This window comes from Cysteiniphilum sp. JM-1, from assembly GCF_008711525.1.
In the GTDB taxonomy this organism is placed as follows: Bacteria; Pseudomonadota; Gammaproteobacteria; order Francisellales; family Francisellaceae; genus Caedibacter.
In genome coordinates this window covers 1-57671 of record NZ_VXKS01000015.1, presented here as the reverse complement: position 1 = coordinate 57671, position 57671 = coordinate 1, and the positions used below count along the sequence as shown (strand labels likewise).

General features: G+C 36.6%; 48 protein-coding genes (1 of these 48 running past the window's edge). 14 read left to right on the top strand and 34 right to left on the bottom strand.

All coding sequences use genetic code 11. The features are described from left to right. From F3D68_RS07835 to F3D68_RS07735, 21 genes are all read right to left on the bottom strand, one after another. Positions 1-146 carry the 5' end (the start) of a DotI/IcmL/TraM family protein gene (locus F3D68_RS07835; RefSeq protein WP_151193890.1) on the bottom strand. Its footprint begins 529 nt before the window's first position, so the window shows 146 of its 675 coding nt (coding positions 1-146); the start codon lies at positions 144-146; its stop codon lies beyond the left edge, outside the window. A gap of 12 nt (positions 147-158) precedes the next feature. Beyond that, a complete protein-coding gene (locus F3D68_RS07830) occupies positions 159-908 on the bottom strand; it encodes a hypothetical protein (protein WP_151193889.1) in 750 nt (249 codons plus the stop codon). Further along, on the bottom strand, positions 905-1423 hold the full coding sequence (locus F3D68_RS07825; RefSeq protein ID WP_151193888.1) for a hypothetical protein: 519 nt from the start codon (positions 1421-1423) through the stop codon (positions 905-907). Before F3D68_RS07825 ends, F3D68_RS07830 begins: the two co-directional genes overlap by 4 nt. Before the next feature lie 39 nt (positions 1424-1462). After that, the gene (locus F3D68_RS07820; protein ID WP_151193887.1) at positions 1463-2602 is read right to left on the bottom strand and encodes a hypothetical protein; all 1140 of its coding nucleotides are present in this window, start codon (positions 2600-2602) and stop codon (positions 1463-1465) included. Positions 2603-2620: 18 nt separating this feature from the next. Then, complete coding sequence (locus F3D68_RS07815) at positions 2621-3649, bottom strand: hypothetical protein (protein WP_151193886.1); 1029 nt, start codon at positions 3647-3649, stop codon at positions 2621-2623. Next, entirely contained in the window at positions 3646-6636 is a 2991-nt protein-coding gene (locus F3D68_RS07810) for a hypothetical protein (protein ID WP_151193885.1), read from the bottom strand. The genes F3D68_RS07815 and F3D68_RS07810 overlap by 4 nt, the downstream gene beginning before the upstream one ends. 16 nt (positions 6637-6652) lie before the next feature. Beyond that, positions 6653-7507: a hypothetical protein gene (locus F3D68_RS07805; protein ID WP_151193884.1), complete on the bottom strand. Its 855-nt coding sequence runs from the start codon at positions 7505-7507 to the stop codon at positions 6653-6655. Positions 7508-7681: 174 nt separating this feature from the next. Next, a complete protein-coding gene (locus F3D68_RS07800) occupies positions 7682-9325 on the bottom strand; it encodes an NAD+ synthase (RefSeq protein WP_151193883.1) in 1644 nt (547 codons plus the stop codon). Positions 9326-9343: 18 nt separating this feature from the next. Next, on the bottom strand, positions 9344-10123 hold the full coding sequence (locus tag F3D68_RS07795; RefSeq protein ID WP_151193882.1) for an ABC transporter permease: 780 nt from the start codon (positions 10121-10123) through the stop codon (positions 9344-9346). A 9-nt stretch (positions 10124-10132) separates the two neighbouring features. Then, positions 10133-11059 carry an ABC transporter ATP-binding protein gene (locus tag F3D68_RS07790; protein WP_151193881.1) on the bottom strand — a complete coding sequence of 309 codons (927 nt, stop codon included), beginning with the start codon at positions 11057-11059 and terminating at the stop codon, positions 10133-10135. Between the two features lie 78 nt (positions 11060-11137). Next, positions 11138-12487 (bottom strand): MFS transporter, encoded by a 1350-nt coding sequence (locus F3D68_RS07785; RefSeq protein WP_151193880.1) that lies wholly within the window; start codon positions 12485-12487, stop codon positions 11138-11140. Between the two features lie 18 nt (positions 12488-12505). Then, entirely contained in the window at positions 12506-13525 is a 1020-nt protein-coding gene (locus tag F3D68_RS07780) for an inorganic phosphate transporter (RefSeq protein WP_191092754.1), read from the bottom strand. Continuing rightward, complete coding sequence (locus F3D68_RS07775; protein ID WP_117003557.1) at positions 13525-14172, bottom strand: DUF47 domain-containing protein; 648 nt, start codon at positions 14170-14172, stop codon at positions 13525-13527. The genes F3D68_RS07780 and F3D68_RS07775 overlap by 1 nt, the downstream gene beginning before the upstream one ends. Before the next feature lie 103 nt (positions 14173-14275). After that, on the bottom strand, positions 14276-15466 hold the full coding sequence (locus F3D68_RS07770) for an MFS transporter (protein WP_151193878.1): 1191 nt from the start codon (positions 15464-15466) through the stop codon (positions 14276-14278). A gap of 14 nt (positions 15467-15480) precedes the next feature. Further along, the gene (locus F3D68_RS07765) at positions 15481-16251 is read right to left on the bottom strand and encodes a LuxR C-terminal-related transcriptional regulator (RefSeq protein WP_151193877.1); all 771 of its coding nucleotides are present in this window, start codon (positions 16249-16251) and stop codon (positions 15481-15483) included. Positions 16252-16547: 296 nt separating this feature from the next. Continuing rightward, positions 16548-17024, bottom strand: a complete 477-nt coding sequence (locus tag F3D68_RS07760; RefSeq protein ID WP_191092751.1) for a GNAT family N-acetyltransferase — start codon at positions 17022-17024, stop codon at positions 16548-16550. 39 nt (positions 17025-17063) lie between these two features. Then, on the bottom strand, positions 17064-18218 hold the full coding sequence (locus tag F3D68_RS07755) for a DotG/IcmE/VirB10 family protein (protein WP_151193875.1): 1155 nt from the start codon (positions 18216-18218) through the stop codon (positions 17064-17066). Between the two features lie 17 nt (positions 18219-18235). Next, positions 18236-19135 carry a DotH/IcmK family type IV secretion protein gene (locus F3D68_RS07750; protein WP_151193874.1) on the bottom strand — a complete coding sequence of 300 codons (900 nt, stop codon included), beginning with the start codon at positions 19133-19135 and terminating at the stop codon, positions 18236-18238. A gap of 105 nt (positions 19136-19240) precedes the next feature. After that, a complete protein-coding gene (locus F3D68_RS07745; RefSeq protein WP_151193873.1) occupies positions 19241-22354 on the bottom strand; it encodes a hypothetical protein in 3114 nt (1037 codons plus the stop codon). A 61-nt stretch (positions 22355-22415) separates the two neighbouring features. Further along, the gene (locus F3D68_RS07740; RefSeq protein ID WP_151193872.1) at positions 22416-23906 is read right to left on the bottom strand and encodes a hypothetical protein; all 1491 of its coding nucleotides are present in this window, start codon (positions 23904-23906) and stop codon (positions 22416-22418) included. 230 nt (positions 23907-24136) lie between these two features. Next, the gene (locus F3D68_RS07735; RefSeq protein ID WP_151193871.1) at positions 24137-25768 is read right to left on the bottom strand and encodes a hypothetical protein; all 1632 of its coding nucleotides are present in this window, start codon (positions 25766-25768) and stop codon (positions 24137-24139) included. Positions 25769-25950: 182 nt separating this feature from the next. On the opposite strand from F3D68_RS07735, the gene F3D68_RS07730 reads away from it, so the two are divergent. From F3D68_RS07730 to F3D68_RS07710, 5 genes are all read left to right on the top strand, one after another. Then, complete coding sequence (locus F3D68_RS07730) at positions 25951-27438, top strand: protein kinase domain-containing protein (protein ID WP_151193870.1); 1488 nt, start codon at positions 25951-25953, stop codon at positions 27436-27438. 303 nt (positions 27439-27741) lie between these two features. After that, positions 27742-30759: an AAA family ATPase gene (locus F3D68_RS07725; RefSeq protein WP_151193869.1), complete on the top strand. Its 3018-nt coding sequence runs from the start codon at positions 27742-27744 to the stop codon at positions 30757-30759. Continuing rightward, a complete protein-coding gene (locus F3D68_RS07720) occupies positions 30756-31199 on the top strand; it encodes a hypothetical protein (protein WP_151193868.1) in 444 nt (147 codons plus the stop codon). Before F3D68_RS07725 ends, F3D68_RS07720 begins: the two co-directional genes overlap by 4 nt. Positions 31200-31214: 15 nt before the next feature. Beyond that, the gene (locus F3D68_RS07715) at positions 31215-31835 is read left to right on the top strand and encodes a DotI/IcmL/TraM family protein (protein ID WP_151193867.1); all 621 of its coding nucleotides are present in this window, start codon (positions 31215-31217) and stop codon (positions 31833-31835) included. A gap of 26 nt (positions 31836-31861) precedes the next feature. After that, the gene (locus F3D68_RS07710; RefSeq protein WP_151193866.1) at positions 31862-33376 is read left to right on the top strand and encodes a hypothetical protein; all 1515 of its coding nucleotides are present in this window, start codon (positions 31862-31864) and stop codon (positions 33374-33376) included. A 193-nt stretch (positions 33377-33569) separates the two neighbouring features. Here F3D68_RS07710 and F3D68_RS07705 read toward each other — a convergent pair whose 3' ends face one another. The 13 genes from F3D68_RS07705 to F3D68_RS07645 all read right to left on the bottom strand — a co-directional run bounded on the left by F3D68_RS07705 (position 33570) and on the right by F3D68_RS07645 (position 49753). Continuing rightward, complete coding sequence (locus F3D68_RS07705) at positions 33570-34484, bottom strand: LysR family transcriptional regulator (protein WP_151193865.1); 915 nt, start codon at positions 34482-34484, stop codon at positions 33570-33572. Positions 34485-34514: 30 nt separating this feature from the next. Then, entirely contained in the window at positions 34515-35213 is a 699-nt protein-coding gene (locus F3D68_RS07700) for a (Fe-S)-binding protein (protein ID WP_151193864.1), read from the bottom strand. Continuing rightward, positions 35210-37336, bottom strand: coding sequence for an FAD-binding and (Fe-S)-binding domain-containing protein (locus F3D68_RS07695; RefSeq protein WP_151193863.1), 2127 nt, complete (start codon positions 37334-37336; stop codon positions 35210-35212). The genes F3D68_RS07700 and F3D68_RS07695 overlap by 4 nt, the downstream gene beginning before the upstream one ends. Positions 37337-37345: 9 nt before the next feature. Further along, entirely contained in the window at positions 37346-39391 is a 2046-nt protein-coding gene (locus tag F3D68_RS07690) for a hypothetical protein (RefSeq protein WP_151193862.1), read from the bottom strand. Positions 39392-39604: 213 nt separating this feature from the next. Next, positions 39605-41104 carry a mannitol dehydrogenase family protein gene (locus F3D68_RS07685; RefSeq protein ID WP_151193861.1) on the bottom strand — a complete coding sequence of 500 codons (1500 nt, stop codon included), beginning with the start codon at positions 41102-41104 and terminating at the stop codon, positions 39605-39607. Position 41105: 1 nt separating this feature from the next. Continuing rightward, positions 41106-41414 (bottom strand): SemiSWEET family transporter, encoded by a 309-nt coding sequence (locus F3D68_RS07680; protein ID WP_151193860.1) that lies wholly within the window; start codon positions 41412-41414, stop codon positions 41106-41108. Between the two features lie 201 nt (positions 41415-41615). Further along, the gene (icmJ, locus tag F3D68_RS07675) at positions 41616-42152 is read right to left on the bottom strand and encodes a type IVB secretion system protein IcmJDotN (protein ID WP_151193859.1); all 537 of its coding nucleotides are present in this window, start codon (positions 42150-42152) and stop codon (positions 41616-41618) included. 3 nt (positions 42153-42155) lie between these two features. Next, a complete protein-coding gene (locus F3D68_RS07670; RefSeq protein ID WP_151193858.1) occupies positions 42156-43217 on the bottom strand; it encodes a hypothetical protein in 1062 nt (353 codons plus the stop codon). 28 nt (positions 43218-43245) lie between these two features. Continuing rightward, positions 43246-43830, bottom strand: coding sequence for a hypothetical protein (locus F3D68_RS07665; RefSeq protein ID WP_151193857.1), 585 nt, complete (start codon positions 43828-43830; stop codon positions 43246-43248). A 61-nt stretch (positions 43831-43891) separates the two neighbouring features. Further along, positions 43892-44752 carry a hypothetical protein gene (locus tag F3D68_RS07660; RefSeq protein WP_151193856.1) on the bottom strand — a complete coding sequence of 287 codons (861 nt, stop codon included), beginning with the start codon at positions 44750-44752 and terminating at the stop codon, positions 43892-43894. Between the two features lie 10 nt (positions 44753-44762). Further along, entirely contained in the window at positions 44763-47810 is a 3048-nt protein-coding gene (locus F3D68_RS07655) for a DotA/TraY family protein (protein WP_151193855.1), read from the bottom strand. Positions 47811-47828: 18 nt separating this feature from the next. Continuing rightward, positions 47829-48251, bottom strand: a complete 423-nt coding sequence (locus F3D68_RS07650) for a hypothetical protein (RefSeq protein WP_151193854.1) — start codon at positions 48249-48251, stop codon at positions 47829-47831. Positions 48252-48274: 23 nt separating this feature from the next. Beyond that, positions 48275-49753, bottom strand: coding sequence for a hypothetical protein (locus tag F3D68_RS07645; protein ID WP_151193853.1), 1479 nt, complete (start codon positions 49751-49753; stop codon positions 48275-48277). A gap of 137 nt (positions 49754-49890) precedes the next feature. Here F3D68_RS07645 and F3D68_RS07640 point away from each other — a divergent pair, with 137 nt between their 5' ends. From F3D68_RS07640 to F3D68_RS07600, 9 genes are all read left to right on the top strand, one after another. Further along, positions 49891-50643 carry a hypothetical protein gene (locus F3D68_RS07640; RefSeq protein WP_151193852.1) on the top strand — a complete coding sequence of 251 codons (753 nt, stop codon included), beginning with the start codon at positions 49891-49893 and terminating at the stop codon, positions 50641-50643. A 75-nt stretch (positions 50644-50718) separates the two neighbouring features. Further along, positions 50719-51084, top strand: coding sequence for a hypothetical protein (locus F3D68_RS07635; RefSeq protein ID WP_151193851.1), 366 nt, complete (start codon positions 50719-50721; stop codon positions 51082-51084). A 26-nt stretch (positions 51085-51110) separates the two neighbouring features. Then, the gene (locus F3D68_RS07630) at positions 51111-51641 is read left to right on the top strand and encodes a DotD/TraH family lipoprotein (RefSeq protein ID WP_224728267.1); all 531 of its coding nucleotides are present in this window, start codon (positions 51111-51113) and stop codon (positions 51639-51641) included. Next, a complete protein-coding gene (locus F3D68_RS07625) occupies positions 51638-52414 on the top strand; it encodes a type IV secretory system conjugative DNA transfer family protein (RefSeq protein ID WP_151193850.1) in 777 nt (258 codons plus the stop codon). Before F3D68_RS07630 ends, F3D68_RS07625 begins: the two co-directional genes overlap by 4 nt. Continuing rightward, the gene (locus tag F3D68_RS07620; RefSeq protein ID WP_151193849.1) at positions 52411-53577 is read left to right on the top strand and encodes an ATPase, T2SS/T4P/T4SS family; all 1167 of its coding nucleotides are present in this window, start codon (positions 52411-52413) and stop codon (positions 53575-53577) included. Before F3D68_RS07625 ends, F3D68_RS07620 begins: the two co-directional genes overlap by 4 nt. Continuing rightward, complete coding sequence (gene icmT / locus F3D68_RS07615) at positions 53567-53812, top strand: IcmT/TraK family protein (RefSeq protein WP_151193848.1); 246 nt, start codon at positions 53567-53569, stop codon at positions 53810-53812. Before F3D68_RS07620 ends, icmT begins: the two co-directional genes overlap by 11 nt. Then, a complete protein-coding gene (locus tag F3D68_RS07610; protein ID WP_151193847.1) occupies positions 53809-56316 on the top strand; it encodes a type IV secretory system conjugative DNA transfer family protein in 2508 nt (835 codons plus the stop codon). The genes icmT and F3D68_RS07610 overlap by 4 nt, the downstream gene beginning before the upstream one ends. Before the next feature lie 28 nt (positions 56317-56344). Then, positions 56345-56674 (top strand): hypothetical protein, encoded by a 330-nt coding sequence (locus tag F3D68_RS07605; protein ID WP_151193846.1) that lies wholly within the window; start codon positions 56345-56347, stop codon positions 56672-56674. A 35-nt stretch (positions 56675-56709) separates the two neighbouring features. Then, entirely contained in the window at positions 56710-57411 is a 702-nt protein-coding gene (locus F3D68_RS07600; RefSeq protein WP_151193845.1) for a hypothetical protein, read from the top strand. The last annotated feature ends 260 nt before the right edge of the window (positions 57412-57671 follow it).

Below are 57671 nucleotides of genomic sequence, written 5' to 3'. Positions count from 1 at the left end.
AGTAGCAGTATCACTTTTTTACACAATTGATAGGCATTTTTATAGAACATATTTCGTTGTACGATATTGTGGATAATCGTTTGCATATCATCTGTTGAATCAATAGATTGATCTGCAATTGCAGCTTCTATATTATTTTCTCTCATCTCCAACCCTCTCTATAAACACATTAATTTACCATGCTCTTTATCTACTTGAACTTGCTGTTGAATCGTTGATACAACCCAAAGGGCTCTTAGTATATTGTATAAACTTTTGGACAGCTGTATTTGCTGTGCACCTATATATACATAACCTGAATTTTTCGATTTAATTCCCATGTAATACTGGAGCTCTTGCTCACAACGCACTACAAACTGTTTAAATGGACTTAAAGAATCCATATTGACCTCTTTGCCAACTTTCTCTTCATCAACGATAAATGTAATCTCATTGTTAAAGTAATTTCTAATCACTTCATGCAGAGTAAGATGACTAAATTTAAACACCTCTTGATACTGATCAAACTCAAATAAAGCGCTTACTTTATATGATTTCTCAAACAACAAATTAATCTGATAAATCATATTACATACTACATCAGTTTCTTTATGTTCTTTCAGCAGCCTGAATAGCTTACTAAAAATTGTTGAATTTTCTACGTTTAGCTGATGCATACAATAAATTATTTGGCTTGGCAGATAAATACTATATATTCCGTGTAAGTACTGCAAAATCATTTGATCATCGACCTCATCTTGTTCTAGCAAATCCTCAAAATCTCTCTCAAGTATTGTTGCGTTATAACGATCTTTATCTTCCACTAAATCAGGTAATACTTGAGCATCTAGTTGCTGTAATATCGTTAATAAGAGATTATTATGATACCCTTGCCAATATGCTCGTGCCTTATCTACAATATCCTTCATTGGGTTTTACCCTCTCTATCAAAATTTAAATAATCCAATGGCAATAACTTTAGTTGAGAAATATCTTTTATTGCCAGCGTATTCGTTGCTAATAAATAACTCAAAACACCAGGGTTACTAGCCTCATCTGCTAATAACTCCTGGCTTGTCTTCACTTCATCAATAAGTTGCTTGATATACATCTCAAATAACTGTCTTTGCTCCAAAGTCATAAATGGTAAGGCTGCAAATATATGATTAATTTCTGCCTGAGATAATTTATCCATTGGCAACACAATATCTTGACCATCGTAATTAATACTATATTGAGATAAATTCATCACCTTTAAGCAAAATTCACATATAAGCAAATTATTTTCTTCAGCTAGATTTTGTTCATTTCGCAATATTTGAAGTGCTATTTCTTTTGTTGCTTGCAGGTGACAATAACAACAACTACCTTCATGTATTTTTTTGTCATCACTTATACAAAGGTATTCTGGCAGATAATTTGATAATGATAATTCCTTATGCATATAAAATCCTATAAACTGTATAATGGTTTGGAATTAGTATTAGCTAACATAGCTATTATCTTTGACTGAAGCATTCTTATTACGTATATTCTGAGTGAAAGGTAAGATAGCCGTCTGTTTTGAATTGTAATTATCCTGAAAACTCCCCATTTTTTCTCTGGTGCTTTTATTTTCAGAGGTTAAGCGAGAGGCTTTGCTACCCTCTAGCCCGGTATTCTCCGTATCTCTTAGAATTTTTTGGGAGTTTTCAGAATTATCCATTGGTTTTTTTATAGGGTTATCAAAATTACCTTTATCTATGATATACCCTCCTACTTTTTTAACCTTAATATTGCTTGTTAATACAGCAGGAACTGCTAACTCCATTGCCCCTGTATAGTCATGATAACCTTCCCAAATATAGCCTTTACGACCTAATGCTGGCAATATGGCATCGCTACCAATATCAATCTCAAGAGCTTTTGAAAGATGTTTTTTGACTCTATCTACATTAACTTCTTGAATTTTTAAAGATGGGTCTGTACATATTAGTTTTTGCATATTCTCATTACTTGTAATTTTATGCACGGCTATCTCAACTCTACCAAGATTAGTAGACGATAACTTATTCACAATATAGTCCTCTGCAAGCAGATACTGTTCTCTTTCATCACCATTGTTTTTCCTATTCTCACAATAATCCTGAAAGCCTTGGTAATAACTTGATTTTTCAGAAAACAATCCTAATTGCTCAGCATAAGCTCTATAAGCAATGGTGCTTAAATAACCATCTGCAGCATGCTTCTTACTTTTGGCACAATATAACCCATCCCAATTATTTTCCTGATTACTACCTTTTATGAATAATTCCGAGTCAAAGGTATTATAAGCCGATACCCTATAACCTAGATTATCGCCTTTTTTGACGGAAACTTCCTGACAGAATGTGATTGCCGGGTGAGATTCAATCCTGTTTTCAATCTCAGCCCTTATTTCACTTTTAAAGGAATCTTTACCAGCATAGATTCTAGATGCAATTTGTGGGGAGTTAACATTCCTTGCGTTAAAAATTTCATATATATCGTCTAAAAGCTCAACTTTATCTTCTTGCGCTATATCACTATACTGTTCATTAATGACTGATTCTATAATAGCCTTTACTTGAGGTGCTTTTAAATATCTGGTTCCAATCAATATCATAATTTTACTCCTAATTTCCTAATCAACTTCTATATTTCTTAATTTATCTATCACAGCACCCACTAAAGGTTGCTCAATGGCCATTTCTAATTCTTTTTCACGTGTCCAATGCGCAATACCTGCAGCCCCTTCGATAAAAATACTTTTCCGTCCGAGGTTATTTAAGGTGTACCACATCGTGCGATCATATGCTTTTAACCACAAAAAAGAAGATGACGCCAGTATCCCTAGTTTACGTGCATCTGATAATAAACTTAACAACACACCTTGCACATAGAAGTGCACAGAACAAACAGTCTTAATTTCATCCATGGTAAGTAAGTTTTTAGCATGCGTATTTAGTTGAGATTGAAGTAATTTTTTTTTCTTACTTTCTGCTTGGTAAAAAAATCTAGCAGTTTCATCACACAGCGCTAAGGCTTGCTTTATTTTTCCTGTTTTATGTAATGCAAACACGCAAAAAAGTGCCTGATATTCAAATGATAAGCTTTCAAAACTACGCCATCGCTCTCCTATCTGTGCTAATAAAACCTTCTGTGTTCTCATTGTAAAATCCGATTGCAATGGATTAAGTTCATGCGTTAACAGGTACTCTTCTGGCTTTAACGCATTTGATGCTTGATTTAATAAGTCATCCTTGACAGCAGGGGCAATCGCAGGATATTGATCAACCATATTTTGGCAAAGGCTTTGCATATTATATTTTCTTGTAAACTTCTTGGTCGGGTGAAACTTCACACATAAATATCCTCCAAAAACTGCTACTGATGCTAAAACATAAAAATAAACACGACCAACAGTTGCTAAAATCTCCTTAAATAAATGATAATTAAGCTGGTTAATATTTACTGACTGAAGATATAGTAACTCTTGATCAAAGTGATGAGTAAAAAGTGACATAGCTCTTAGTTGCCAAGTTTTTAAAATCAATAATAATGACAGTAACTCCGCCCCATAAAAAAAATAAATTAAATACCCTAAACCACACATCGCAAAAATAGCATATACTACATTCAAGTGATTCTGACTGTCTATTTGCGAGCTCATAACTGCTGCACCTTGTTACCAGTTAGTATTTGAGATTGATCTAGAATCATTCTTTCAATTAAAGCATCTACCGCCTCAGATTTATTGACAGCATTTCGATCCGCATAATATTTAATTTCATCTAATGCCGTGCCTTGAGGATAAAAAAATGCTAAAAGTTTACGTGCTTTCTCAGGAGAAATTTTTTGATATAAATTATCACGCAATAGCACATCCTCAGACCGAGTGGTTAAAGCCCATAATTCAATTGGGCTTAACGTTAAACATAGCGCACGACTATATTTACCGCTGCTAGTGTAAAATTGTGCTAAAAATTCAGCGCCATGAATCGTTGGCGAACTACTATGATGCTTAATACTCTGCAACTCCGTCTCATTTAATGAAAATGTTGACTTAAGCTGATTAAGCATGCTCTGATTGCCTGATCCCATTATAAAAATAGAAGTTGCAAACTCTGTCATTAAGCGACTAAAGTCATCTAAGGATTGAGAACATAAGTTTATTTGAATATTATGTTTTCGCCCCTCTCGCATATCTTTTTGAATTTGGTTGATTAGTGCACTACATTGTTTTGTTCGGTGAAACTCATCATATACCACACGTTTTTTTAGTAACTTAAATTGACTATGTCTGTTCTTATGGTAATGGTAATATTTCTCGTTTTTATCCGTTCGTGTTGGTACATCATGGCGAATAGCATCATTGATGATTTGTCGAGCTAACATGTAAGCGATTGCTGTTTTTTTATCTTCAAAATCACTGCCCCCATGAGTGACCTCTTCTAAATCAAAACCTATAATTTTCTTGTCATAAACATCCAGTTTTGTAACACTTGAAAACATCGGATAAATTTTAATCATGCTTGAAATGGTTCGAGCATATGCATCAATGTAACCTTCCCCACTTGGTAGTTTTGCATTTTGATACATATCTGCAATATTATTCAGCCTAACTGCAATGATCGTGTCACTTAACAGCGGTACTGCATACTTCTGGGCTTGCCTTGCTAAATGATATAATTGATGCTCAAATAATATATCAACGACTTGCCACCATGTTGTTACATCCGTTAGTGCAACATCCAATTCATTTAATTTTTGATCAATTATAGGTTCAAGTCCGTTATGATATTCTTTAGGTGACTGCTCATCTGAATAATAATGATAAACCTCATCTATTATTAAACTGAGCATATTTGCCATACCTTCAGCCAGTATGGTACTGACTTTATCTGACATTAATAGTGTTAAAAAATTTACCAGAAATGCTTTCTTAGCTTCATGAGGTGTACGCAACCCTAAAGACGTATCAAATGGATTAATAGCATCATCTTTTGATAACTGTAACTTATGTGAGCATAGTAAATGGTGATAATTTGAAGGAAGATACTCCTTCAATAATGAAATAATACCATTACTTGATTCGCCAATATCCATAATCCCTAAATAAGGCAGTTCATCGACTTTTGCACCATCTAACATAGCTAAGTTTAATGCATTTAATAATACTGACTTTCCAGAACCTGATTTAGCAAAGATAAGTTCAATCCAACTTGGCTGTAGAGATGAACCACTTTGGTATGGCCAAACCCGACCATCTGGTGTTCTAAATAAAGCGCCCTTATTCCAGACTCGAGCAGGTCTGGAAATGGGTAGCAGCCCTACTACGCCATCTAAAGGTGCTGCTGTTTTTGGTTGATAATCTTTATATTGAATTGCAGGAGCCGTTTGCATTAAAGCAGACAAAGCATCACCATGAACTGATTTAACTTGCATCCCACCCCAACTTTGTAGTGACTTTATCAATTGAGATTTACGCTTAAGTAGCAACTCATCTTGATTAAAGTCACTCCAAGTACAAAAACTTGCTGAAATTTTCACCACTGAATTATCAGTTGACTTCTCAACTTGCTGCAATAAAGCAGCACTATCTAGCAATAATTTATTTTTATGTGAACTAAATGCTAGAAACCTTGCAATAATTGTTTTTAACTTTAATAAGCTAATGCCATTACTTTCTAAACGAAGTGATGCCCAAAAAGGAACTCCTTTAACGCGTAATGAATTAAATAAAGAATCAAAATTTTGTAGCTGTTCTGGAAACAGCGATACTGCAGCATTGAAAAAATCTCGATCCCCATAACGTGCATGACTCATATCTTTGGTTTCACCATCACCTTGTGTTAATAGTTGTTGATCTAGTTTTGGCCACAGCAGTGCACTGATATCTTCATCTGATTTTGGCACATACATAGGAAGGTGGTCACCTGGTAAAACAGGTTTCCAAGTAAGGTCCGTACCTTTAGGGTCAATTTCAATACGTATTGCTTGCAACATTTTATGACTATCTAAAACATTGCAACTGACACCACCTTTTTGTAATGCTAAGATAAATTGCTCGACCGCAGATAAATGACGATGTAATACTTCCACCATAAACTCAGTAACCATTTGTACATTATTTATGGTGGGCAAATTTGCATCATCTGCGCGCTTTTTTTCTTTTTCAATAATTTGTTTGTATTCACTTTTATGAATATCATTAGCATTTGTCCACATGACAATATAAACATCTTCAAAATGGCAATATCTACTCAATGCCTCCATTCTTGCTTGATTAAGATGAGAGAAATCAAGGCAAGTTTTCTTCTTTCCATCACTTTGGATTGGCATTTGCTCAATATCACGAAAAATATTTTGATGGTCACAGGTTACAAAAAATTGAAAGTTGTGCCCCGATGTTTTTAGAAATGGATGCAGCGCCCTATAGTAAGTATCACATAGTTCTGCATATTCTTGTTGATTTACAATTTCAGAAAATCCGTGTACGCGAATCATAGATACAAAGGTTCCATTTTTATTGACAATAGTGGAATGCTCACATGCAGATTCAAAATCACAATACGACTCAATATTTTGCCTGCTCAACGTACTGAAATAAGCAAACAGCTCATCTATTGCTGACGATACTTTTTTTAATAATGTCATAACCTACCTATCATTTCTATTTAAAAACAAACCCAGACTCCATAACCACGCGGTTATTTTTATAATCGACCTCCATAACCTTACCGTAATCAGGAATCTCGTCTCCAGCCATCACAGAAATACTTTTATGATTACTATCACTTAACCACGCATGATCATAACTAATTGCATCTAGCGTTAACTCATCAGATCTGTTACGCATCGATGACTTAAATATTTCAATATCTTTAGCGGCTTTGGCGGTTTTCAATAACGTCATTTGCATATGGCGTATATCATTTGTAAAATCAGTTTTAAATTGATGAAGTTCCTGATTTATCTTTTCGTTTTTACTTACTAATGTTTGCTGGCTTTTCTGCAACGTGTCATAGCCTTTATCTAGCTTGGCAATACGATTTGTGAGCAGCTTAATCTCTTTTTGAACTTCCATAATTTGCTGCTGCGTTTCAAATAAAGCATTGTTTGTTAAACTTTGATTATCTATTTGTGTTTGAGCGTCTTGGTTTGCCTTTTTTTCTGACAATCCATCTGTGACAAATGACTGTTTTTGTATACTTGCCTTAGTTTTTTTTACCCAACCAGTATTTTTAATTGACCTCTCTTGAGTCGTTAACTTATTAGTATCAATATCGCTACTTAGATCAGACACTTCAATATTCAGTTTTTCTTGTTTGCTTAAGCCTTCTTGATAGTAGTTTTGCTCACTTGTTTCCATCGCTTTAGACTTTGGTGGCAAGGTTGGTTTTTCAGCAGTGGCATTGCCATATAGTGCCGCTATTAATACTATTGCAACAGCTCCTGCCACAACTTTGCGTTTCTTATCTTTAAATAAAATACTTTTAATTATTTTAAACGGACTAGCTTTTAACATTACCCTATAGCCTTACTTTTTATACAGTTAATAACATACTGCTAGTTATTGTATAAAAATCTCCCTAAAAGATAAGTCTCATTTATGCACACGAGAGTGCAGCAAATAAGTAACCATTTAATGACCGGAAGCTGTCAAAAGATCATTGTCCTACATAGGCTTGTGGTGCTTTGTCTATGACCGCATAGCCGTGGTTGGCATACGTCGACCCATACCAAACGGGCGACGTTGAATAAATAAAATCTGTGGCGCTTGTTTGCGCTTAAACTCAGCTAACTCTACCAAACGATAAATTCTTTTTTGCTCAGTTAAATCTACTTCAGCAACAATGCTCTCTAGTCGCTTTATTTCATTATCTGCCAGTAAATCACGCTCTAGATATAGCTTAAGCATCGCATCAAGATGATCATAATCCGGTAAACTATCAGAATCCTTTTGCCCTTCGGATAATTCAGCCGATGGTGCTTTATCAATAATGCGTTGCGGGATCAGCTCACCATATGCTTGATTAATATAATTTGATAAAGCATAAACATCATTCTTATATAAATCACCAATGCAATTTAGTGCACCACACATATCACCATAAAGTGTCGCATAGCCCACGGCAAGCTCACTCTTGTTACCCGTTGTCAGCATTAAAAATCCTGTGTCATTGGAGTACTCCATGACAATTCGCCCACGAATACGTGCTTGCATATTTTCTTTGGTCAATTTTTTAGGTTCAGTTCCAAATGCTTTACTAAAGTTGGCACAGGTAAGTAAAAACTCCTCTTTGATTTCACGTGTAAAAAGTTCAATTCCTAAATTCTGGCACAATTCAACTGAATCGCTTACCGAGCCTTCGGAGGAATACACAGAAGGCATCGTAATCGCTTTGACATTATCTTTACCTAAACTCAAAGTAGCAATCGCCAAAGTCAATGCACTATCAATACCACCGGATGAACCAACTACCACACCCTTAAATCCGCACTTATGGACATAATCCTTTAATCCGCATATCAGCTGTTGCAAAACGAATGCTTGTGGGTTGTCTTGATATGGCGCTTTAAGAATTGCTTGTGGTAAGCGTTCAAGATCAATGCTAAAATGTCCCTCTTTAAAACTATCTGCTAATGCAATAAGCTCTGAGTTGGCATTGCATACGAAACTCGCGCCATCATATATCAGCTCATCATAACCACCAACTTGTGAGCTATAGATAACAGGCGCTTTAATTTTTCTGGTAATATTTTTCACAATCTGTAACCGCTGCTCAAACTTACCAAACATCGAAGGCGAAGCATTTACCACAATAAGCGCATCAAGATTTTGCGGTAAATCATCGATAGGATTTGTTAAATAACCTTGATGATTGTCATACCAAATGTCTTCACAGATCAAAATAGCTAAATGCTGACCTTTAAACTTGAAGCTTGGCTTTTTGTTTTGTCCGGCAATAAAATGCCTTGTCTCATCAAAAACCCCATAGCTTGGAATAAGTTGCTTGTGATAACAATGAACAATCTCACCTTCGGCAATGACAAGTGCGCTGTTATGAAATTTTTTAAGTCCTGCTATTGCCGTTGCCGCACCTATTACTACCGCTGTATTCAGCGTTTTTGTAAGCGTTTTAATCTTATCAATGATCTGATTTTGTCTGTTGATTACTTCATCATAAGTCAATAAATCATAGGGATAATAACCGCTGATACAAAGCTCAGAAAACACGATTAAATCCGCTGCTTTGTGCTCATGCATCGCGCGCGAAATTTTTTCAAAGTTATACGTAAAATCAGCAACAGTGTAATTTAGTTGGACGACTGAAATTTTCATCTAATTCCTTTCATTTTCTTAAGACTTTAAACGAATACCACGTGATAGCAAATACCATGCCAAGCTATAAAGAATAGCGATTAATAGCACGATGGCAACTAAAGCAACCACTGGGTTGACAGATGAATAGCCAATAAATGCGTAACGCACAAAATCAACGATATAAAATAACGGATTATATTGCGCGATATGTTGCCAAAATGGTGGTAATGCACTCAAACCATAAAACACGCCACCAAGATAAATCAATGGTGTTAGCACAAAGGTAGGAAAAATAGTCGTGTCATCAAAGCTTTGCGAGAAAATACCATTTAACAGGCCACCCAATGAAAATAAAGTGCCACATAAAATAAATGATAATAGGATTAACAGTAATCCACTAAAGCCTATTGCAATCCCGCCAAATAATCCTGCGACAATCGTCACCATCACCCCAACAAAAAAGCCACGTGCAACACCACCTGATACATAGCCCAAGATAATCAAATGATTAGTTGCCGGAGATACCAAAAGCTCTTGAATGGAGTGATTAAAGCGCGCACCATAAAACGAGCCCACGACATTGGCATATGAGTTATTAATAACTGCCATAATGACAAGACCAGGTGTAATAAAGTGCATATAACCAAAACCATCCATCGTGCCAACGCGCGCACCAACCACTTTCCCAAAAATGAGGAAATACAAACTGATGGTAATCGCTGAAGGTAAAAGGGTTTGCGGCCAAATGCGTAGCACACGCACCACTTCTTTTCTTAATATTGTGTAATAAATAATCCAGTATTCTTTAAATGTCATCTTCCCCACCTATGCCTTATTTCTTGCGACATCAATAAACAGTTTTTCCAGTTTATTTGTTTTTGTCTTAACACTTAATACGTCAATATTCTGCTGACTTAAATCAGCAAATAATTGATTCAATGTCACACTCTTATCGACCTCAATTTCCAAAGTGTTTGAATCAACTAACTGACATTGCCCGTATTCACATTGCATTTGTGACGGTGTTATTGGCTCTTTCAAATCAAAAATATACGTCTCTTTTTCCACTGATCTTAACAGTGTTTTCATATCTGAACTCGTGTGCAATTTACCCTGATGAATTAACGCAATGCGATTACACATGCTCTCAGCTTCTTCAAGATAATGTGTGGTTAAGATAATCGTTAATCCTTCTTTATTTAACGCGCGCATTTGCTCCCATAGTGATTGACGTAGCTCAACATCAACCCCTGCCGTTGGCTCATCCAAGATCAGCACCTTGGGTTTATGAATAAGTGCACGCGCCACCATCAAGCGACGCTTCATACCACCAGATAAAAAACGTACTTGCTCATCCTTTTTATCCCACAACGCCATATCTCTTAACAGCTTTTCAGCATAAGGTTTGGTTGTCTCACGATTAAGCCCAAAGTAGCCTGCCTGTGTTAACAGGATTTGCATCGGTGTTTCAAAGATATTTAAGTTTACCTCTTGTGGCATAACCCCTAGATGCTTGCGCGCCATAAAGGGGGATTTCAGCGTATCATAGCCGCAGATTTCAATGCTGCCGCAGGTTTTATTGACAAGTGCTGAGATCATCCCCAATGTAGTTGATTTACCCGCGCCATTAGGTCCTAATAAGGCAAAGAAATCTCCCGGATATACGTCAAAACTGACATCTTTTACCGCATGAAAGCCACCTTTGTATATCTTATTGACATTAACCAAAGACAGCGCTTTTGTATAATTCATCGTAAACTCGATTATTAATTATAGATAGCTTTGCATTGTAACAGACAATTTATAGCTGACTAGCGGTACGTGCTTTTTTTATAAAACTGATTTCAATGTAACTTCATCAAATATTTTTTTATCAACTTTAAGATAGGCTGCCCCCTCATCTAAACAGACCATTGCCTCCTCAACACCTGGCAAATTAAGAATTTGCTGTTGTAGCGCCTTAGCATCCATATGCTTAGCTTTATTGAGGCTATATAGTTTAGAGCTTAATTGTTTTGGTTTTTGCATCGTTATAGCGATCACAATCCACAACACACCTAACAGACCATTAAAAATAAAAATACCCTGTATACCAAAGTGATGCATGATCACACCACCTAATACGCCACCAAAAAATATACCCAAGAACTGAGCGCTAGAGTAAACACCCATTGCCGTGCCTTTGCTGCTAATTGGTGCCATTTTTGAGATCAGTGACGGCAAAGCTGCTTCAAGCAAGGTAAAGCTTGCAAAATATAATACTAATAAAAGACTCATCACAATGACATGATGATCAAATTCATACAGTAAAAACTGCATTGCCGTAAGAATAATGATCGCACCAACAAAAACAGGCTTCATCAAGTTTTTAGTCTCGGCAATAATGATAAATGGCACCATAAGGAAAAATGAAATAAACAGCACAGGCAAATAAATAATCCACTGTTTATCAATACTCACGCCAATATAGTCAATTAAAATAACCGGAATAGCCAGAAACAATGCCGTTAGCATCGCATGCAAGCTAAAAATACCATAGTTTAAACGCAATAATTCAGGCTTTTTCAATACACTCTTGATTTGACTAGGCGTTGTTTCAGATCCTTTATGAAAAATAATTTTCGTGGGCGTTGGCACACCATAAATTAAGATAACAATACCAATAGCACCTAAAATGGCCGTCAACCAAAAGATACCCGACAAACCAATCCATGTATTTAAAATGGGACCTAGCACCATCGCCCCAATAAAGGATAAACCAATGGTCATACCAATCACTGACATCGCTTTCATGCGATTTTCTTCTTTGGTCGTATCGGCAACTAAAGCCGTAAGTGTACTACCTATGGCACCTGCTCCTTGCAAAGCGCGACCAATAATAATGCCATAGATCGTATGTGACATCGCAGCGATAATGCTACCAATAATAAATACAATTAAACCAAATAAAATCACGGGCTTTCGTCCATACTTATCGGATAGCACACCCAAAACAATCTGTAATAATGCTTGCGTTAAGCCATAAATACCCAACGCCACACCGATTAATGTTGGCGTTGCATCGATAATCTTATCGGCATAAAGACTAAAAATAGGCAAAATAATAAAAAGACCCAGCATTCTAAACGCATAAATACTGGCAATACTTAAGGTGGATTTCTTTTCTGATTTTAACAACATAGTTAAACCTCAATATGACTAAATGTTAACGGATATCCCCAAGTCTCCAAAAAGTGCAAAAAGTAGTTTGTAGGCAATAAAGCTCATCACCATACAGCATGGTAGAGTTAAAAGCCAAGCAGTCGCCATTGTTCTTACCACACGCCAATTAACGCCACCACTTTCAGGATAGCCCGCTCCCATAATTGAGCCGGAAGCAGCTTGCGTGGTACTCACTGGCAAACCTAGATGTGAAGCGCCAAGAATCAGTAAACCTGAGCTCATCTCAGCGGCAAAACCGTTCGCTGGACCAATTTTGGCAACACGTGTGGTTAATGTCTTAATAATGCGCATGCCACCGGATAAGGTACCAAGCGCCATGGTTAATGCACACAAGCAAATCACCCATACAGGAATGTGTGAAACCGTTGTAAGCACACCAAAGCTAAATAATGCCAAGGTAATAATCGACATCGTTTTTTGTGCATCGTTTGAACCATGACTTAATGCCAATAAACTACTAGAGATCACCTGCATCTCGCGAATACGTGCATTTGATTTGCGTGGTGTTTTACGCTTACTTAAGATTCTAAATAGAATAACCACTAAGATCAGTGCTAAGAAAAATGCCAAGATTGGCGATAGCACCATCGGCACAATAATTTTACCAACTAAAATACCATAATGAATCGTATGGACATTACTTGCGGCAATAGCAGCGCCTACCAAAGATCCAATCAGTGCGTGCGATGAACTCGATGGAATACCGAAATACCATGTAAACAGGTTCCAGCTAATCGCAGCGAACAATGCAGCAATTAATACTAAATGTGTTACAACATTGGCATCAACCAAGCCTTTACTAATTGTTGTCGCTACTGCTGTACCAATAAACGCACCGACAAAATTAAAAATTGCGGCAATAATAATCGCTTGATAAGGAGATAATGATTTTGATGCAATCGGTGTTGCTACAACATTGGCAACATCATGAAAACCATTAATAAATTCAAAAAAAAGTGCAATGATGATAATACTAACAAGAACTATCATCATAATTAGATTTCCTTGACGTAAATACGCATCACCGAATCACATAAAGTAGCACTGGTGTCAACCGCTGATTCTACAGCCTTGAATACTTCCTTTAGCTTGATAGTGGTTAATGTGTCGTAATCCGCCTTTTTGATCTGATCAATCGCATCACCCAAATCTTCAACGACATTCTCATCAAGTTCTGTCGCGCGTTGTGATGCAAGCTTAAGCTTCTGACCATCTTTATTTTTAAAGGCAATCAATAAGTCACACAAGGATTTTGTAATCTCTTGTAAGGTGACCACACTGCGAATCAAGCAATCATCGACTTTGCTGTCAATCGCATAAATTTGCATTTTTTTGTTAATTTTAATAATGCGTTTAGTCAGTTTCAGCATAATTCCCGATAAGTGAAAAATATCACCGCGATCAATTGGCGTAATAAACTGCTCATTCAGCTCAACAATGATTTTCTTGTTGATGTCTACCGCATTTTGGCGTTGTTGACGCAATTTAGCCATTAACTCAGTTGCTTTGTAAGCATTTTCTTCATTAACGATATCAACCAGAAGTGACGCTGAGAAATGCACATTTTGTGCCGCCTCAACAAATAAATCAAAAAAAACTTCCCCGCGTGACGGAATCAACGACTTGATAATTTTTCGCAACATAAGCGCATTTTCTTAAAACCTTTCAGGTATCGCCATGATAATCGTATTGACGTAAAACACAACCTTAAACTTTATTTTTTGCAAGATCTTCCACACGCATATGTTACGCCATTTTGCGTCGCATAATTAAAAATAAGATCAACATCAATAATGAAAAGCAAAAGATCCAAGCACCATAAAGGCTTGCCGTATGATCAAGAAAATTTCCGGCAATGAGGTTTATAACACCCGTTAAACTTAAGACAATAGCGGCAGTTAAGCCTGCAGCTAGAGCTGAAGATCCTTTATAACTATCAAGCGATCCACTAATACTTGGTGACATTAAAAATGATGCAGCCATCACGATCACTGACGCCAAAATGGTAAAACGTATTAAATTAAAATGTATTGATTTTGATTGTGTCTCAAAGCAAAGATAACCACTTGCCAAAACAAGTAACATAACACCAATCATTGCTATTGAGCTGGTTTTAAGCTTGAGGATACTCGCACAAAATGATGCCGCCATTGAACCTACGATATACATCACCCCCACAATAGTCAGCACAATACCCACGGTTACATGACTCATATGAAATAAATGTAATACCGTCGGCACCATAATCATCATTAAGAAATATGAGGTATTTGCCAATAGGTTTGATAATAAATAAACACAGAACTTAGGAAGCTTAAATAATCCACATAGTAGTGCTAGCGTATCATTTGCTGAAATAGCGATAGGTTTATTGCTTAGCATCGCTTTTGATCTTAACCTCCATAAACATACACAGGTTAACAAGCCATAAGCCAGTAAGAAGACAAAAACATAGCGCCATCCTAATGCTACTGAAATATATACGGCAATACCCGCTGAGCTAATGTTTGAAAGTGTGCCAAGAATGCCAAGACCCGCAAAGAGTCGGGTACTTGAGTTATTTTCTGCTAAGCTTTTTACTTCCACTGCACCAATAAGCATAAGAATAGATGAAAATACCGCAACCAAAATTCGTGCAATATTAAAAATCATTGCATCCTCAGCAACAACACATACCAACGTGCTTAGCATAAACCCAATAATGGCAACAATGGCTAAATGCATGATTTTTACTTTATCAAAAATAAAACACATGATGAGTTGCGTTACGCCCATGACCAATAAAAACAGCGAAATAGCCACATGAAATATAAAAGCCTCTTGTCCCGTAAAGCTCATTTGAATATCACTCATAATCGGCGCATATAAATCAAGTGACCAGCCAAATGCATAGACGATGGGTGCCAAGAAAAAAATCGATGTTATTTTTTGATTCATGACTTATCCAGTTGTTATAAGACGTAATAGTTTTGAAGTGATTGCATATAATACTGCACAGCACATTTATTATTCATACCAAGTTTCATATAGATATTTTCCCAATGCTTTTGAATAGTCCGTGGTGAGCAGTCAAACTTTTTTGCCAGTGCCGCTGCTGATAGATCAAACTGGCTGATACTTGTGACAATTTCCCGCTCTTTCTCAGACAACAATGCTAGGCGATTTTGTTGTTTAAAAGGAATTGATAAGGTTGAAAGTCTTTCCTGCAAACCTTCTGACTCTCGTCGTTGATTAGGCATAAGAGAGTCAAATAATTTAGGCTGATTATAAAGTTTAATTAAATCTCGGCAATCATTAATGAATTCGCAGTGATCAAACAACCTAAAAACATGAACAGAACGCGGACATATTACATCAACGTTATAACGGTTTTTGCCATCAAAAAACTGAGTGACCAGTCCATCAGCATTATACTCTTCAATAAGCCCACCATCTAACCCATAAACTTGATTAATAATACTAGAATATAAATATTGCCTCGGCATAAGCTGCAGATACTCCATATACGCTGCCATTGATTCAATTTTATGCAAATCTGAATCGATAAAGCGAGAGCATAAATCATTCTGCTGACATATAATGCGTCGCATGCCTTCACCATTTACTTTTTCAATTGACACTCCTAGCAAATGATATTTTTCACAAAAATCTTTGGCGCTATTTTTTAACGACAAACTCAACCGTGGTGTAATTTGCTGATAGTTATATGCAATTGGCTCCATATGTAACTACTGATCCTTTAAATTTATAAGTTGCCTACAATGATCCAAAACAATTTTGAATCTCATTTTTTGCGCATTATGCACACAAAATAAATAACTTTGAATTTAAATAATTTCATTATTATATAACTAAAAGATATAACAAATGATGTTATTAAAATTCTCTTGTTAGGCGCCATCAATCTCTTAGGATAGTTTAAGCTTATTGCAAAGCTTCGGAGGTCCACCATCTCCTAAAACAAGAAATAATCATAACATATAACACCCCATATAAATTTATTTTTATCACACATAATCTAGTCAATTTTCACAAACCCTACCTTTGAATACAGACAAATAGCAGCATTATTCGTCTTACGTACATTGAGTTTTATTTTTTTTACTTCATGATCAGCTTGAATATATTGCTCAAAAATCAGCTTAATAAAATATTGCGCATACCCTTGACGTTGGCAACGTGGATAGATCAAAAAGTCATTAAGCCATATTGCATCCTCATTATGTTTAATTGAGCAAACACCTATAACGTTATCTTGATCATTGATCAATGCAACCACATCAATATTTTTGTCATAAGCTAAATCATATAAAGTTGTCCATGCTTGTTCTACCGGCTGTTTAAAGGCAGCCGCATAGGTACTCGCTAAATTAAGAGAGGGTGCTTGATTATCGAGTGACATCAGCTTAACACCTTCAATCACATGCTTTACTTTAGGCTTATCCAACAATTGCATTGATAGTATTTGCTGATGGCTTATTGAGTTTGAGTTCATGGATATATCATTTTGTTGTGTCAACATCATTTTCTTTCTTTATGCCTCGATATCTGCCATCACTAACACGCCAATACCAGCGCCTTTATCAAGCTTAACCGTTGGTGGACGTGAGAACTCTTTTTCCAATGCACCACTAAATGCAGATCCTACTTGACCAGCTCCAGCATAAAGACCATATTGCATGCTTTCATTGGTACGCCCTGTCGTTGTGGTGCATGGTCCAATTGACCCTGCTGGACATATCGTTGTTGTTTGCATGCCTGACTGTGAGAAATAATTACCAAATCCTTGCAGAAATGCCGCAGCAAATAGACTGCCATAACGCTCAAAATAATGATGGTTAACGGAACTTGCTAAGGCTGATTGTGCTGTTTCTGCATCTACCGCATAAGCAGTTATGGCAATGCTGTGGGCAAAGTCTTTTGAAGATAACTGCGAGAACTTAACAACCAATTTATCATCTTCACGCGCAAAGTTACCAAGCAATTTCGTCCCTTTTAGCTTCCCTTCTACTACCTTTGCCAAAACAGGGGTGTTTGGTTGATCACTATCAAGCTGACTTTGTAATACCGCAAATAAAATATCACCTGCTTTTAGCAATACTTTTTTATTAGCCAAACTTGTTTTATTTTTAATCCCCTCATCATCAATATCAACCGCAGTAAAACTCTGACTACTGACTTGCGCCCCTTTCCAGCTTGCTAATACCTGATTCATATTATCCATCATATTTTGTGAGTTAATCGGCATATAAGCATTCTCATTAGCCTCATTGCTCGACGAAGTTATGAGTGGATTACCTGCTTTTGTTGTTTCAGGGTGATTTTGCACTTGATGATAAAAAGATTTCGGATCCAAACTAGCGCCATTTTGTTGAGGCACTGATTTTGATGTTGCCTGGGTAAATGCAAAACTATCCTCTATATAGCTTTTTCCTTCAGAGTTTGCCTTTTGCAAGGTTGATTTATTTTGTTCATTTACAAGCTGCTGATATTGCTTATTGGTCGTCTGACTTTTATGCGTATTTGGCGAGACATCCACACCAGAGACATAAGAGCCAAGTTGCGCATTATGATCAGTCGCTGGAAAAAGCATGTTGATGATCACAATAAAGATAAAAATCAGTGCCAACACGATCAATAACACTCTTACTCGAGGATGTGCCAATAGTCGTTTTAATATGTTTTTCACACAAAATCCTTATCTTATTAATTACTGATAGTCACATGTTCAATTTGCTGATGATTACTTAAAATCAACAATGGAGTGGGTTCTATTTCATAAGCATTCATCTCACTGCTTCCTAAATTCTGTACACGTGATTTCCACGCCGGTGAAATTAAAGTTGCACTGGTGAGCAATAGATAACGCCCCTGATATTGCCATACTTTAAGATCACTTGCCCCTGTAAAGGTTTTGACTTGTGCCGTTTCAGGGGGAATATCCGAAAGCAAATTAACCAGATAATGAGGTGCAGGTAGTGTGACATCAACTTTATCTGCCTCACTTAAACTGCGTGTTGATACGCGTAAATAATCAAGATAATCCCAATCTTTTTGCCCTGTTAACAAGGTTACCATCACCGGTACATCGAGTCCCTTTAGCATCACTGCCATATTGCTTGTTGCATATGCTTTTAATGCCTGCAGCATAAAAGTGCCACTTTTTTGATCCCATATCACTTTAAATCCGGCATTATCAGCTATTGTAATTTGTTTAATTGGCCAAATACGTCCATTGGCATCTGTCATTACCACTGATGTAATCATATCTAGACCAATCGTCAATATCGGTGGACTAAAAGCCTTACTGGGATCAAGATCAATCAACAAAGTTCTTGAACGTGCCTTACCCTGACTTTCGCCTGGCTTTTGTGCTTGAGCACTTAAACGTTCAGCCACGGCATCTCTAAGCGTATGAATATCAGCCCCTGTTAATGGTAATGCTTGGGCAATTGTCTGATTAAAAGGTTGTTGTGTTGGATTTGTAAAACCGTGTTGCACCAGTCCCATAAGAAGAATACAGCACAGCACATTAAGCAGTAGCATCCGCCCCTTGATAGCGTTACTTAAAAGTGCGCGCTGTATTTGTTTATACTGAGTTTCCATTTGTTAGATATCTCATTAAGTCCCATTATTTCCATACAATACATGATATAGTCGTTGGTAATACATACGCATTTTACGTATGATCTGACACATAGAGATAGATCATTAACTGCCTAATAACGGTGTTACTTTCATAATATCACCATACGCTAAGGCAGATACACTACCAGAGATGCCCCCTGCTAAAGTTTGCCACTGTTTCGTTTCGCCATTCCACAACGCCACACCTTGAGAAGCAACTTCTCCTGCGTGCTTAAACTTACCACCAACATATACTGATGTGTTATTATCAGGATTGTTTTGAGGAATAATGGCATCAACCTGTCCATCAACGCCTGATCCTAACGGATGCCATACATTATCTTTGATAACTGCAATATGGTTTAACGCTTGATCGTCAAGATGTATAAAATCACCGCCGACATAAATACTTTGCTGCTGATCAGCAGCGAGTGCGTAAATGTTAGCTAAATTTGCCGCATGATTTGTCATAGAGTAGGCAATAGGTCCAATAGCGAATATATAATTTGTATTTGCCACGTTCTCAACACCTGAAAATTCACCGCCTACAATTAATTTCGATGTATCATTTTTCCAAATAGACATCATTGCATTTACTTTCCCACCAATGATTCTTGCACCAGTGCCCACAGTGTTAAACTTCCCTTGATACCATAAAGCAAGATTTGTAGATTTATAAGCCCCCGATGATTGCGAAAAGTCTCCGCCGATAATAATTACATCATTTATTTTTTTGTCATCGCTTGTTACATAAATGGTATAAACCGGCCCATTTAAACCATTTGCTAACGCCGACCATGTATTATCTTGCCACTTGGCAATATTGTTTAATGCCCCATGATCTGTCGCGTTAAATTTTCCACCAACAAACAAACTACCATCTGGCGTGAAGTCCATGGCAAAAACCTGATCATCACCTACTAAACCTTGCCAACCACTATTTAATGGCTGCCATGTCTGACCATTCCATTGACCAATAAGATTTGCCAAAACCTTACCTTCGTTGAAATGAGTAAACTTGCCACCGATATAAACATTGCCATCGGCTGCCACCTTGATGGCATTGACACTATTATCAACGCCTTGAGCTAATGCTTGCCAGTGCTGCCCATCCCACATAGCCACATTATTAAGTACTTGCCCTCCTTGTCCCGCCGTGGTAAATGTGCCACCGGCATATAGCACTGGCGTATCTAAAAGAGAGAAGCCAAAGTTTGCCGTTTTTGTTGTAATGGTTAATGTCTCACTGCTGGTTTTACCCACTATACTGTCTAATGTTTTATCATTGTTGTGTACGTACAAATAACAAGAAGCACCTGCCTTTAAATCATAAGAATTAGGATTACTCTCATCACTAACGCAGCTATTAGGGCAGGTTATACTTGTGCACCATGCCCCTTTATCAGTATCAGCATTTTTACCATTGTAAACATTAAAAGCAGTTAACGCATTTGTTGTAAAATTCATTGTATTTTGACTGTCATTAAGTAGCGTGATCCTTTTAACCCCCTGATACATATCATAGGATGGATCAAAATAGGCATGCACCCCAGTCGTACTTAATGCAATCATTACATCTTTAGCTAAATTATTGACCGCTTTAATCGTAAAATTATAAATCGCGTTTTTAAGTGTATTTTCAGCATTAAACGTGATGTTGCAACTTTTCCCCGGTAACACAAGATTTCCTGATAAACAATCATCCGCATTTTTTGAACTTACCACGGATAAACCCTGAGGAGAGACCTTGCTTGCTGCATTCTCAGTAATAACATAATCGCTTACTTGCGTGCTTGGTTGCCAAGCAAAAGCACCTGTATTAGTGACCTTCATTGTTGTTTTTTCACTAGTGGTAGCGGGGATATTGATTTTTGTTGTATCTGCATTCACTGCTGTTTTAGCGGCTTGAGCAGTAATTTCCTTGCTAAACGCATAGCCATTGATGTCCAATGCTAAGCTAACTTTCCCTTGCCCAACAGCATCTACTGCTGCTTCAAGCATGAGTTGGCATTGGCTATTTGCTGCGATCTCACCACCTTGTTGACAGCTTGAATCTTTACTATCAATCGTTACCCCTTTTGGCAATGTCGTTTGGATTGAACTGATCTTGACTGACTCATCGGCATGATTGACAATATTAACTTGCTGTTTAGTCGCTTTGGAAAAGTAAGCATTACCATCAACCGTAACAGGATCAGATCCTGCAAAAATATCTGGGTAAATGGCTTTTACATTTGAAGCACTAATGCTTATTTGATGGCTAGATGGATTAGTATTTAATGCTGATAAATTTGCTTTTAAAGCATCAATTGTTGCCTGATCACTCGCTAGATCAAAGCTAAATACCTGTGTTTGACCAGGTGCCAAATCAGCAACCCTTACCAACTGTGCATTTTTTGAATTTTTTACAATTTTTGCTAACCAGTTTGGCAGGCGAACTTGCAAATAATTAATCGCTTGATGTGGTTCTGTATTGGTCACACTGATTTTGATCTTGCTATCTGGTACGATTGTGATTTGATTATCAATCGTTGGTTTAGGGAAGTGATAGCTTGAATCATCTGCTAGATAATTGACTTTAACCGGAACAAAATAGGTTTGTGCATCTGTCACAATAGCAATCTGATCATTTAGCACTTGAGGCTTTTCACTAGAGAGATCAACCAACAGTTGGCAATTACTTCCTGCCTCTATCGTTACATTACAATGATTGCCATCAACACTATGACAGCAGCTATTTTCATCATCCACATTTGCAATCTTATATTGCATTGCCTCTACATTTGGAAAGTTAATACGTTCTATATGTAATGGCGCACCCCCACTTGCCAACGAAAATGCTTTGCTTTTTTGGCTATAAAGCGCATTAGCACTCGCATCATCATTATGCATAGCCACGCTTAATATTGCTTCATTTTGTACTAACTCATTTTCTGGCAATGGTGTATTAATTATAACACCAGCCTTTGGTGATGGTGGATTTGGCGTTGAGGAGTCAGCTCCAGATCCACCACCACACCCCGCCAACGTCATCACACTAATCGCAGCTGGAATAAGTAAATTTAATAATTTATGTCTAAATTTTATTGTATTAGATGCATGATCAGGCATTTGCATAGCTGACTGTATTTTTTGATTCTCTATAGTTTTATCTTTAGTTTGTAACAACTTTTTGTGCTTTAAGTTTTGTATATCCATTATTTCCTCATTTTTACATTTTGATTATTTTTTTGCTGATCAATTTAAGTAACTATGTCATTTAATTGGGTGCCAAATGATGATTATTCCCCAGTGAATTTTGCTGACTTTGTTGCTCCATGAATAAAGGTTTGGGCACTATCTTATTTGAGGACCCATTTTCATGATCTTGTGCTATTTTATCTATATCATCTTGAAATTTCTTTTGACATAATTCTACGCGTTGAGCAAGACTGTAATTAGGGAACTGGTCTTGTAGTTCCCTCATATATGTGATAACTTCAGCTTTTTTTTGCATTTCACCCATGCCATACCAACGTAATTTATCTTGTAACCCTACATCAGAAAAAGTATCATCTAAACGCTCAAATGTTTGATTAATATATTCTTGTATATTCTTACAAAGCACGTTTATTTGTTTATCAAACGCTGACACTATTCCAAGTTTATTTTTATATGCTTGTGTTAATGATAAGAGTTTATTATTATCAAGAATGTACTTTCCTTCATTAGTAAAAAAAGGCTTGTTATCAGCTTTATCAATCTGGCAAATTATTTTTGCAAAAGCGCCTGCCATATCCTGTGTTATTTGACTATAGCCAAAGAATTCGTGGGCAGATAATGATTGAAATTTATTCCGCTCTGACTCCACTTGGAATGCACCTTTATTCAATGTGCTTGCTTTGTCTGAAAAAACTGCATTTATCAAACCATTGACAATCTCAATTTGATCCAGACCCTCCCCCTGAGGAATACCTACTTGATCACGCCCATTAGTTGATTGCAAGTAATCTTGAACAGCTAGTCGCTCATATTCATCTTCAGTTATCTCCTCATTATCTCCTATTCTTAAGCATATTGAATGTGCCTGAACTGCATTTATAACAGGTGTTTGACAATTTCCTAAGGCAATAGACATCTTTGCAATCATAAGACCACTATCTCCATTAGAGATTTCTCCCGCAGCAATTAACAGCATATCTTTCAAAGCAGTACAAAATCTTTCATCACCAGATTTAAATTGATTTGATAAAACTGAACTATTAAAAAAGTCCTTTACTACTTGAGTATTTTCAATCAAATTAATAACCTTCAAATTATTCTCAAGAGCTAATTTTTTAAGCGAATCTATAAATTCGTTTTGATTAACCACTGGAGTATCGATAAATAATGGATTACGTTCTTGCGTTGAATCTGAATCCATTGATTCTGAATCAGCACTATCTAACGATTGCTGGTTATTATCGAAACCCACTGGATTAGGAAATTCAATATAATCATCAAGGGATTTTTGATAACCTAACAATACATAAACACCATGATCTTCTACACATTTAAAAACATAATGCCTTCTAAAATAATCACCACTTAATAATGCTGCATTAACATCATCGTATATTCCCTCAATACGGAAAATATCTTGACGAGTTATAACATTATGATACATATTTGAGCTAATAATATCTTCCTGATGTATCATCCCACCAAAAAACGCTGCAGCAGCAGACTCCATCGTCAGCGAATGATTAACGCTTAAAACAACATATTTCATCTCATATATTCCTTGTATTACTTATTATTTGTTATTTCTTCTCACATACTGGCATACAACAAACACTAATTTAATACGCATCTTACGTATAGATACTCAGCTTAAATTGACTATATTTGTGCATTATGAAAAGAGATATTCTGGTGTTCGTTTCTATTGAGTGCTGTGCCCACGAAGTTTCGTAGTTGCTCATCATCAATATATCTGAACTCGATTTTAAAAGATACTGTTTAAATTTCTTGGGGTATTATAGTTATTATCCCGATCTTGTTTTTTTGGCTTTTTATACCTAAGGTCTCACTTTTTTTTAATTGATTGTACCGATTCTTATTCAATCTAGCTAAATCGCCAACTAAATCTTGTGTAGTAAACGGCTTATCATTGTCCTTTCCTTGACTGAGCTTTTCTCTCAACTTAACTCTAAAATTTGATGCTTCATTGTTGTTAATAAGATCCCGAAATTTTTGTCCAGTTTTAGATAGATTAGCTGTATTAGCATACCAGTTCCGATGCACAAAACAGAGTTTAATAATTCCTTGTATTTGCGCCGAGGAAGGCTCAATCTTAGAGCCTTTAAGTTGCTCAGCATAACTCGTCAGTAAAGCTTTTTTTTGCGATTTTCCTGTTACCTGAGCACACTCTGTGATAAGTGCAGCAAAAAGCTGGTTAAATGTAACCTCATCTTTAGCTTGTTTAATTTTTCCAAGCTCTTCTTCAGTTTTCTTAATTTCCTCATGACAATCATCGATCATTCTTTTACACTGACTTACTTCTTCTAATTTTTTAAACAGTTTTCTTCTAGCATCCTCAATATGATTAATGTAAGAATTAATTTCAGGGAAATCTTTAATATTTTGATATTTCCCTTTGCTGAGAACATTCTTACATAAATATTTTAAACCCTGGGTGTCAGAGAGATATTGTTTCATATTAGTTATATCTAATTTTCTTTTTTGCTGAACATCAAGGTCATCTTTTGCAAGCTTAGCCTTATTCAAACTAGTTATATTTTCTTGAATTTTATTACTTAAATCACTCAAGTTAGTATCTTCGTTCAAAGACAGATCGCCAATTTTATTAACATATTCTGATACAGTTATACCTAGATAAAACGTCCGAACCTGCCCCCTAAATGACTCATTACGAGCTTCACCAGTATTAGCTAATTGCTGTAAAATATTTATTTTTCCTTTATACAGATTGAGCAAATCCACTAAATCAATAATCAGGTTATTAACATGCTCTTCTTTATATATTTTCTTTAGATCATTGTCTAAAAATTCAATATATTGATTAACAATTCCTGTTTTATTAGATATCAATTCATCTATATGCTGCAAAATAATATCAGCAATACCTTGTTGATTTTCAAATGTAATTATTTGGTCTTTTAGTGTAGTGAAGTTTTTTCCTAGGCTAAAAGTAATTTTATCTGACAGTGGAAGATAATAACCACTTATGTCATAATTGCTATCAGCTAATACCTGATGACTCTCATTGTCAAAGTAACTTTGAATAAGATTTTTGTAAACCTCTAAATCCTCCTTAGGTAGTTCTGGATTGAAGAAATTGATAGAAGGTATTTTGCCAAGCTCTAACAAAATAGCAGCTGCTAACAAGGTAATATATTTACTTTGTTCCATAGATATCTTTAGGTTATCAAAGTATTTATCTCCCTTAATATATAATAAAGCTTTATTCTTTAGCTCGTCCTCTTCATTAGTAACTTTATATAACGATGATGAGAGATTGTCTTTCTTATCTTTTAAAACAACATTCTTATTGTTTAGTTCAGCCTCCTTTTTGAGAATATCATTACTTTGTTTAGCAAGCGATATAAAATTAAACTTATTTGATTCCATAATCTCTCCTTAGTAACGTCAGTTGCATCCAATGATGATCTTTAGTAATCACCACCTATCTTCCCTTACCAACATGACACAAAAAATGACTCAGTAAATACGTATTTTACGTATAGACACATGCATGACTTATATTCTAATTTACCAGCGATGACATAAATAGGATAAGGAGCACATAAAAGATGAGATTATTTAATGTATCAAATGAGGAATGGCAAGCTGCAAATTATCTTCTAAAAAATGAATTTAATGGCACAAAGCTAAAGCATCAGCACACTATAAAACAAAATGATAATCCTAATGGCATAATGCAAGAGCAAAAGAATGATAAAGAATCAATAACATACAAATATACCGACGATCAAAATCAATCACAACAAATCATATTCAAGCATTCATTTATGCTCGAAAGTAATCAAATATGGGCACTACCTAATGCCACCGAAAAAGAACTTGCTAACTTAGGTAAAGGAGCATTTGCAAAAGTTTCTATCCGCAAGAATCAACAGGGTGATATGCGTTTGCATCGCACTTATTTGCAAAATGACATGTATGCAACTGAAAGTAGGCTTCAAGAAATCAAAAAAGAACAAGAAATTGCTGCTGATGTCGGATTAATTTATAGCACTATTACCAAGCGGTATTATGGTTCCCCAGGCAAAGGTCAAGGTAACTCTATTATGGTAATGCCTTATGATAACAACCCTCAAGATCTGGAAAAGAAATATCAACAAAAAAACAAAGTCATCCCACTTACAACAGCTATTGCTAGCTTTAAAGTGTTGCAAAAATTACACTCAGGAGAGCTATCAAAAACCGGTACAGCATATTTACATAGGGATATCAAACTAGCAAATATCGTTGAAAATAATAAAGGCGAGGTTAAGCTTATTGATTATGGTTTTGCTATCCCTATAGCTGATATTAATCCTGCTACATGCACTAATACACTCGGCACACCTTTTATGATAGCACCTGAAATATATAACAAGACTGAGTATTCTGAATCTAGCGATATATATGCTTTAGCAAAGGCTTTTTTAATTCATGAGTTAGCTATACAGTTTCCTAATAAATATGAGGAAATGCTCTCTCCAACTTTTGTTGGATCACTGTCAGACAAAATAATAAGCATTAATACATCACTTTTTACCATCCTTAATGACCTAACAAAAGATGAGCTGTCCTCCTGTATTTATCTAAGCAATAGCACTTTATTAGACGTCGTTCTAAAGCCAAAAATGCAAAGACCAACAATAGAACAAGTACTTAAATCATTAGCTCCTCAACAGCAAACTCTACAACAGCACAGCATGATTGAAAAAAATCAACTCGTAATGGATGACGTTCGGCAAAACGAAATGAATAAACTATCGCCCAAGGACTTCTATCATAATATTACAGACATTAAATCTCCCCTTATGAATAAATCGCCATTAAACTCAATAGCAGAAAAGCTTTCACCGCTATTAAATAATCAATTGAATACAGAAAACTCAGCATCTTTTAACATAACAAAAAGCAATCTTAAACAATCGTGCATCTTCGCAGAAATTCAGTCTAAAAATAATGGAAATGATGATCCCCAAGCTGATCAATATTCTATTATCTTTAATTTATCACAAAAAGCAAATTCATCAACAACTAATAGCTATGAGCTGATTAAATGATGATCCTCAAGCTGGTCAATATTCTATTCTCGTTAGTTCATCAAAAAAAACAAGCTCATCAATGACTGTTAGATTTGAAATCATTCATAACCAGTCTTCCTATGTTTTTTTGCAATCAAAGTTACATGAGAGTCAACAGACTGATCAGCAGGGTAAGCAGCCCACGAAAAATCTTTAGCTCCCTCCCCCTATACCACATATAGCCGCCCACACTGTTTCTATTTTAATACGCACTTTACGTATGGGTATTTATCTTAACGCATCTACAATTGTTCGTATGAGGACAATATTTTGATTCTATAAATGGGTATTTTTGATAGCATTCATGATAGTGTTGAAGGGATTTTTAGCTGGATCAATCGCCTATCAAAACAAGATATAAGCAACTATTGTGAGCTTGAAAGTGCCTGTGATGAACACACGCTTGTTAGTCGTTGTGGCACCTTGAGCTCATTGATTGCGATTGACGGTTATCAGCGCTTTATTTCCACGAGTGAATATGAAGATATTTGCCAACGCTTAAGTGATGCGCTACAGCCCTTATTTAGTCGTGATGGGCATAAACTACAAGTATTTTTTGAGTATGGCAATAAGCCCTTAGCTCATGCATTGCAACAAAATATCGCGCCCATGCAGCAAAGCGCGCAAAACATTGGCTTATCTATCGATGATCTGATGCAAGCAAAAACCAAGATGCTTGAATCACTATGCACCCATGAGGCATGTTACTTTATCATATCCAGTAGCCCTAGTTTACTTAGTAAGTCACAACGCAACCAAGCGCTTAAAGAGATTACACATAAGCTTAAAACGCATAAAGTCAATATTAACAGTAAGTCGCAACAGATTTTACTAAATAGCCACATGCTATTGAATACCCATCTATCGACTGTGCAAAATTTATTAGCAGAGCTTAAGTTTATTGGATTTTATAGTCGTCTTTTGGCTGCACATGACGCCTTAAACATTATACGCCAAAGCTATGCTTATCATCATACTGACCACCATTGGCAAGCGCATCTGCCTGGCGATCCACTACCTTTTAAACTCCCAAGTGACACGCATAAAAATAATCATGCTGATTATAGTGATTTTCTATGGGCGCCTCTCTCTGAGCAAATGTTTCCACAAGATGCACATAATATTGACTCAAGAAGCTGCCAAATTGGTGATACGCTCTTTGCGCCGGTTGCTATTTCACTTTTTCCTAAGAATATTCGCCCCTTTCACGACTTATTACGTAAACTGCAAGGTAGTGATTTACCATGGCATATTTCTTTTAAGCTATCGCCCAATGGCATGAATCTTATTAAAAGCAAAGCGTTATTAGCACGCTTTCTTGCCTTTAGTTCGCATGAAAATAAACTCATTTTAAACGCTCATAAACTACTTAAAACCATTGACGAGAATAGTGACGATCCAGTCATTCAACTGAGTATTATTGTCACCACATGGGCGCCATCACATCACAGTGAGCTACTGCATGAACGTAAAGCACGTTTATATAAGATTATCCAAAGCTGGGGAAGTGCTGATGTGACTGACTTATTTGGTGATAGTTTTCAAACGGTTATTAGCAGCTGTCCTGCAATGACAACTAAAAATTATGCAGCCACTTCAGCAGCGCCTTTGTCTGATGCGGTTAAACTTTTACCGTTATCACGCCCTGCCTCGCCTTGGCATCGTGGAAATATGCTTTTTAGAACACCTGATGGTAAATTGTGGCCATATCAAACAGGATCCAAAGAACAAGTCAGTTGGGTAGATCTTATCTTCGCTAAGTCAGGTTCTGGTAAATCAGTATTGCTGAACTCATTAAATCTAAGTGCATGTTTAAGTGCTGGATTGAGTGAATTGCCGTATATTGCTACCATTGATATTGGACCATCAAGTCAAGGGTTTATTTCTTTATTACAAAACGCACTTCCCAAGGAAAAGCAATCACAAGTTGTTCATCATAAGTTCAAAATGAGCGAGCATGATGCCATCAATCCATTTGACACCCTCTTTGGCGCGCGTTTTCCCAGTCATTCACATAAGGCATTTATTATTAATTTCTTATGTTTATTATTAAGCGATGATGATGGTAAACTACCACAAGATATTAGCACCATGATCAGCATGATTATTGATGCAACTTATCATTACTTTGCGCAAGATGATTATGCCAAGCAATATATTTCAGGACAACATCCTGACATTGATTCTTTTATTTCACATCATCAAGATAAAGATCAGCTTAATACATGGTGGGCAGTCTGTGACGCGCTTTACCTGCAACAAGAGCATGCTTTAGCTAAGGTGGCACACTGCCATGCTATGCCAAACCTATCCGATACAATCCGTTTTGCACATGAGCCTGCGATTGTTGATCTATACCACAAAGTACAATGTGGTAGTGAGAATTATCTTGAATACTATTGCCGTATGATATCCAGTGCGATTCGCAACTTCCCAAGCTTAATTTCAAGCACTAAGCTTGATTTTTCCAATGCACGTATTGTTGCCCTTGATCTTGCACATGTTGCGACAGCAGGTAGCAAACACGCGGATAAACAAACCGCTATTGCCTACATGCTAGCGCGTCACCTGATTGCGCAACATTTCTTTATTCACGAGGATGAAATTACGTCTTTTCCTGAGATTTATCGACGCTATCATGCTTTACGCTTAAAAACCCTGACAAATGAGCCAAAGCGTCTGGTATTTGATGAGTTTCATCGCACCAAGGGAGCGCAAGCCATTCGTGATCAGGTCTTACGTGATATGCGTGAAGGACGTAAATGGAAAGTTCAAATTGCCTTGGCATCACAGTCACTTACTGATTTTGATCGTTTAATGCTAGAGTTTGCCACATCAACCTTTATTTTGGATGCTGGACCAGAAAAAACGATTCAAGAAACCATTAAAACATTTGGCTTAAATGATACTGAAACTTTGGCATTAAAAACGCGTGTCCATGGTCCCAGTGCCAATGGCGCAACCTTTATTGCACAATTTTCAACAAAACTTGGGACAAGCACACAACTACTTAGCACGTGCTTTAGTGCGCTTGAGCTATGGGCGCTAAGTACGACGACTGAAGATAGCTATATTCGCGACCAACTCTATAAATCACTTGGTGCGCGCCAAGCACGTTTAATATTAGCTGAGCACTTCCCTGAAGGTAGTGCCCAACATTTTTTAAGCTTGCAACAAAAGAAATATCCAGAATATTCGATATTACGCATCTGTGATGAGCTGATAAGTACATTAATCCAAGAATATGAAAAGAAATTTAATATACCTTTATTATTTGAACACAAGGGGAAAAGAAAATGAAAGGATCGTTAATAAAGAAAGTCGTTGCCTTCTGGCAAAGTTTTAACAACTCGCTGATCAATAACACGATGATTAATTTGGAGTTTTTTGAACATGTGCGCTTGCCTGAGCCAACACTAAAACAGCAAGAAGAGATTGATCATATTTTTGAGCATGCTTATGAGCATGAAATGAATGACGAGTTTTTGTCTGATCTTGTTAGCTTACTTTCACAGCTGCAAACTCCTTGGTTAGCATATTTCATGCAGCAATTACACGCACGCCACCAAGATAACTTCCAAGCACTTTATCACGTTCTAAAAACAGATGATCAATATCAAGAGACTTTTACACGCTGCGTCATTGTTGAGCGTTTACAGCTATTATCCCAAGTCTTTCATAGTGATCGTATTGATACCGTATTTCAGGCACTTGATAACATCAAACAGCAAAGCGCTTAAACGAGCGAGGTCATTATGTCTAATGAAGTACTAAATAAAATTCTAAAGCGTAACGTCTACTTTCAGCAAAATTTCAAAAAAATCACCACCACACTGGTGATCAGCATCGTCATAAACGTCATATTAATCATTGCTATGGTTTTACTACTCAATAAACCACAAAATATCCGCGTGATTGGGCTTACTGAAGATGCCCGCATCTTACAATTACCCAATAGTGATAGTTTTAGCATAAATGACAAAATGGTGCTTAATTGGGCAAACCGTGTCATTCCATCTATTTATGCACTTGATTTTATGAACTACCGCACACAATTTGCCGCACTATCGCTTTATTTCACCCATTATGGCTGGCAACATTTTAGTGAGGCATTTGCGAACACTTTAAATGAAATCAGCCAGAAAAAATTTATCACACATGCCGTGGTTTCTGATGTCCCTGTCATCGTTGCCAAAGGGATGATTGATCATATACCCACATGGAAAGTAGAAGTACCGATTACCGTGAGCTATCAAAAAAATGATCAATCAAGCACTGCGCATTTTTTGATAACCGTAGTGATTCAAAAATATAAGCAGCCAGCCAACAACCAAATCATCGGAATATCACAGTTTATACAGCAACAGTTAACATAAAACTAGAAATAATAGAAGGATATCTAATGCAAAAAACAAATAAAAAAAACACACAACAAGCCCTCCCACAGCAACCGAAAGAGTCAGTCATTAATCATGTAATAAATCTTAAATATGACAATCAGGATTTTGTGATTACATGTGTACAAAATGGAGAAAAATTTAAGTTAAAAGAAGTCAAGGATATTAATATTAAGTCAATTAAGCTTCTTAAGTTTGAGGGTGATAATGTAAATATAATCTCCGATGTGAAAACTCAATTAACAACCTATGCAGAGAGCAGCGAAGCAATCACAAAGTATAAAAAGCCAAACAAGAAAAATAAAAACAGCGACAATACCTTCACGATAACTAATATAGCTCAATATTTTTTGAAAGATATAAAAGAAGAGTTAAAGGGATATTTGACTATCAATGATTATTATAAAGAGCTAACTGACTTGTATGGTGACAATTTAATTCTTTCAGATGGTGGAAACAAAGTTAAATATGCCTACGAGAACTTTATAAATGCCGAATTTAATAAAGATGATAGAACGAAATTTATAAATGAAATTAATGATATGTATGCTAAAAACTTTATGCAAAAAAAGGTGGGGAAACACTTCCATAGAAAAGCATCAATGGATGATCTGGACAGTATTTATTTTTTGAATCAGCACGATATGATGAAGAGTGTGCAAGAAGACAATCATACCCTTCATAGTCATGAATGTGAAATATTACATGATATTGAAAATCGAATAGAAAATGACTTTAAAAATGCAACTATTGCAACAACAATGGACTCTTTAAAAGAAGCTATTGAACATTGTTCTGACTCATTTTCTATCACAGTTTCAGGACACGCTGGTACTGCAGGCATGAAAATTGACGTCGTAAATGGAAATCTAAAATATCAAAACAGCACCGAGATTAAAAACTGGATTGAACAAGTAGTTAAATATGCTGAAGAACAAAATAAACGGATAGAAAAAGTAACATTTGATGGATGTTTCGGAGGGGGAGAACCCAAAAATAAACACGAAGACCATGAGCATATTAAAGGCAAAGTGATACTTCAAGCAGGTAGTCAAGGCAATAAAAGTATAAATTCAACGACATCGATTTATTCGGTAACCCACCCAGACAGTTTTACCGTAGGTCCATCAAAGCTTAAAAATCCACAACAGTTGATAGGCTATGTAAATGATTCCGTTAAATACTTACTGTCAAAGGGGATAGCAGTACAATACAATACGATGACAGCTTCCCCCTCCTTGAAAAAGGATGGCAAGGATTACCATTCGGGGGATACTGCGGATATGACAGTAAAACCTGAGTGGTATTCTAATCAGTCTGAAATGCAAGAAAACAAAGAGCAGTTACCGGCACCACAAGGTTCGGGGGTGGTAGTTTTAAAACCGTATCACAACAAATACACATTGACGGATAAAGGCATTAAAAATGCCCAAAAAAAATCAAAATTATTGCTGAGGTTACAAATTGTCAAAGAAAGTGAGCAAAACTTAGATAAATATCAACAGAGTCTAGATATTTAAACAGCACCACCTGCGACAACTATCTTAGCGTAAAGAGGTTTACAAAAACAATACAAACTACATTCGCTGCGAGACATGGAAAGCGGAATACAAGGTCGAGTAGACAAGCTACGGTAGCGGTAGGTATTAGGTCTGATCTAAACTTCTACATCTAAACTTCTACATCTAAACTTCTACATCTAAACTTCTACATCTAAACTTCTACATATTGACCAAAATACGCCAAAATAAACTCTTTTAATGCTAATGCTGTTGGTGTGAGGTTTCTTTGCTTACTATGCATCACATAAAAATCAATACTGGCTTGATGCCCCTTAACATCAAGTATGCAAAGCTCCTTTTTTCTCACATCATTTTTGATCACCACCTCAGGCAACATTGCAACGCCTAAGCCTGATTTTACCGCTTCTTTTACTGAGTAGGCATTATTAATAGAGAGTGTTTTATGCGCTATTTCCCACCCTCTTAGTGCACTATCAAGCTGTTGGTATACCGTTGTTGTTTCTTCACTTTTGATAATGGTTTGATTTGATAAGGCTTTGGCATTAATACTTGATTTGTGTTTCGCTAAGTCATCATCTGGCGCGCAAATCACACGCATCGGGGTGGTTACACATAAAACTTGCTCAATATCATCACGCCCATTGACTGGTCCTAACATATATAGATCAGCGGCATTGTCATCTATTTGTTTGAGTTGGTTCTCTCTACTATTGATCAACAGCTTAAGTTCTACTTCAGGGTATTTATCTTTAAATTGTGACATAAGCAGTAACACTTCATCCTGCAACACATTGTGTACAGAGAGCGTAACCTCACCCAAACCGAGCTTGCTATTGGCTCTAACCTTATCTTTCAGCAAAGCGACTTCATATAGCACAGCGCGAGCATGTGTTAATAATAACTTGCCAACGGGTGTTAAATACAGTTCATGATTAACGCGTTCAACCAAGGGGGATTGGCATTCTTCTTCTAATTGTTTCATGATTTTTGATACCGCCGGCTGACTTATAAACATATTATCCGCTGTTTGCGAAAAGCTTAAGCACTGCGCAAAAGAGACAAAAACCTCAAGCTGCTTTAAGGTAACACGCATATCAAATAACATAATTTTTGTTCCTATTTTTTTTGCAAGGCATTATTCAGTACATTCATTTATCAAGTAGGCAATAGAGCGATAATATATCCCAGCATGCGCCGAGAGTCCAATTTCACAGGTTAAACTATTTGAATAGCCGCGATCACAGCCTTTGGGAATCTGTGCTTTAAGTGCGGCTAATCCCGAGTCATTTAACTCGGGATATTTAAACCCTTTATCTCCGGCAAATCCACAACAAGTAACATCTACAGGCACAATGACTTTTTTAGCACAGCTTTGTGCAAGGCTAATAAAGGTTTCTGATAAACCCATTTTTACAGCGCTACATGTGCGATGAATAACAACCTCATCAATTTGCTTGGTAATGTTAAGTCGAGGCAAGATAACCTCTGCCAGAAAACCAACCGTTTCATAGATTTTAAGCGCTTTAGTAAGATTATTCTTCATCAATAACGCACAGGGACTAGTATCAAATACCACCGGATACTCGCCATGATTAGATGACTGCCACAGCGCTTGTTGCAACTCACTGGATTTATGGGCAAAAGCCTTCATCATCCCCTCACTGTGAAAAGATAAGCCACAGCATAAATTATTCATCTTTGATGGGTATACAACCTCAATTCCAGCTTTAGCAAAAAGTGCCAACATGACCTGTTGTAATGACATTGTTTCTGGCGAATCTTTGGGTAGCCCCATTAATCGTGCCGCGCAGCTTGGAAAGTATACTACCTTCATGGCTTACTCCTTAGCTTTTTTATGATTGAATTAGGCAGATACTTTAAAGTGCGATAGAGCTTAACCTTTGCAATAGGTGCGATTATCATCAAGATTTTTTCAATCACACGATCACCTAAAATTTTACGTAAGTTATAAAGTACGCGTAATAAGAATCTCATTATGACAAGAAAGAATGAAAAATTTTTCGCAATAATCATCGCAACATAATGGGATAGTTTTGATGATTCCTGTGCTCTGAGCTTAAGCATTAACTCACCGGTATTGATTGCTACAGGGCATTCTAACTGACAAAGTCCTGTTGCCGCACAAGTGTCAACCCCTTGGTATTGATATCCTTTTTCCAATTGTGACAGTCTTTCTTTATCCAAAGGGTGTAACTTTTTGTTCTGTTTTAATCTTGAGATTTCGCGATAAGTGGTGATTCTCTGTCTGGGTGTTAAGCTTAAGTTGCGTGCAGGACAAACATGCTCGCAAAAACCACATTCAATACAGTGATCAACTAGCGGATCAGCCTCAGATAAACGCTTTAGATCTTTGATATGCAGCATCTCATCTTCATTAATGATCACCCCAGGGTTGAGGATATTCATAGGATCAAAGATGTGTTTTATTCTTTTGTGAATAGCATAAAGCTCAGCACCCCATTCAACATTAACAAAAGGCGTCATATTCCTGCCTGTGCCATGCTCAGCTTTGACTGAACCATCATATTTTTTAACTACGGTATTGACCATGTCTTTTAAAAAATTATCAAAGCGCTTTACTTCCTTCTCTGAATCAAATCGTGGCGTGAATACAAAATGAAGATTACCCGCTAAGGCATGTCCATAAATGGCACTGTGTAAATAATTATACTTCTTAAACAGCGCTTGAATATCTAAACATAAATCAGCCAAATACTCTGGCTTCACCGCAACATCTTCAATAATAGCAGAGCTGCCAATTTCACGCGCACCGCCAATAGCTGGGAAAATACCCTTACGAATCTTCCAAAGACTCTTATGCTCATCATCTGATACTGAAAACAAGACTTCATGATCTAAAAAGCGCGCTTCTTTCTCAAGCGCTTGATAGACAACATGCTGATTTTGCTGAAGCATCTGATTATTGTCAGCCTCAACTTCTATCAAAAGTGCCGCACAATGCTCATCAAGCTTGTTTAAGATATCAGGAGCACCCTCTTTACCCATCATTGTTTGCAACGAAAGATTGTCCATTAACTCTACTGCACTGATTGGTAACTTGGCGCACTTGACACTAAAACGACACGCGGCAAAGATATCCTTGAAAAATACCAGCGCACAGCTTTTTAACTTAAGATCCTCAATCGTGTTATAGGTGATATTCGCAATAAAGCCCAAAGTGCCCTCAGAGCCAATCATTAAATGCTGGATAATATCAATCGGATCATCAAAATCAACCAACGCATTAAGCCCATAGCCGGTGGTGTTTTTAATCCGATACTTATGGGTAATACGCGCTTTAAGATCTGGATTATCTTTAATCTCATTTGCTAGCGCCAATAACGCTTTGACCATTGATGTATTATTTTTAATAAACTGCTCACAGCTCTTTTTATCCCCAGTATCTAAGACCTGAGCATCACTGAATAAAATCCGCATGCTTTGTAGGGTGTGATAGCTATTATTGACCACACCACAACACATACCACTGGCATTATTTGCAGCAATACCACCAATTTTTGCAGCTTTTATTGACGCTGGATCTGGACCAATCTTCCGCTGATAGGGTGCTAAGTATAAGTTAGCATGTTGCCCAATGACACCAGGATCCAGTTGAATTTGCTGACCATCATTTAGTATCTTGTATTTATTCCATTGGTTATCGATCAATAACAACACTGAATCGGTAATTGCCTGACCAGACAGGCTCGTGCCTGCCGCCCTAAAAGTAATCGCCACTTGATGTTTTTGCGCCATTTCAATGCAGTAAAGCATCTCGACTTCATCCTTGACTTTAATCACTGCCTCAGGAATCAATCGATAGCAACTGGCATCTGTGCCATAGGCAAAACGCCGTAAATCATCCGTATAAATCCGCGATTGGTCTATCTGATTTTTAATGTTATCTATGTATCCTTGAATTTTAATCATTGGCATTTTACATCCTTAATGTGCTGTTAATACGCCATCTTCATTAGTAAAAGTCTGCCCCTGTGAGTAGGCAACATGACTTTCTTTTATATTGTGCCCTCGATCGATACAACGGGCACTTAAGAATGGTGGCTGATAATACCCACCTGTAGAAAAACCTTCGATCATACAGCTTTGCTGATAGCTACCTTTAGGTAAAGTGTCTTTGTAATGGTCACAAATCATCAGTCCTTCCTGTTGATGCACTGTTGTTCCTGCTTGACAAAAATTGTCATAATCTAGAGAACTTGTCACGGTATGCTGCCCATCAGAACAGGTAGCTGCAACATTATGACCATCCCACCCAGTAATTTGACATGTTTTTTGATATGAGCCAGGAGGCAGAAAATCTTTATACTGATTACATTTTATTAACCCATTTTCATAGTAAACTCCTGAACTCAACACGCACAAATTATTAGATGCATAGTAATGTATGCCTCCGACCTGATTTGTTTCACCATCTACTCCATTGTTATTAAGAGTATATATAGAACCATCAGAAAATATTATACTACTTGCTTCATTCTCATCAGAGTTACTTTTTAGCGAACTACAATTAAGAATTGAAACACATTGAATTTGCACAACTTGAGCATCATCCTTATTGACATGTAGCAGAGCAAAAATATTCCGTTTATTATCAACAATAATTGCGGTATAATTTTGATCAGTACCTCCATCCCAGAACGAGTCCATTTTATCAAATAAATGTCCATTATCATTAATCAAACTGAGAGATATTCCATTTTTATAAATGTTGAAATCGTCATGTGCTTTTGCAATAGGAAAATAATTTCTACTTTGATCAAGAGTAAGATTTTCATACTGTCCTCTGTCAAGTAAATTTCCAGAAATATTCTCAATCGCAGGCTTATTATTTTTATACCATTGCTCCAAATCAACTGCAGACTCAAACTTAGATGTACTTGGTGATTCTTCATCACATAACGCTTTGAGTGTTCTTCCGTCATAAGCTTCGACATTGCAACTCTCAAGCCATGAACCATTTGGGAAAAGTCCTTCAATATTTTGGCGTTTAACAACTATTTGCTGACCATCAGCATTTGTCACGGTATAGTCATTCACAACAATTCTATAACTGTCTAAAACCTTCTTGATATTGGCTATTCTATTCTTAAACAAATCACCTAGTTTATTCAATGTCGTTGTTCGGTTATCATTACCATCTAAGCCCACTTCTGCAGGAAGATAATTGATAAACCAGTTATTTTGCTCACCCAAACCATGTTTTAGATAATATAAACGTACCATCTCTGATTCAAGTTTTAATAACTCATACTCATAAAGAGATGCTTTTGTAGCAACAAGAGTCAGTGTTTTATTATAATTATCAATCCATGTAAAAATACCTTGAGTATCATTTATAGGATGACTGTAATCTACTGTTTTTACTTTGCTTAATAAAAAATCATGCAAGCTTTCAGCAAATGCATGAATATAACCAGAAGTATTATCATCTTCATTTTGTTCGTTTTCATTACCTAAAATTTGAGCATCAGCCATAAAAGTTGACGTTGATAACGATAGAAATTGGAAAACTTTTGTTGCTGTATTTTCATCTCCCATAAAATAATCGATATCATGCCCATCTAAGTTGTTGTTATTAGTATTCCACGCAGCTTCAACGCTTCTTTCAATATCTATAATCTTTTGCCTTTGTGTTGCATTATAGTCGGCATTATATTGTATTAGGTAATCATCAAAATCATTGGTCAGACTACTCAACTGATTTTCAACTTGATTTACTTGCCCTATGATCTGATCAAGCTTAGCAAGCGCTTCTTGCATCTGCGCCTCTGTTGCAGGAGCATCTTGTCCAATAAGCCCCTGTAAAAACGAGGTACCCTCTGTAAATGCAAACCACTCAGTAAACAATCCACCCTCGCCTCTGATAAACTTTGCAGGATCAAACGATTCAGCTATCGCTGAAGCAGGCGTGCCTAAAAACGTACTTAACAAGCTCAAAATCGTTATTGTAAAATACAGTATTTTTCTCATAATATTTACCTATTAGTTATTACATCTAAAACCACTAAAACACCCTTATTAAACTTAACTAAAGATAGCTAACTTTAGGATATTTCAAATAACCTAAAGTTATAATACCCTTTAAATAAATAATATAAATGGAAAAGAAATCATAGATATATTACCAAATGTAATATGCATTGAGTTTTTGAATAAGATATAAAAATAAATCTAGATTAAACATCATGACAAAGTAAGCAAATCCTTTTCCAATAATGCTGCTTTAACGCCGTGACGTTGTAGCAACTGATAACTTTGAACAAATTTATCAACAAAGGCTTTATGCTCAATCACATTGCCAAAAAGCCTGCTGTTTTTTAGGAAATTCTGAGGAGTTTTCTTCGCCTGTTCTGCTAAATCAAGCATTAATTGCTTTCTTTCATCAACGATATCATAACTCATAGCCTGTTCACTTTGACCTTGCAAATAGATTGCCCATGACGCCAGTATTAAGGCGCTCGCCTGATATTTGGATCTTTTAGCTTGTAGATTCTCCCACACAATCGGCATATTAAATGTAGGGATGCGATCGCTGGTAAATTCACATATACGAGCTAACGTGTCCTTAACCTGCGTATTTGAGAAGCGCATAATAACGCTTCGCTTATATTCTTCAAAATCAATACCAGCCACTTTGTCTAATGTTGGCTCAACTTCATCACTCATATATTGATATAAAAACTGTTGAAACATCGGATCTTGTGCTGCTTGATGCACATATTCGTAACCATATAGCACCCCTAAATATGCCAAGGCTTGATGTGAGGCATTCAGCAGTCTTAACTTAATCTTCTCATAGGGTGCAACATCTTTGACAAACTGCACACCAACGCTTTCCCACTGTGGTCTATCTCTAGCAAACTTATCCTCGACAACCCACTGACTAAATGGCTCACATACGACTAAAGCCGGATCATCTTTCTGGCAATTCGCAATCAAATAATCTCTGTCTTTTTGTGTCGTCTTTGGCGTTATTCTATCGACCATCGAATTAGGAAATGTACAGCGACTTGCCACCCAATCTGCAGTTTGTGGATCCTGCTTTGTCAAAAAACTTAATAATGCGCGCTTTAATACATCGCCATTATGCTGGATATTATCACAGCTTAATAAAGTCACCCCCTTTTTATCTGCTACGCGACGCTGTCTTAAACACTCGGCAAGGTAACCTAAAATTGTTTTAGGTGTTTTCGGTCTTTTCAGTGTTCTTGGATTTCGCAAGTCATGCTCAATTTCCTGGCGATCAATATCTAACTCACCTGTATGCTTATCAATATAATAGCCACCCTCTGTGACTGTCATGCTAATAATGCTAAGATCATCATCAAGCGCTCGGCTAAAAACATCACTAGGATCACCATCAACATAAAGATAATCCGTCAGGCTATTAATGGTATAAACATCAAATCCTTCATCACTTTTTGTCATCAAGGTGTAGCTGAAATGATTACGCTTTAAGTCTTCATATAATTGACGATCACCAGGCATAATGCCAACACCGACAATTCCCCAACGATAATCAGAAGATGCCAGCATCGCTTGTTGCGTATAAAACTGCTGATGCGAGCGATGAAAATTACCAACACCAAAGTGCAATATCTTTGATTGCTTAATATCATCTTTTTTCATTTCTGTCATTTTTGTCATTTCTGTCATTTTTGTCATTTCTGTCATTGTTTTCATTTTATTCCTTTGACCTCTCTTTTTTTGAGCTTTCGACTTCTTGACGCTTTGAGTACAGAATGATTTGTCCAAGTACGATAAATGCAAAAAATGCACCTAATCCATTAGGCACAACGATAAAGTAATCACTTTTTAATCCACCATAAAAAACCCATGACAAAAAAGTTAGAAATAAAAAACAAAAAAGCAGCAAAGACAAACCCTCTGCTGATTTACGTTTAAAATTTGTCCGTATTTGCATTGGCAAACCGAATAACGTATAAATTACGGTAATAACGGTTGCGATCCAACCGACAGTTGTTACTAACATTTAAATGGTCCTCTTTTCATCTTTTTCATTTTTTATCTCAACTCGCCGCTACATAGGGTAAGCCTTAATGACTCTCTGCGCATTCAAACCATTTTAGCCAAATTCCTTACGTTTCATTTCCCTGACGTTCTATTTCATATGATTGGATATGAATCGGCATCAAGTCTACTACAGGGTATTTTAATGATGCAAGCAAGTTATTCACGTCAATTGAGGCAACCAACGTACTGCAGATATCCAATGTTGTTGCCGATGTGGTGTAATAAGCAAAAATTTAAAAATGCCTGGATTGCTAAGTCCGACACCATAACATTGCTCAAGATACTCAGCTCGATCCATTAACTCTGCATAAATTTCATTTTGATCATTCACTAAATCGTTTTGCACAATCGCATGGTATAACGCCTGTAATTGTTGTTGCGTCAACTCAGGCAGATAGATCATCCTATCCTCGCCAACATATTCAGTCGGATATTGATCCAATAACAAGTAGTTTGCACATAAAGAGCATGCCAATGCAAAGTTACTACGTTGATTATGACTATAATCACCATCAATATTGACGATCTGCATGCTGTCAAGATCTTTTGTTGATGGACTAAAGCCACAATATTGGCAATGCGAAGTCTGTGTTAAGGTTTTAAGGCGCAAGACTTGATACTTTTCATCGGTTTGCCTTGATATAAAATGTACGTAACTACCTGCGATATTCTGCAAAGTCAACTCATTTAATCGCATAGATCACTCCTCACTACAGACTTTGGCTAATGCATTGATCGCATTATCAATCATGGGTATAGCGATTGCCTCTTTGACCTTGACCTCAACATGATAATGTTCAAAGGCTGCAGCCCCTTCAACATAAGAGACACTACGCCCTAAACTATTGAGAATATACCAAAGTGTTCTATCTTGTGCTTTCAACCACAAAAAGTAAGATGACGGCAAAATACCACCTTGACGTGCCTTTGCCAATAAGCCGCATAAAACACTCGCGATATAACCATGCCTTTGTGTAATCAAAATCACCGTGTGATCAAGATGCAACTCCGGATGATATGATGCTACTGCTTTATCTAAGGCTTTTAATGTCGATTTATCTGAAGTAGTCGCATAACTATTACTTGCTAATTTTAGTAGCGTTTCTGCCTGTTTGACTTTCCCCGTGACATTAAGCGCAAATAGGGTGAATAAGGTTTTTTGAACTAAATTTAAATCATTATAACTTTGCCAGCGCTGTCCTAATTGTTGCGTTAACACCAACTGAGCTTTAGCAAAATCAAACTGCCCTTGATCTGATCTTAATGCCTTGATTTCAATAAACTCTTTTGGCTTAAGTGCCATTGCCCATTGACCTTTTGTCAAGCTCTGCTTTTGCAAGGATTGATCTAACACCGGTTTCACAAACGGAAAAAATGACACCGCTTTGCGCATCAAGCTACTGACACTATAGTTAGTGTTATAGCGTCGACGTGGATGCCAATAATAATAAACCACCGCTAAGACAATACCCAAAAGCGCCATTGGCCATTTCAAGATATTACCAACATCTATCGCTAAGTACTGTAAATCGGTGAATGTCACGGTGCTCAGCAGTGTTTCTTTTGCCCAGTTGTACAACAATTGATAATCCTTTGCAAACAGCTTAATCCCTTGCAACTCAAACAATTTAACGGAAAACACAATACGTATAATCTGAATATGAAAAAGTCCATACAAGATAACAGCTAATAGCATCAAGCCACCGATCACATAGATCGGTGCTAATGCCGAGCTCTCGGTATTTTCATTATTTGCTGGCATAGTTATACATACTCCCGTATTTTTAATTCTAGTCTCGACGAAAGTTATATTCCTGCTTTCGTTCTTGCTTCTGTTGATATTGCTGGAATATCGCTATAGAGTTAAACGTTGTCTTGTCAACCTTTTTAAAAAAGTCTTTAAATTCTTTAAAATTTTGCTCAAAAAGTTTCTTATTGTCTGGATTATTCTTATATCGAATTTTAGCAATAAGCATAAGGCAAGCAATAAAAGCAACACTTGTTGCATACTCAGTCCTGCCTAATCCTGCAATCAGGTTATCACTTTTTGTTTGATAATTATTTTTAAGCTCGTCGCTACGATTCTTTTTTTCCGTTATAAAGTCTTCAATCTTCTGAGCTTTCTCAGATGGATCGCTCATCTCTAGTGCTTCAATTAAATTAACACCGAACTTATTTAGCTTTTCCCCTTGATCAACAAAAAGATATTTATATGTATTTATAAAGTTTTGGGCTGCTTGATCAACCCTCTTTTCATCCTCCTTTTTTGGAATATTTATATCAGCATTATCTTGATATAGTTTTTTTAATTTCTCTTCTAATTCTTTCCATTTACGCTCTTTGTTATTACCTTGGTTTTGTTTTTGACTTTCCATAATAGTGCCCTTTTTATTTTTTACTTTTTGATAAATATATAATTTCAGTTGGAATGAGCTATTAATATATACTGGTTGTACCTTGGCTAATCCAAGGTATCGCCATTTTATTTGAGTCACCGACATAACCTAGGATTAACATATATTTTGCATAATCCTCTGGGTTTGAAGTACTTTTAGCAGGTAAATAACGAAAGACATATCCTAGATTGCCTGTGCAACTAATTGTTGGCTGCCAAAATATATTATCCCCATCCGTTTTTGCATTAGGGTCACTTGAGATAACACATTTACTTGAAGTCGCATTATCTGTCACCGTGTAATCTCCCGGTGCTACAGTCAATGAGTTATTAGTCCCTTGGGGTATACCGACAATAGATGGCTGAAACCCTAACCCATAAATTGTTACCTCCCCCGTATGAAAATGGAAGTAAACAAATTGATGACCATCATCCTTTCCCCCTCCATCTAACCTAAACCAGGAACCATTTTTAAATATCAAAGTATCATAATCGTCACCATGGATATATTTTGCACCATATGGAATTTTATCACCATCAATATCTATATTCTGTGAATTTGAATGATAAGGGGTATCATCAGTAATGTAATAATACTTCAAAGGTATTTGATATATCTTGTTAATTGTCACACTAAAATCATAATTCTCTGATGTTCCCCCATCATGATAGGTAAACTCATCTTTCTTATACAAGTGACCTTTAGTATGTGACAAATCAATATCAATATTTGTAATGTTCTTATGATCTATAAAAATGCTCCATGATTTGATACCGCTAGCTAACATATAACTATAACTACACTCCACCAATAACAACAAATAAAGTAATAGTAGAAACACTTTTTGAAAAAAGCCAAATAGCTCTTGAATAAGAATCGAACAATATTTTAAAAAGAACATAATAGATCTCCTACATTAATAACGCTTTTGCGGCATCTTTGGCTGTGCCTGATATATCTTTAGCCATCTGCTCATTTCTTGCTTTTGCAGCATCTGCATCCATTCTATTTTTATTCATTGAAACATCTTCCTGTTTGCTCGTTATATCTTTCTGTGCTTGAATACCTTCTTGCGTTGTTTGCCCTGCTGCTTGCGCGCCAGCTTGGGTATTTTGCTGCAAGCCTGACGTCAACTGCTGTAGATCTTGCTCACCAGCTTTCTCACCGGCACCTCCACCAATCCATTGCAACACTTTATCAGGTAGCAAATAAATCAATGAAAAACACTTCATAAAACCCAGTGATAAAAACGAGCCATACATAAAGATTAGTAAGCAGGCAATGCTACCCTTCGCCATCATCGGCGCATTATTGCCGCCTGTCGAAGGCAACATATTAATAATGGTATTTGCCACCACCTTAAATGCATCGGCTGAGATATAGACAACTAGTCCGGTTAACACGATCCCCGCAATAAGCCCCATCACCATAAACACCGGTCTTAACATAAGATTAAGTACGATCTGAATCGCAGGCTCTGCTTTACCAAATACCTCATGACCCTCTGGATAAATAATGCCAATTGCAACGATTGGTGCTGCCACCATCGCTTCAATCACTAATAAAAGCCACGCAATTTTTCCTGCCCAAAACAATAGAAATGGCGCCATGGGAATAGCAATACAAAAAGTAATCGCGATACCAAGCAAGGTGGTGACAACAAATAATAGCAATGGCAACCACATTAAATTCTTGCCAAGCAATGCTAGCTTTAATGCTGCTTGTGCTGAATCATAGGCAAATTTCGCACCATCTCGAGCCAAGTCACCTACAGCAAAAGCATTAGCGATAGGGATAAAACTTTTGGCTGCTGCAGTCATACTATCATTATTAATTGCCTCATAATCAGCACTGAAGTTTTTGTTCGCTTCTTCATAAAGCATATTGAGCTTGTTGCTATATTCTGTCGATACTTTTGTTAAGGTATCAATCGAGTTTTGGATCACACTAAACCCAAGAGACTGAATCTGTTGCATTGCGCTAAACAATGACGTCTTACCATCTTGATCTTTACCAAATTGATAAATTTGCGCAAGTAAACTGGTATCAATTCCTGCTTGTTGCGCGGACTCTTGATCGGGTAGTACATGACTGAATAAACTTGCAAGCATTTGTTCAGATTCAGAACCAACTGCAGCGCTATCAGCACCATGATTATCCACGCCAAAATCAACTTGGTTTTTTTCAAAAAAGGCAAACAAATTAATCAACGCTTTAAGATCTTTAATGGCAAAATTAACATCTTGAGTTTGAGCAGATTGTGAACTTAACAATGTGGCAAATACGTAAATATATTTCATATAGTTCATTGTCATACTATTAGTAAAATAATAATCGATCTCGCGCTTTAATTGCTGTGCCTCTGCGTCTGATAGCTTAGCGTTATCGACAACTGATTTAAATAAATTACGTGCAGATTGCATATTAACATTAAAATTAAGATCTAAATCATGTCCTTTAGGAATATTCGCGCTAATAGGATCCCCAGGCTTTCCTGTAATTTTATCGGAAGAGACTAAACCACTAAGCGTCGCATCATTGGCATCTAGCAAATCAATATTATTAACAACATAGTCTAAGCTTAATTTGTTGATTTGCACGCGCATATTATTGTCTTCATAGGATGAAAATCCAGTGTTTAACTGGTCTAGTAACTTATATAAAGAACGTAAATTACTCGTTAAATTTTTATCAATATTAAAATAATTTAAATCCGCATTCCACCAACCAGGTATTACCGCACCACCATTGCCTTGCCAAATATCATCACTTGTTGAGTTTAAAAGCTTTTGCTGCTCCGATAAAGACATTGCATCCTGATTGTTGCTACTGCTTTTAATAAAATCATTAGGTAAGCTTTTGTTAATCCCTTCTTTGGTATTAAACCAATCATCTGCTGATTGATTACCTAATGGCTTTGACAAGCCTATAGCAATATCATCAGCTAAGTTTTTAAGGCTCATATCATCTGCTGATAATTGCTCATTAACACTATAACTCAATATTTTATTAAGATCTCCCACTCCTTGACCTTGGGTAATGTCAGTGATCAATGCTTGCAAATTCGATATAGAGTCCTGCTGCTGTGTTTGATTACTTAGCGCCTGAGGAATTGCTATCGTTGCAATCCCACTAAAATTGATACTTTGAATAGCTGTCTGGTGATAATTAATGGCTGAATAGGCATGATTAACACCATCCTCCATAACCTGATTGTTCACCTCACCATTATTCACTGTAAAATATGCCCAACGAGTTACATTTTGTAGCAGGTATTTACGTACTTCAAGCTGCTCTGAGCTTGTATCGTCTGATTGCGGGATAAGCACATATGCTAATGATGATAACGCCGTATTATTTGTCCCTGCTGTATTTTCCTTCGCTGCATCAGCTGTAATTGCTGATACAGGCTGATTAATATTGATATCCACTGATAGCTGATGCGTTTTTTGATCAGGTTTAGCATCAAAACCCAATGCGCTTTGTTGAATAAAGCGCGTGAGCATATAAAGTCCCAGATTATCTCTAATCTCTTTTCTAACCTGATAGTCCTCTGACGCCACTAAATGATCCGACTGAATATGTGTATAAGTATTTATCCATACATAATCAGCAAACTGCACGCCAAACAACACCATCGTCATAATTAAATATTGCGCAAAGCAAAAGCCGGATTTCAAAGGAATTGCTGCAATTGAGCCAAATACAACACGCAAAGGAATCCAATAAGAATGCCAATTCCGCCCCAGAAACTCGCCATCCTTTGCTGAGTTAATCGTACCAACAACAACAATAAATGCATAAATAACAAAGGATATGGCTAATAGCCCTGTATTAAAATTCTTAAATAATTCAGATAAGGCATAGTTATTTTGTTGATCAAAAAAATGATCTATCGATGGAAATATGCTATTTAAAACATGTGTTACTGAGTAGTCTGCCGAAATAAATCCTAACATTTGCTTACCTGCATTTTTTTAATGTCTCTTAGTACTTTTCATCCATTCTTTTAGACTCATACCAAGTTTTTGTGATCTTAACTGTGTTAGCCAAAAATGATATTTAAACGCTTGCGCGAGGAAAATAAATGCCAATGCAAGTCCAATAAGTGCACTACGATAGTAATGGCAAAAAAGTGCATACAGTACATACAATATTGCCAATACCAAAAAGCTAAGAAAAATACGCACCATCATCTTGAAGGTTTTCATATTTTCTATGATCTTGTGCTGATCGATCCCAATCGACTCAAGTTCAGCAAAGTCATAAGGCTTATATTTTCTATTAATCGCAAACAATAAGGAAAATAGCGTTTTTAAAAAGCTTTGCTGTGAGCGTATCGTATCAATACTGCTTGCATTTTTAAGTGTTTTGATGGTTTTTTTAAATATTCTAGCCATATCTATCAATTACCATTTGCTCTCTAATTATTACTTTTTTCTTGATTAGTCCCAGGTGCTGAATCTTGTTTCACAAAGAGTAATTGTGATTTTTTATTCTGAGCATCCTTGTTTTTTGTTGTTGCTTTATAAAAGAGCCAAACTTTAAGGGCATTTATATTACTATCTTTATAGCTTTTATAATATTCAGTCTCTTTATCTGTTGCATCTTTTACTTTTATATTTAATCGCCCATTGTCTACATCACAAAATGCAGAGTAATCTGGATAGTTTGAATCGAGCCATTTAGTATTAATCTTTCCATTGTTTAAACTCAATACTTCTTTAGACCTAGTTTCTATAATACTATTATCTACTTGCGTAAATGGTTTCAAATTAGAATTTTCAAGATCTTTTTTTATCCAATTCCCAAAAGACGTAATATAGGAACTTGAGCATGTCCGATGGATGCAAAAATTATCATCATCTGCTGTTTTTCCCGCTATAACTCTAGCTAATTTGTCTTTATCTACTTCATATACCTCTATGCTAGGTACTTTTTTTCCATCACCCGGTTCTAGTTTAAATTTTGCTGTTTGGCATATTTGCTTATGAAAAATATCACTCAATAGCCCCATACCCTCTTTTTTACCATCAGGTTTGGATATAAATCGCGCTCGATTGACGCCTACAAGTAGCTTTCCTTGAACAAGCAAATTTGGCTCTTGAGGGTAGTCAATCATCCCATTCTGACCTCGCACACGATTTACATTTATAACATTGAGCAAATATTTCTCACAAGTCGATACCACATCTTTTTTGCCCATCATTAACTCAATTTCAGGGATTTCAACTCTAAAACAACCATCCTCATCGAGAAGTTCACTAGGCAGCACGCCAAAAGAAGTCATTAAGTCATTATTGAAATAGTCAAAAATAGTTATTTCCTTCTTAGTAAGCCTCTTCAATTCAGGTTTGTAATCTTTGATGTCAAAAATTCTACTAGTCCCATTATCACAGTCCTGAAATTGAACTCGCACATCTTCGCCTTGATTGATATGACTCTCAATATATTTTTGAAACCCAATATCATCTAAAACATTGTTACGCAACACATCATAGTTGATTCTAGGCGTTTTAGTTTTGTGAAGTGATAATATTGCCTGACACTGCTCTTTATCAGTGCATATAAAGTATATTGATATATTATTAGATAACTTATTTATCTTTTTTTGATGTAATACATCTTCTAAAATTTTACCAGATAGATCTTTAAGCGCTTGCCCAACACCAGGATCACCACCATTAAATTCATAAAAAAAAGTCAGCTTATTTAGCTCATTTCCCAATGGTTCTTCAAGCCCTGTCAACTTTGCTTTAAGGTATCCTTCCATCTGCTTCAGTGATAAATCAAAATCAATTACTTTTTCATTTTCTTTTTCATTTTTAATGACCTTTACACCAGGCGTATTACTGACCATGACCAAATGTTTTACTTTAGTGCTTTCTTTATTGCTTTCCATAATGACTATCTCAACTTAATGCTTGAGATCATAATCCCCTACAGCAGGTCAAAATCAAATACGCATTTTACGTATTTTTACCCTTTAATTATTTCAGTAAGCTTTGATCAAGTTCATGCAAGGATACCGCAAACAACATGTCAGACTTTAATTTTAATGATGAAAATAAAATAACAACTGATGACAACAAAAACATCGATACACTTGAAGATACATCATCAGTCATTAAAAAAAAACAGTTACCGCTTTGGATAATCTATGCCTTTGGGGCTATTGTTATATTAATCGCAATTTACTTTATTTATAATGTTGTCTTCCCAAACAATTCAACAGCACAAAAGGCTTCTTCATCTCCAGCTAAAATCTCTTTTGACCTACCTGCAACACCAGATTACAAAGCACAAGTAAGGCAAACAACAAACACGGGGTCTCAAGAGAAAAATAAAGCAATTGAGAGTCAAGTCTTATCACTTAAAAACGATATCCAAGAACAAACTAAATATATTGCCATCGCACTTAAAAAGATTTTGGACACACAAGAAGCTATTAATAACAATCAGCAAAATAATATCAACAAAATAAAAGAACAATTGAATCAGCTTGCTAGTGATCTAGCTAAGACACATAGCTCACTTGATCTATTACCAAAATTAGAATCATCTCTTACCTCATTAAATACTGAGGTCGCCTATATGCAGGCACAACGTATTAATCTAAGTGATAAGTTAACCCTTGTTGCAGTAACCGATCATCGTGCATGGCTACAAGATGCTAAGGGGAACACACTATCTGTCAGTGAAGGTAGTAAAATAGGTTTATACGGCAGTGTCAGTCAGATCGATGCCCAACACAACAAAGTCTACACCAGCTCAGGCTTCGTTTTTTCTTAACCCCCCCAACCATCATTACAAGGAGATAATAAAATGTTAAAACAGGGTAAAAGAAGATTTTTTATTGGATTTATAATGCTTATTTTATGTTGTGGTATTTGCTTTGCAGATGATACAAAAGGCTCATCGGATCTAATCGCTGTGTTGCAACATCTTAAACAAGAGATAGGTTATATTGTTGGCTTTATTCAGGTTCTTGCAGGTGGTACGGGTATCTGGTTTGTGCTAAGTGGTCTTCATTTGATTCGCAAACATCACACCTCACAAGGCGCACAAGGCGAGCATGTCAAAAATGGCTCAGGTCATTTGATTATTGGCGTGCTACTGATTTGTATCGTCCCTTGCGTGAATTTGCTACAAAACTCACTGCTAGGCAATGCAAAGTTGGATATCCAAAACTATACCAATCAATCAACAAACACCCCCGTAAACCCACAATAATCGCTAAAGCAACATGGTCTGATCATATGTATTTTTTATTTCATTACCAGTCTCTTAAGACACGCTTACAGATAATGCTTACCACGGTATTGATTGGTTTACTCTCTAGCTGCGCGCATACACCACAAAGCTCAGCACAAGAGATTAATCAAATTGAGCTAAACAAAGTGATTTTGAATGATATCAGAGATTCATCAAGCACAATTGCTAAACAACTAACTAATTTAAATACGCTCGAGGTTTCAGCTCAAGGACAAGCTCATTTGCCATTTCAGAATATAAATGCTCCTGAACTGGACAAAGTGCTAGCAATTACTTGGTATGGACCGATTGAGCCGCTATTAAAATCCATTGTCAAATCCGCGGGATATCAGTTGCAAATCTATGGTGCACCACCGGCATTTCCTATTATCATCACCTTAGGTGACAATGATAAGCCACGCAATGATAGCATTATCAACCTACTGCGGAATATCGATGTGCAAGCAAAGAATCAAGCAACTCTGTATATTAATCCACAGATAAAAGTCATTAGTCTTAGGTATTTGCCATCATGATGATCGATCATTATTCGCTAGCGACATTGCAAAGCTTGTCACAAGCCAATGTTGCTAATATACGCCATATTAGTGACAAGACGCTGAGCATTCGCGAGCAGGCGCTACAAACAGCCGCATATCAACTTGGCTCACAAACTGCTTTAGCACAAACTTCAGCTTATATTGACCAGATATTGCAAAAACTAGAACCGACATTAAACAGCGCTTATAACTTTAATGCGCTTTTACTAGATCACCATGTACTACCACCTGTTATTACTACTGGTGATAACCTACTGAGTATTGGTGATAATGCGGATGTGATACATTATGGACGCAAATCATATACCATCATTCAGCAAGCAAAATTTGTCACCACTGCACCCACCTGGCATGACTACCTATGGCTTGCGGTTGATTATCCCAGCTTACCAGATCAAGTGCTATTACCTAAAAATGAACAAGAACAAGATTTATGGTCACAAACAATGACTCAAGCTTGGAATGATGGTATCAATCAAGCCAAAACAATTTTTAAGCTTAAATTAAACCATCTCACACAAGACTATCAGGGCATGCTAACCTATCGGCGTTTACTGGCATTACATATTGTTAATCCACCATTTGTTAAAGTGAATAAACAAGGCATTACCGGTAATGCGCATCAACTGATTATTAATAATCAAAAATGGGTATTTAATGCACTTCCGCAATTACACCCAAATAGTTCACTTTGGCAACCGGTTATTGAAGATCATGTTACAAACAATCATGGGAACAGTGATCAATGAATAGACCATTGCTATATCCACAAGAGCCACATTATTGGACACATTATGAGTTTGAGCGCTTTTTATTGACTGTTTTAGCAGATAACAACACCTCTGATTTAACCATACAAACAGGTTATCCAATCATTGTTGAACGCTCAGGTATTGCTAGTGCCATCAGTAAACGTGCACTGTCATATCAAGAAACCTGTGACCTTGCTAATTACATCTATGGTGCTAATGCGGTATCACTGATCAGCAGTGCGCACGACTTGGATATAAGCTATCAATTACAAAAGTCACAAGGACAATACTATCGCTTGCGTGTGAATATCAGTGCCTGCCATGGCATTGGCGGACTTGGTATTCAAATCAGCTTACGCGTACTTAAAGATACACCTTTATGCCTTGATACATTTAACTTGCCCTCTGATTTATATCAAGCGCTCACAACGCCTCATGGTTTAACTATCGTCAGTGGCGCGACAGGATCAGGCAAAAGTACGCTACTTGCGTCAGTTATGCGCTCATTGCTGCAACAGCCAAATCAAGCACATAAAATTCTAAGCTATGAAGCGCCTATTGAGTATGTTTTTGATAAAATCAACAGTCATGCTTCGATGATTGCACAGGCTGAAATTCCTCGACATCTTAAGAGCTTCTCTCTTGGCATTCGCAATGCCTTACGACGCAAGCCAACCACAATTATGCTTGGTGAAACCCGAGATATGGAAACACTCGATGCCGTACTTGAAGCCGCATTAACTGGGCACCCTGTTTACACCACGATCCATAGCAATAGTGTTAGCGATACTTTAACACGCATTTTAAACATGTTTCCTGCGCAAACTCATCAGCGCCGTGCTTATGACATTATCCAAGCGTTACATGTTATTATCTGGCAACGTTTGTTACCCACACGACATGGACAATTGATTGCCGTGCGTGAGTATCTTGTTTTTGATGATCAACTTAAAGCCAAGCTTCTTAAGAGTGAACCACAGCAATCGCATACCATTATCAGCTCAACCCTTAGTCAACGTCACAGTCATATAGAAAATGCATATAAGCAATTACTGCAACAAGGGCAACTAGATCTTGAATACATTCCATTGACAATACAACAAAAGCTTATTGCCAATAACAAAAACATCATCGATAAGGTAACTTTGCATGCGACATGATCTTCAAAGCCATTGGCGTGATTCAGCTTATACGCCTAAATTTTTCTTTATTGATGCACGCGTTTTTATCCTTGTGGTTATTTGTTTGCTTCACTTTACCTTATTTACTTTTTTGATGTGCTTACTGGCAATGATTGTTTTAGGGATCTTGCATCATTTTAAATTAACCTTAAATGTCACAGTGCTGTTAATTCGTGAGTTTTTGTTTGGCAAACATAAAAGAAGAAGACAATGAGAAAAACATTTCGCGGTTTAACCAAAGGACAAGAAAGCAACCCAAGTGCGAGCATTCGCGATACGCGCACCTTATTGCCACGTATACGCGACTTTCTTTTAGCACCTGTTACAGGTAGCTTGACACTTGCTATCATTAGCCTTTTGATGTTTGTATTACCCAGCTTCTGTGATCTATTATTTTTGATTGTCATTGGTATATTTTGGTACGGCTTTTGGAGTTATAGTGATTTGCCGTTTAAACTGCCCTTTTATGCCAAAGAAAAGGATCCAAATAACTCACCACCAGGCTCAACACTGCCTGGAAAAGCTAATGGAATCTATTACTTTGGCAATGAAGTCAACAGCAATAATGAAATCTGGTTCAACAATGCAGACATGCGAACTCATGCGCTTATTTTTGGCTCAACGGGAAGTGGTAAAACACAAGCACTTATTTCGATTGCTAGCAATGCTCTATTACAAGGCAGCGGTTTGATTTATGTTGATGGTAAAGGTGACAACTCACTCTATGCGCAAATTTTTTCACTTGCCCGTCAAATGGGGCGTGAAGATGATCTCTTAGTCGTCAACTTTATGACAGGTGCTAAGGATATTATTGGTACGCAAAAACAAGCCATTTCTAATACACTTAATCCTTTTGCTAATGGCTCATCAAGTATGTTATCTGAGCTTATCGCTAGCATGCTTGGTGGTTCAAAACAAGGCGGGGGTAACGATGATATGTGGAAAGGTCGAGCAATCGCGTTTGTGCATGCACTTATGCGTTTATTAGTCTACTTGCGTGATCAAGGCTATTTCTTGCTTGATGCTGCTTTAATTCGTAAATATTTTGTCTTGGATGTTCTTGAAAACCTTATCCATCAACAACAAGCCGTTGATCAAGAAGATAATATTATTCCAATTACTGAAAAGTTGCCATTTTCAGTTTCTGACCCCATCAATAATTATTTGGCAACCCTGCCAGGTTATCAAATCAAAAATGTTGGCAAACAAGATCAAAAAGCCTATGAACAACATGGTTATATTACAATGCAGTTAACTCGTGTATTCAACTCTTTGGCAGATGTTTATGCGCACATCATGAAAACCAATCTAGGTGAAGTTAATTTTAGTGATGTCGTACTCAATCGCCGAATTCTAGTGGTTTTATTGCCCGCATTAGAGAAATCACCTGATGAGCTCTCGAATTTAGGTAAGTTGATTATTGCCTCATTGAAAGCAATGCTTGCCGAGGGCTTAGGTAGCGCACTCCAAGGCAGCTATAACGAGGTCATTGAATCAAAACCATCGAATGCTAACACGCCCTTTCTATGTGTCCTTGATGAGTATGGTTATTATGCGGTTGAGGGATTTGCCGTTGTACCAGCACAAGCACGCTCACTTGGTTTCTCAGTGGTTTTTGCAGGGCAAGATTTACCCGCATTTCAAAAAGCATCTAAAGAGGAAGCCGCCTCTATTTTTGCCAATACCAATATTAAAATCTGCATGAAACTCGAGGATCCGACGGAAACCTGGGACTTTTTCTCTAAAACGGCAGGTGAGACTTATGTTTCTGTTGCCAAGAGTTACAATATGGGGGATGCCGGAACCTCCTTAGGCTACCGTGACACGCGTGAAGCAACCATTGAAAAACGCGCCCGCCTTGATCTGATGGATCTTAAAGACCAACGTGAAGGTGAAGCGCATATCTTTTTCAAGTCGCAAATTGTCCGAGCAAAAATGTTCTATGCAAATCCAGCAAAAACTAAAGCGCTAAGACTTAATGAATTTCTAAAAATTGAACCTTTAAGTGCACAAACACTTGATAGTTTAAAGAGAATTTATAATTCAAGTCATCTTAGTATCCAAGCAGAGATTAAGCTACCAGAATTTGAATCACCATTATTAAATGCGCTTATCGATGAAGCGCAAAACACTCCTGTTATAACAACCGATTCGATATCTCGCATCAACTCAAATCTGCAAAATTTCGATGACTCATCTGATCATTTAATCAGCACAACGCAAGAAAGGCAACACGATGAAACAGATAATGTTGACACTGATATAGATGATTATGTCGATGCCACAAGCAATGAAATTACGCCATCAAAACATCGTGCAGAGAATGCGATTGATTTCGAGAATCTAGATATTGATGATCAGCAAAATACAGAAAGCCCTATGATAACGACTATTGAGCAATCAGAAGTGACACAAACAACACCTGATAAAACTGATGAGAACCTACTCTACGCAGAGATTGATTTTTCATTGCGGATTAATAGTTGTTATTACGATTTCGAGCAAATGAATTATGACAACTGCCTATGTGATCGAGAAAAAATTGAAAAATTCATGTATCACCTTGGAATTAATAACAAACTGTCTAAACGTGAATCTAGACGCTTAAGCAACGAAGTAGCTGATCAAATCGGTAACATTACCCAAGGTCACTATATTAGCAATCTACATCATGATGGATTTGATGAAAACATTCAAAAACTACTTAAATTAATCTAAAAACAAATAACAAAAACTAGGGAGAGATATGAATTATAGCCAATTAATGACTGAGTTATCTGATCAACATGAGTTGAAATACACCTATCAATCGAAGTCTTGGAGCTCAGCTGAGGTCTTTAACAATGAGGTGATTTACACTAAAATGCAGTCAAATATTAATAACATTTATCAATATCTTTTTGGCAGTACGCTCAATATCCCCTTTCATAAATGGCAATCTGCCAATAAACAAGATCTCATTAAGCATCAGCTTTTAGACAAGCTCTTTATGCAGGTCTTTTTCTTCTACTCTTTAATATTAGAGTGGCTTAACGGTGCGGTTAAAAATGAAGTTGACTTAGACTCTGTTTTATAACCTATCAATAATACAAATATGCAAGGAAACAATAAATGTCTATACCGAATAATATCATTCAAGCATTCGAAGAGGTGAAAAAAATATTTGTAATTAGTAGAACAGGTGTTGACGCTAACTCTGATTTATTAATCAATAAAAACAGAAAAAAACAATATATGGATAGCTTATATAGCAACCCCGGGATGATTGATTTGGAAAACAATCTGATTCAACAAAATGGAATTGCAACATCATTAGCTGGTTTTTGTAAATCAATTAAAAATCAAAGGTATGGTAACTGCACTACTCAAGCAATGTACCTTTGCAATGAGTTAAATAAAATCGATGTTCAATCGAGACTCTTTTGTGCTACTCAAAATCATGATATGACAATCATTAAATCAGATAATTCAAGTGAAGTTATTATAGCTGACCCATGGGCTGACTACATATCCACAGTTGCAGTGAAGGAGGAATACAATTGCCTAGATGAAATGTCGTCCAAAAATTTATTGGATATAGTAAAACATTTATATGCTAACTATCCTTATCTTAAGACTCGTCTTGATGACATTGATGACATTGATGACATTGATGACATTGATGATAATACATTAAGAACAATGTTTCATACTGCGCGACCAGAAGAAAAAATCATGAAGATAGCGAACAACCCCAAAAAACCTCCAATGAGTATATTTAATTCCAATTCTGCTAACACGTTAAATGATGGTAAATGTTGTACCATCTTTTGATGAAGAAATACAAATCACCTACCAATTATTTAGGGTCTGTTAATCTATAAGGCTCATTATTTAAGTGTACAATTTTAGAGCCAATATAACTGCAACTCTTTTAAATTTCTTAGGTGCCGTTTTCATACAACCCTATGTGTCTATCAAATGTCAACTAACTTTTCCGGTTACGACAACTAACTTTGCCGATTTATAGCAAAAAAATTATTTTTTCATACGATAACTTTCTCCTTCTAGGCTAATCACGGTTGCATGATGTA

What these genes read in the sequence shown, in the direction of transcription:
- F3D68_RS07830 (WP_151193889.1), bottom strand. Translation starts at nt 908, where the DNA reads ATGAAGGATATTGTAGATAAGGCACGAGCATATTGGCAAGGGTATCAT.
- F3D68_RS07825 (WP_151193888.1), bottom strand. Translation starts at nt 1,423, where the DNA reads ATGCATAAGGAATTATCATTATCAAATTATCTGCCAGAATACCTTTGT.
- F3D68_RS07820 (WP_151193887.1), bottom strand. Translation starts at nt 2,602, where the DNA reads ATGATATTGATTGGAACCAGATATTTAAAAGCACCTCAAGTAAAGGCT.
- F3D68_RS07815 (WP_151193886.1), bottom strand. Translation starts at nt 3,649, where the DNA reads ATGAGCTCGCAAATAGACAGTCAGAATCACTTGAATGTAGTATATGCT.
- F3D68_RS07810 (WP_151193885.1), bottom strand. Translation starts at nt 6,636, where the DNA reads ATGACATTATTAAAAAAAGTATCGTCAGCAATAGATGAGCTGTTTGCT.
- F3D68_RS07805 (WP_151193884.1), bottom strand. Translation starts at nt 7,507, where the DNA reads ATGTTAAAAGCTAGTCCGTTTAAAATAATTAAAAGTATTTTATTTAAA.
- F3D68_RS07800 (WP_151193883.1), bottom strand. Translation starts at nt 9,325, where the DNA reads ATGAAAATTTCAGTCGTCCAACTAAATTACACTGTTGCTGATTTTACG.
- F3D68_RS07795 (WP_151193882.1), bottom strand. Translation starts at nt 10,123, where the DNA reads ATGACATTTAAAGAATACTGGATTATTTATTACACAATATTAAGAAAA.
- F3D68_RS07790 (WP_151193881.1), bottom strand. Translation starts at nt 11,059, where the DNA reads ATGAATTATACAAAAGCGCTGTCTTTGGTTAATGTCAATAAGATATAC.
- F3D68_RS07785 (WP_151193880.1), bottom strand. Translation starts at nt 12,487, where the DNA reads ATGTTGTTAAAATCAGAAAAGAAATCCACCTTAAGTATTGCCAGTATT.
- F3D68_RS07775 (WP_117003557.1), bottom strand. Translation starts at nt 14,172, where the DNA reads ATGTTGCGAAAAATTATCAAGTCGTTGATTCCGTCACGCGGGGAAGTT.
- F3D68_RS07770 (WP_151193878.1), bottom strand. Translation starts at nt 15,466, where the DNA reads ATGAATCAAAAAATAACATCGATTTTTTTCTTGGCACCCATCGTCTAT.
- F3D68_RS07765 (WP_151193877.1), bottom strand. Translation starts at nt 16,251, where the DNA reads ATGGAGCCAATTGCATATAACTATCAGCAAATTACACCACGGTTGAGT.
- F3D68_RS07760 (WP_191092751.1), bottom strand. Translation starts at nt 17,024, where the DNA reads ATGAACTCAAACTCAATAAGCCATCAGCAAATACTATCAATGCAATTG.
- F3D68_RS07750 (WP_151193874.1), bottom strand. Translation starts at nt 19,135, where the DNA reads ATGGAAACTCAGTATAAACAAATACAGCGCGCACTTTTAAGTAACGCT.
- F3D68_RS07745 (WP_151193873.1), bottom strand. Translation starts at nt 22,354, where the DNA reads ATGGATATACAAAACTTAAAGCACAAAAAGTTGTTACAAACTAAAGAT.
- F3D68_RS07740 (WP_151193872.1), bottom strand. Translation starts at nt 23,906, where the DNA reads ATGAAATATGTTGTTTTAAGCGTTAATCATTCGCTGACGATGGAGTCT.
- F3D68_RS07735 (WP_151193871.1), bottom strand. Translation starts at nt 25,768, where the DNA reads ATGGAATCAAATAAGTTTAATTTTATATCGCTTGCTAAACAAAGTAAT.
- F3D68_RS07730 (WP_151193870.1), top strand. Translation starts at nt 25,951, where the DNA reads ATGAGATTATTTAATGTATCAAATGAGGAATGGCAAGCTGCAAATTAT.
- F3D68_RS07725 (WP_151193869.1), top strand. Translation starts at nt 27,742, where the DNA reads ATGGGTATTTTTGATAGCATTCATGATAGTGTTGAAGGGATTTTTAGC.
- F3D68_RS07720 (WP_151193868.1), top strand. Translation starts at nt 30,756, where the DNA reads ATGAAAGGATCGTTAATAAAGAAAGTCGTTGCCTTCTGGCAAAGTTTT.
- F3D68_RS07715 (WP_151193867.1), top strand. Translation starts at nt 31,215, where the DNA reads ATGTCTAATGAAGTACTAAATAAAATTCTAAAGCGTAACGTCTACTTT.
- F3D68_RS07710 (WP_151193866.1), top strand. Translation starts at nt 31,862, where the DNA reads ATGCAAAAAACAAATAAAAAAAACACACAACAAGCCCTCCCACAGCAA.
- F3D68_RS07705 (WP_151193865.1), bottom strand. Translation starts at nt 34,484, where the DNA reads ATGTTATTTGATATGCGTGTTACCTTAAAGCAGCTTGAGGTTTTTGTC.
- F3D68_RS07700 (WP_151193864.1), bottom strand. Translation starts at nt 35,213, where the DNA reads ATGAAGGTAGTATACTTTCCAAGCTGCGCGGCACGATTAATGGGGCTA.
- F3D68_RS07695 (WP_151193863.1), bottom strand. Translation starts at nt 37,336, where the DNA reads ATGCCAATGATTAAAATTCAAGGATACATAGATAACATTAAAAATCAG.
- F3D68_RS07690 (WP_151193862.1), bottom strand. Translation starts at nt 39,391, where the DNA reads ATGAGAAAAATACTGTATTTTACAATAACGATTTTGAGCTTGTTAAGT.
- F3D68_RS07685 (WP_151193861.1), bottom strand. Translation starts at nt 41,104, where the DNA reads ATGAAAACAATGACAGAAATGACAAAAATGACAGAAATGACAAAAATG.
- F3D68_RS07680 (WP_151193860.1), bottom strand. Translation starts at nt 41,414, where the DNA reads ATGTTAGTAACAACTGTCGGTTGGATCGCAACCGTTATTACCGTAATT.
- icmJ (WP_151193859.1), bottom strand. Translation starts at nt 42,152, where the DNA reads ATGCGATTAAATGAGTTGACTTTGCAGAATATCGCAGGTAGTTACGTA.
- F3D68_RS07670 (WP_151193858.1), bottom strand. Translation starts at nt 43,217, where the DNA reads ATGCCAGCAAATAATGAAAATACCGAGAGCTCGGCATTAGCACCGATC.
- F3D68_RS07665 (WP_151193857.1), bottom strand. Translation starts at nt 43,830, where the DNA reads ATGGAAAGTCAAAAACAAAACCAAGGTAATAACAAAGAGCGTAAATGG.
- F3D68_RS07660 (WP_151193856.1), bottom strand. Translation starts at nt 44,752, where the DNA reads ATGTTCTTTTTAAAATATTGTTCGATTCTTATTCAAGAGCTATTTGGC.
- F3D68_RS07655 (WP_151193855.1), bottom strand. Translation starts at nt 47,810, where the DNA reads ATGTTAGGATTTATTTCGGCAGACTACTCAGTAACACATGTTTTAAAT.
- F3D68_RS07650 (WP_151193854.1), bottom strand. Translation starts at nt 48,251, where the DNA reads ATGGCTAGAATATTTAAAAAAACCATCAAAACACTTAAAAATGCAAGC.
- F3D68_RS07645 (WP_151193853.1), bottom strand. Translation starts at nt 49,753, where the DNA reads ATGGAAAGCAATAAAGAAAGCACTAAAGTAAAACATTTGGTCATGGTC.
- F3D68_RS07640 (WP_151193852.1), top strand. Translation starts at nt 49,891, where the DNA reads ATGTCAGACTTTAATTTTAATGATGAAAATAAAATAACAACTGATGAC.
- F3D68_RS07635 (WP_151193851.1), top strand. Translation starts at nt 50,719, where the DNA reads ATGCTTATTTTATGTTGTGGTATTTGCTTTGCAGATGATACAAAAGGC.
- F3D68_RS07630 (WP_224728267.1), top strand. Translation starts at nt 51,111, where the DNA reads ATGTATTTTTTATTTCATTACCAGTCTCTTAAGACACGCTTACAGATA.
- F3D68_RS07625 (WP_151193850.1), top strand. Translation starts at nt 51,638, where the DNA reads ATGATGATCGATCATTATTCGCTAGCGACATTGCAAAGCTTGTCACAA.
- F3D68_RS07620 (WP_151193849.1), top strand. Translation starts at nt 52,411, where the DNA reads ATGAATAGACCATTGCTATATCCACAAGAGCCACATTATTGGACACAT.
- icmT (WP_151193848.1), top strand. Translation starts at nt 53,567, where the DNA reads ATGCGACATGATCTTCAAAGCCATTGGCGTGATTCAGCTTATACGCCT.
- F3D68_RS07610 (WP_151193847.1), top strand. Translation starts at nt 53,809, where the DNA reads ATGAGAAAAACATTTCGCGGTTTAACCAAAGGACAAGAAAGCAACCCA.
- F3D68_RS07605 (WP_151193846.1), top strand. Translation starts at nt 56,345, where the DNA reads ATGAATTATAGCCAATTAATGACTGAGTTATCTGATCAACATGAGTTG.
- F3D68_RS07600 (WP_151193845.1), top strand. Translation starts at nt 56,710, where the DNA reads ATGTCTATACCGAATAATATCATTCAAGCATTCGAAGAGGTGAAAAAA.